Annotated in this window: 45 protein-coding genes and 2 tRNA genes (1 of these 47 cut by a window edge); 18 read left to right on the top strand and 29 right to left on the bottom strand. The window is 58.7% G+C overall.

Annotated features, from left to right (window positions below; all coding sequences use genetic code 11):
* Nucleotides 1–11: 11 nt before the first annotated feature.
* Nucleotides 12–437 (bottom strand): hypothetical protein, encoded by a 426-nt coding sequence (locus JAB1_RS17050; RefSeq protein WP_070281041.1) that lies wholly within the window; start codon nucleotides 435–437, stop codon nucleotides 12–14.
* A gap of 172 nt (nucleotides 438–609) precedes the next feature.
* Between JAB1_RS17050 and JAB1_RS17045 the strand changes: the two genes are divergently transcribed.
* From JAB1_RS17045 to JAB1_RS17030, 4 genes are read left to right on the top strand one after another with little or no spacing between them, the layout of a single operon-like run.
* Nucleotides 610–1104 (top strand): hypothetical protein, encoded by a 495-nt coding sequence (locus tag JAB1_RS17045; protein ID WP_070281040.1) that lies wholly within the window; start codon nucleotides 610–612, stop codon nucleotides 1102–1104.
* A 9-nt stretch (nucleotides 1105–1113) separates the two neighbouring features.
* Nucleotides 1114–1635 (top strand): DUF1993 domain-containing protein, encoded by a 522-nt coding sequence (locus JAB1_RS17040; protein WP_070281038.1) that lies wholly within the window; start codon nucleotides 1114–1116, stop codon nucleotides 1633–1635.
* The gene (locus tag JAB1_RS29275; protein WP_083299794.1) at nucleotides 1619–2350 is read left to right on the top strand and encodes a DUF1566 domain-containing protein; all 732 of its coding nucleotides are present in this window, start codon (nucleotides 1619–1621) and stop codon (nucleotides 2348–2350) included. The genes JAB1_RS17040 and JAB1_RS29275 overlap by 17 nt, the downstream gene beginning before the upstream one ends.
* A 40-nt stretch (nucleotides 2351–2390) precedes the next feature.
* On the top strand, nucleotides 2391–2909 hold the full coding sequence (locus JAB1_RS17030; RefSeq protein WP_052140322.1) for a hypothetical protein: 519 nt from the start codon (nucleotides 2391–2393) through the stop codon (nucleotides 2907–2909).
* A gap of 3 nt (nucleotides 2910–2912) precedes the next feature.
* Here the strand turns inward: JAB1_RS17030 and JAB1_RS17025 are convergent, their stop codons facing one another.
* Entirely contained in the window at nucleotides 2913–3629 is a 717-nt protein-coding gene (locus JAB1_RS17025) for an SDR family NAD(P)-dependent oxidoreductase (RefSeq protein WP_070281036.1), read from the bottom strand.
* A 163-nt stretch (nucleotides 3630–3792) separates the two neighbouring features.
* On the opposite strand from JAB1_RS17025, the gene JAB1_RS17020 reads away from it, so the two are divergent.
* From JAB1_RS17020 to JAB1_RS28845, 5 genes are all read left to right on the top strand, one after another.
* Complete coding sequence (locus JAB1_RS17020; protein ID WP_070281034.1) at nucleotides 3793–5097, top strand: MFS transporter; 1305 nt, start codon at nucleotides 3793–3795, stop codon at nucleotides 5095–5097.
* A gap of 336 nt (nucleotides 5098–5433) precedes the next feature.
* Entirely contained in the window at nucleotides 5434–7014 is a 1581-nt protein-coding gene (locus JAB1_RS17015) for an isocitrate lyase (RefSeq protein ID WP_034784508.1), read from the top strand.
* A gap of 645 nt (nucleotides 7015–7659) precedes the next feature.
* Entirely contained in the window at nucleotides 7660–8397 is a 738-nt protein-coding gene (locus JAB1_RS17010) for a LemA family protein (RefSeq protein ID WP_034784509.1), read from the top strand.
* Nucleotides 8394–10127: a hypothetical protein gene (locus JAB1_RS17005; protein ID WP_070281032.1), complete on the top strand. Its 1734-nt coding sequence runs from the start codon at nucleotides 8394–8396 to the stop codon at nucleotides 10125–10127. The genes JAB1_RS17010 and JAB1_RS17005 overlap by 4 nt, the downstream gene beginning before the upstream one ends.
* A 949-nt stretch (nucleotides 10128–11076) precedes the next feature.
* A complete protein-coding gene (locus JAB1_RS28845; protein WP_071653367.1) occupies nucleotides 11077–12876 on the top strand; it encodes a DUF262 domain-containing protein in 1800 nt (599 codons plus the stop codon).
* 447 nt (nucleotides 12877–13323) lie between these two features.
* Here the strand turns inward: JAB1_RS28845 and JAB1_RS17000 are convergent, their stop codons facing one another.
* From JAB1_RS17000 to acs, 12 genes are all read right to left on the bottom strand, one after another.
* Nucleotides 13324–14034: a SprT family zinc-dependent metalloprotease gene (locus JAB1_RS17000; protein ID WP_217494303.1), complete on the bottom strand. Its 711-nt coding sequence runs from the start codon at nucleotides 14032–14034 to the stop codon at nucleotides 13324–13326.
* Nucleotides 14031–17294: an HsdR family type I site-specific deoxyribonuclease gene (locus JAB1_RS16995; protein WP_070281030.1), complete on the bottom strand. Its 3264-nt coding sequence runs from the start codon at nucleotides 17292–17294 to the stop codon at nucleotides 14031–14033. The genes JAB1_RS17000 and JAB1_RS16995 overlap by 4 nt, the downstream gene beginning before the upstream one ends.
* Nucleotides 17291–18346 (bottom strand): PDDEXK nuclease domain-containing protein, encoded by a 1056-nt coding sequence (locus JAB1_RS16990; protein ID WP_070281026.1) that lies wholly within the window; start codon nucleotides 18344–18346, stop codon nucleotides 17291–17293. The genes JAB1_RS16995 and JAB1_RS16990 overlap by 4 nt, the downstream gene beginning before the upstream one ends.
* A gap of 102 nt (nucleotides 18347–18448) precedes the next feature.
* Nucleotides 18449–19756 carry a restriction endonuclease subunit S gene (locus tag JAB1_RS28840; RefSeq protein ID WP_071653366.1) on the bottom strand — a complete coding sequence of 436 codons (1308 nt, stop codon included), beginning with the start codon at nucleotides 19754–19756 and terminating at the stop codon, nucleotides 18449–18451.
* Nucleotides 19749–22520 (bottom strand): class I SAM-dependent DNA methyltransferase, encoded by a 2772-nt coding sequence (locus JAB1_RS16980; protein WP_070281022.1) that lies wholly within the window; start codon nucleotides 22518–22520, stop codon nucleotides 19749–19751. The genes JAB1_RS28840 and JAB1_RS16980 overlap by 8 nt, the downstream gene beginning before the upstream one ends.
* 38 nt (nucleotides 22521–22558) lie before the next feature.
* Entirely contained in the window at nucleotides 22559–22882 is a 324-nt protein-coding gene (locus JAB1_RS16975; protein ID WP_070281020.1) for a helix-turn-helix domain-containing protein, read from the bottom strand.
* Nucleotides 22883–23538: 656 nt separating this feature from the next.
* On the bottom strand, nucleotides 23539–23739 hold the full coding sequence (locus tag JAB1_RS16970) for an AlpA family transcriptional regulator (RefSeq protein ID WP_034760447.1): 201 nt from the start codon (nucleotides 23737–23739) through the stop codon (nucleotides 23539–23541).
* Nucleotides 23740–23876: 137 nt separating this feature from the next.
* Nucleotides 23877–24776, bottom strand: coding sequence for a phage integrase N-terminal domain-containing protein (locus JAB1_RS16965; RefSeq protein WP_254672141.1), 900 nt, complete (start codon nucleotides 24774–24776; stop codon nucleotides 23877–23879).
* Nucleotides 24777–25741: 965 nt separating this feature from the next.
* A complete protein-coding gene (locus JAB1_RS16960) occupies nucleotides 25742–26380 on the bottom strand; it encodes a DUF4102 domain-containing protein (protein ID WP_175445081.1) in 639 nt (212 codons plus the stop codon).
* Nucleotides 26373–27683 carry an integrase arm-type DNA-binding domain-containing protein gene (locus JAB1_RS16955; protein WP_070281014.1) on the bottom strand — a complete coding sequence of 437 codons (1311 nt, stop codon included), beginning with the start codon at nucleotides 27681–27683 and terminating at the stop codon, nucleotides 26373–26375. Before JAB1_RS16955 ends, JAB1_RS16960 begins: the two co-directional genes overlap by 8 nt.
* A gap of 231 nt (nucleotides 27684–27914) precedes the next feature.
* Nucleotides 27915–28005, bottom strand: a tRNA-Ser gene (locus JAB1_RS16950).
* Nucleotides 28006–28227: 222 nt separating this feature from the next.
* Nucleotides 28228–30234, bottom strand: a complete 2007-nt coding sequence (acs, locus tag JAB1_RS16945; protein WP_070281011.1) for an acetate--CoA ligase — start codon at nucleotides 30232–30234, stop codon at nucleotides 28228–28230.
* Nucleotides 30235–30542: 308 nt separating this feature from the next.
* Here acs and JAB1_RS16940 point away from each other — a divergent pair, with 308 nt between their 5' ends.
* The 5 genes from JAB1_RS16940 to JAB1_RS16920 all read left to right on the top strand — a co-directional run bounded on the left by JAB1_RS16940 (nucleotide 30543) and on the right by JAB1_RS16920 (nucleotide 35483).
* Complete coding sequence (locus JAB1_RS16940; protein ID WP_034784515.1) at nucleotides 30543–31157, top strand: YqhA family protein; 615 nt, start codon at nucleotides 30543–30545, stop codon at nucleotides 31155–31157.
* 113 nt (nucleotides 31158–31270) lie between these two features.
* Nucleotides 31271–32812 (top strand): fumarate hydratase, encoded by a 1542-nt coding sequence (locus JAB1_RS16935; RefSeq protein WP_034784516.1) that lies wholly within the window; start codon nucleotides 31271–31273, stop codon nucleotides 32810–32812.
* Between the two features lie 67 nt (nucleotides 32813–32879).
* Nucleotides 32880–33725: a glutamate racemase gene (gene murI, locus JAB1_RS16930; RefSeq protein WP_070281009.1), complete on the top strand. Its 846-nt coding sequence runs from the start codon at nucleotides 32880–32882 to the stop codon at nucleotides 33723–33725.
* A gap of 142 nt (nucleotides 33726–33867) precedes the next feature.
* A tRNA-His gene (locus tag JAB1_RS16925) sits at nucleotides 33868–33943 on the top strand.
* 181 nt (nucleotides 33944–34124) lie between these two features.
* Entirely contained in the window at nucleotides 34125–35483 is a 1359-nt protein-coding gene (locus tag JAB1_RS16920) for a family 43 glycosylhydrolase (protein WP_070281006.1), read from the top strand.
* A 9-nt stretch (nucleotides 35484–35492) separates the two neighbouring features.
* Here JAB1_RS16920 and JAB1_RS29955 read toward each other — a convergent pair whose 3' ends face one another.
* Nucleotides 35493–35939, bottom strand: a complete 447-nt coding sequence (locus tag JAB1_RS29955) for a response regulator (RefSeq protein WP_161789566.1) — start codon at nucleotides 35937–35939, stop codon at nucleotides 35493–35495.
* A gap of 287 nt (nucleotides 35940–36226) precedes the next feature.
* Between JAB1_RS29955 and JAB1_RS16910 the strand changes: the two genes are divergently transcribed.
* From JAB1_RS16910 to JAB1_RS16895, 4 genes are all read left to right on the top strand, one after another.
* On the top strand, nucleotides 36227–38347 hold the full coding sequence (locus tag JAB1_RS16910) for a TonB-dependent siderophore receptor (RefSeq protein WP_070281004.1): 2121 nt from the start codon (nucleotides 36227–36229) through the stop codon (nucleotides 38345–38347).
* A 332-nt stretch (nucleotides 38348–38679) separates the two neighbouring features.
* Nucleotides 38680–39339 carry a PEP-CTERM sorting domain-containing protein gene (locus tag JAB1_RS16905; protein WP_070281002.1) on the top strand — a complete coding sequence of 220 codons (660 nt, stop codon included), beginning with the start codon at nucleotides 38680–38682 and terminating at the stop codon, nucleotides 39337–39339.
* A gap of 258 nt (nucleotides 39340–39597) precedes the next feature.
* Nucleotides 39598–40047 (top strand): hypothetical protein, encoded by a 450-nt coding sequence (locus JAB1_RS16900; protein ID WP_034782544.1) that lies wholly within the window; start codon nucleotides 39598–39600, stop codon nucleotides 40045–40047.
* A 47-nt stretch (nucleotides 40048–40094) separates the two neighbouring features.
* Nucleotides 40095–40301, top strand: a complete 207-nt coding sequence (locus JAB1_RS16895) for a hypothetical protein (RefSeq protein ID WP_070257130.1) — start codon at nucleotides 40095–40097, stop codon at nucleotides 40299–40301.
* Between the two features lie 63 nt (nucleotides 40302–40364).
* Here the strand turns inward: JAB1_RS16895 and JAB1_RS16890 are convergent, their stop codons facing one another.
* The 14 genes from JAB1_RS16890 to scpB form a co-directional block, all read right to left on the bottom strand.
* Complete coding sequence (locus tag JAB1_RS16890; RefSeq protein ID WP_070281000.1) at nucleotides 40365–40748, bottom strand: hypothetical protein; 384 nt, start codon at nucleotides 40746–40748, stop codon at nucleotides 40365–40367.
* 161 nt (nucleotides 40749–40909) lie between these two features.
* Complete coding sequence (locus tag JAB1_RS16885; protein WP_070280998.1) at nucleotides 40910–41482, bottom strand: hypothetical protein; 573 nt, start codon at nucleotides 41480–41482, stop codon at nucleotides 40910–40912.
* A gap of 168 nt (nucleotides 41483–41650) precedes the next feature.
* Nucleotides 41651–41977, bottom strand: coding sequence for an energy transducer TonB (locus JAB1_RS16880; protein ID WP_092611776.1), 327 nt, complete (start codon nucleotides 41975–41977; stop codon nucleotides 41651–41653).
* 81 nt (nucleotides 41978–42058) lie between these two features.
* Entirely contained in the window at nucleotides 42059–43813 is a 1755-nt protein-coding gene (locus JAB1_RS16875; protein ID WP_230522315.1) for a methyl-accepting chemotaxis protein, read from the bottom strand.
* A 518-nt stretch (nucleotides 43814–44331) separates the two neighbouring features.
* Complete coding sequence (locus JAB1_RS16870) at nucleotides 44332–44796, bottom strand: hypothetical protein (RefSeq protein WP_070280996.1); 465 nt, start codon at nucleotides 44794–44796, stop codon at nucleotides 44332–44334.
* Nucleotides 44796–45791 carry a tRNA dihydrouridine(20/20a) synthase DusA gene (gene dusA, locus JAB1_RS16865; RefSeq protein WP_070280993.1) on the bottom strand — a complete coding sequence of 332 codons (996 nt, stop codon included), beginning with the start codon at nucleotides 45789–45791 and terminating at the stop codon, nucleotides 44796–44798. Before dusA ends, JAB1_RS16870 begins: the two co-directional genes overlap by 1 nt.
* A 118-nt stretch (nucleotides 45792–45909) precedes the next feature.
* Nucleotides 45910–47742: a translational GTPase TypA gene (gene typA, locus JAB1_RS16860; RefSeq protein ID WP_034782534.1), complete on the bottom strand. Its 1833-nt coding sequence runs from the start codon at nucleotides 47740–47742 to the stop codon at nucleotides 45910–45912.
* Between the two features lie 342 nt (nucleotides 47743–48084).
* Nucleotides 48085–49020, bottom strand: a complete 936-nt coding sequence (gene truB / locus JAB1_RS16855; protein WP_052140133.1) for a tRNA pseudouridine(55) synthase TruB — start codon at nucleotides 49018–49020, stop codon at nucleotides 48085–48087.
* Between the two features lie 2 nt (nucleotides 49021–49022).
* Nucleotides 49023–49445, bottom strand: coding sequence for a 30S ribosome-binding factor RbfA (gene rbfA / locus JAB1_RS16850; RefSeq protein ID WP_034782531.1), 423 nt, complete (start codon nucleotides 49443–49445; stop codon nucleotides 49023–49025).
* Nucleotides 49446–49560: 115 nt separating this feature from the next.
* Nucleotides 49561–52419 carry a translation initiation factor IF-2 gene (infB, locus tag JAB1_RS16845; RefSeq protein ID WP_034760145.1) on the bottom strand — a complete coding sequence of 953 codons (2859 nt, stop codon included), beginning with the start codon at nucleotides 52417–52419 and terminating at the stop codon, nucleotides 49561–49563.
* A gap of 46 nt (nucleotides 52420–52465) precedes the next feature.
* The gene (gene nusA, locus JAB1_RS16840; RefSeq protein ID WP_034782529.1) at nucleotides 52466–54031 is read right to left on the bottom strand and encodes a transcription termination factor NusA; all 1566 of its coding nucleotides are present in this window, start codon (nucleotides 54029–54031) and stop codon (nucleotides 52466–52468) included.
* On the bottom strand, nucleotides 54028–54516 hold the full coding sequence (gene rimP / locus JAB1_RS16835; RefSeq protein WP_034782527.1) for a ribosome maturation factor RimP: 489 nt from the start codon (nucleotides 54514–54516) through the stop codon (nucleotides 54028–54030). Before rimP ends, nusA begins: the two co-directional genes overlap by 4 nt.
* A gap of 344 nt (nucleotides 54517–54860) precedes the next feature.
* Nucleotides 54861–56936, bottom strand: a complete 2076-nt coding sequence (gene rluB / locus JAB1_RS16830; protein ID WP_070280991.1) for a 23S rRNA pseudouridine(2605) synthase RluB — start codon at nucleotides 56934–56936, stop codon at nucleotides 54861–54863.
* On the bottom strand, nucleotides 56929–57671 hold the 3' portion of the coding sequence (scpB, locus tag JAB1_RS16825; protein ID WP_070280989.1) for an SMC-Scp complex subunit ScpB. Its footprint extends 52 nt past the window's final position; the window shows 743 of its 795 coding nt (coding positions 53–795); its start codon lies off the right edge, out of view; it ends in the stop codon at nucleotides 56929–56931. Before scpB ends, rluB begins: the two co-directional genes overlap by 8 nt.

Here is a 57671-nt window from a genome sequence, read left to right as displayed (position 1 = left end):
TTATATTTACATCAATCTTCATCGGCCAGGGCCGCTTGCAGCCTGGCTCGGAACACTGCCCCGGCCATCTCGCCCAAGGTCGGCCACACCTGCGTCAGCCAGCGCTTGCCCTCCTCGCTCACCGCCACATACGGCGCGTCGCGCGTGGCGCAGGCCTGGCCAATCGCAATGACTTGCCCCGCATCTTCCAGGCCGCCCGCGATCATGGCGTCGATGGGCAAGGCGATCAGCTCGGCGGTCAAATGCGGACGCAGCAGGCAGGCGGGCGCGATGATGGCGAACGATGCTTCCGCATAATTCCAGCAATTGGTGGGCCAGTGGGCGTTTTTCACATTTTCCAGGAAGACAGCATCACTGAGCATTTCCGGATGGGCTTGCGCCTGCGCATAAAAGGCGGCAAGGGCGACGAGTTGTGGCGGGGAAGTCCAGGTGGGCATCGGTCATTGATCCAGGCAAAGCTGCGCCAGGCTGGCGGCAGTGGCGGACTGTAACATGTTCAATTAACACGCTGAAACACCAATGAGCGAGGCATAATCATGGCCGCCGCCACTCTCGCCAGTCACAGCCATGCCAAACGCCTTTGAACTCTGGAAAGCCGAACTTTTAATTGTGGGTAACATCGTCCAGGATGACGATACCGCCACGCCGCCCGATGAGGCCCATCGGCGCTTCCAGCGCTACTGCGCCATGCTCGATGCGCTGACGGGCGCGGAAGGCGCGCAATACGCACTGGCCATTTTTCAATCCGTGCAGGCCAAGCACGACTACGGCGCCTATCAGACGGCCAACCGCGCCGCCTGGCGCTTCGGTGAAACAGTGTATTGCACGGCACTACTACAGGAACTGCCGCGCCTGATCGCCAGCCTGCCCGACTGGGCTGGAGAATTTCTCGTCGGTATCGCCAACGGCGCCGGCACGCCCAGCGCCTCGACCATCACCTGCTTCAACACCGTGCTGGCCACCACGCCACCAGCGCATCAGGCGCTGATCGCCGCCTTTATTGCACAGGAAGAAGACGACGGCTGGTTCGACCATTGCCCTGGCGTACTGGGGCATCCGTCAAGGCCGGGCGCCTTTCCACTCCCTGTCAACATCACTACTTGAGGAATATGCATGTCGGTCTACGCCATTACCATCCCCTGCTTTGCACAGATGCTGCGCTCCCTGACGACGCTGTTAAATAAAGGCGAGGAACGCGCCCAGACGCTGGGTTTCGACCCCCAAAATCTGCTCGACGCGCGGCTGGCGCCCGATATGCATACCCTGGCGCGCCAGGTGGAATTCACGTGTGCCCAGGCGCAGGAAGCCGTGTGTCGGCTGACACAGCAAGCGCTGCCCCTGCTCGCCACGCCCGCCAACATGTCGCAAGCCAAGGCGCTGATCGAGGACACCCTGGCCATGCTCGCTTCGGCGGACCGCGCAGCCATCGACGCTGGCGCGCAGCAGCCAGTGTCGATCACCCTGACCGGTGGCCTGACCTTCGACATGACGGGCCAGGAATACGCGCTCAACTGGGCCACGCCGCAGTTCTATTTTCACCTGGTGACGGCGTATAACATCCTGCGCCACAACGGCGTGCCGCTTGGCAAGGCCGAGTATGTGCAACATATGTTTGCGTATGCGCGCCAGCCATAACCACCAGGACGCCATTGACGGCGAGCGCTACGCGGGCATCATGCCTGGCCACGCTGGCGGCGCCGGCTACCGGCTGTTCCTGCTGCCCGGCGAAGCCGATGCCCTGCCCTGGCAAGCCGCGCTCGACTGGGCCGCGGCACGCGATGCCTGCCTGCCGACGCGCAGCGAATTGGCCCTGTTGCACGCCAACTTGCGCCACGTCTTCCCGGACGCCTGGTATTGGTCGTCGGAAGCGGACGCCATCCTGCCCCGCATGGCCTGGAGCCACGATTTCGATAACGGCACCCAGTACAACTTTCGCAAGACCTACTCGGGCCGCGCCTGCGCCGTGCGCCGGGTGGCGCTGCCGCCATCGGCCGCCGCGCCCGTCCGTTTGCGGCAGGGTGAACGCTATGCCGGGCTGATCCTCGGCAAGGATGGCGCGCCCGATTACCATCTGCTGTTGCAGCCGGAAAAGTGCGAGCTGGAGTACCAGCCATGGCAAGCCGCATCAGACTGGGCTGCCAGCCTGGGTCACAGCTTGCCGGATCGACGCGAGCAGACCTTGCTGTATGCGACGCTGAAAGATGTATTCCGGCCAAACTGGCACTGGTCGAGCGAATTGGGCGACATCGAGGACGAAGCGTGGTGCAAGGATTTTGACACGGGCGTCGCCTATCAGAACGCGCGCGAGTTTGACGGCTATGCGCGCTGCGTGCGCCGGGTGCTTGTATAGTGCGCGTTTGCTCAGCCGAGCTGTCCCATCAAGGAAAACCATGCTGTTATCACTCGACGATCCCCTCTGGCCCACCCTGGAAGGCGGCTACCGCGTACCTTACGACGTGGCCGAGGCGCTCAAGGCCATGCAGGCGGGCGAAGACGTCTGGCATGAGCTATGGGAAGAGTTGCACCACCAGGGCGACGTGGGCGTCGCCTCGTATGCGGCCGTGCCCCAGCTCGTGCACATGTTGGGCGGCGCCGAGTCGCGCGAGGAAGATTTCTATGCGCTCATCGCCCTGATTGAAATCGAGCGCCACCGCCAGCACAATCCGCCTCTGCCGGACTGGCTGGCCGACAGCTACCGCGATGCCTGGGCGCAACTGCCCGCCATCGCCGCGCGCGACTTGCAGGGCCAGCTCGATCCCGTCATGCTGGAATCCGTGTTCGCCGTGCTGGCCCTGGCCAAGGGCAAGCTGCGGCTGGGCGCCGCCCTGATGCACATGGATAGCTCGGAAGTGGACGAATGGCTGGAAGAGCATCTCGGCTGGTCCGAGGTCTACGGCAAGGACGCTTAAGAGTCAGAAACGCTCGTCGCGCAGCGCCGGCATCACCAGTTCGCGCACGAACGAGGCATTCGACAAGCTCAGCAGCATACGCACGACGGCGACGACATCATGCACGGGTATCAGCTCGCCTTCGCCCCGCGCGGCGGCGTCCGCCAGCGGCACGGACAAGCCGTCGTAGGTATTCAAGTAGCCCAGCTGCAGCGCCGTCACGGCCAGCCCCTGTTCGCGGAAACCTTCACGCAAGGCATCGGCGATGCCGTTCAGGGCGAATTTCGACGCGCTGAACGTCACTTCCGGGCGGCCGCTCTGGCGCAGACCGGACGTCGAGCCCGTGAGTATCAGTTGCGGCTTGCTGCTGGCCAGCAATCTCGGCACCAGGCGCTTGAGCAGTAATATCGTCGCCGTAATGTTGGTATTGACCATGTCGACGATGGCATCGTCCGCATCGTCGAGAAAAGCATACTCGTCGCTGAACGCTTTTTCTTCCCACACGCCCAGGTTATAGATCACGGCGTCCAGCGCGGCGGGCGCTGCACGCGCGATGCGTTCGACGGCCTCCGACGGCGCCGCCAGGTCCGCCGCGATCCATTGCAGTTGCGTCCCCTGGCCTGCAGGCAAGTCGGCAGGTTGCTGGCGCGATACGCCGATGACGGCATGTCCGTCAGCCAGCAAACCGTCCACCAGCGCGCGTCCCAGGCCCCGGCTGGCGCCCACGATCATGATATGCATACTGTGTCCTTTCCAATGAAGTCAACGCCGATGATAGCGGCGTTGTATTAAGCACAGCTGAGGCGGCTCCCCCTACGCGCGCGCCTGCCACAGCATTTACTCACGCGGCGGAAATGCGTATGCTAGATCCGGCAATCTCCGATAACACACAAGAACGAGACACATGCCTACTTCCGACACCGCCGCAAGCAACGCCGCAACGCGTCCCCTCACCCAACAAGACTATAAAACCCTGTCGCTGGCCGCCCTCGGTGGCGCGCTGGAATTCTACGATTTCATCATCTTCGTCTTCTTTGCCAACGCCATCGGCCAGTTGTTCTTCCCGCCGGAAATGCCGGAATGGCTGCGCTTGCTGCAAACCTTCGGCATTTTCGCCGCCGGCTACGTCGTGCGTCCCCTGGGCGGCATCGTCATGGCCCACTTCGGCGACTTGCTGGGCCGCAAGCGCATGTTCACCCTGTCCATCCTGATGATGGCCGTGCCGACACTGCTGATCGGTCTGCTGCCCACCTACGCCACCATCGGCCTGGCCGCCCCGCTGCTGCTGCTCCTGATGCGCATCTTCCAGGGTGCGGCCGTGGGCGGCGAAGTGCCGGGCGCCTGGGTGTTTGTCTCCGAACACGTGCCCAGCCGTTTCACGGGTTTTGCCTGCGGCGTGCTGACGGCGGGCCTGACGGTGGGCATTCTGCTCGGCTCGCTCGTGGCGACGGGCTTGAATACCGTCTACACGCCGCAAGAAATCGCCGATGGCGCCTGGCGCTATCCGTTCCTGCTGGGCGGCATCTTCGGCTTTGGCGCCATGTATCTGCGCCGCTGGCTGCATGAAACGCCCGTGTTTGCGGAAATGCAGCAGCGCAAGGCGCTGGCGACGGAAATGCCCTTGAAATCCGTGCTGCGCACCCACCGCGGCGCCGTCGTCGTATCGATGCTGCTGACCTGGATGCTGTCAGCCGGCATCGTCGTCGTCATTTTGATGACGCCTGCCCTGCTGCAAAAGATCCACCACATCGCGCCGCGCACCACCCTGGTCGCCAATACCGTGGCCACCCTGTGCCTGGCTTTCGGCTGCATCATCGCCGGCATGCTGGCCGACCGCCTGGGCGGCAAGCGCGTGATCTTCGTCGGTTCCGTGCTGCTGGCCATCAGTACCTACATTTTCTACACCACCGTCGGCAGCCGCCCCGACCTGCTGCTGCCCCTGTACGCCATGACGGGCCTGTTCGTCGGCGTCGTCGGCGCCGTGCCCTACGTGCTCGTGCAAGCGTTTCCGGCCCAGGTGCGCTTTTCGGGACTGTCGTTTTCCTACAACTTGTCGTACGCCATTTTCGGCGGCCTGACACCCGTGGTCGTGACCCTCATGCTGAAGAACAACGTGCTGGGCCCCGCCTATTACGTGATCGGCGTGTGCGTGGTGGGCATGCTGACGGCGCTGTTCATCAAGGACCAGCGGCAGACGGTGGGACGTTAAATCAGCCGGCAACGAGCCAAGCCACCTTCGGGTGGCTTTTTTTTGCCCCGATTTGTCGCGCTGCACCAAAATCTGAAAAGGCGTTTCACATCGCGGGATTTCAAACGGCAGACTCATCCATTAATGCTCTCACTTTTTGAAAATTCATTTCACATCCTGAAAAATTATAATTAAGTCTTTGAAAAAGAACGATTAAATTTAAGTTATATGTCTTATATAAGACTTGAAGATCGGCTCGAATCGGCCTACTATTTAGTCATGCAGTTTGCTTCGACAAGACGTTGTGGCGCACTCGGCGATTTTCTCAAACATAGCTTTTCTTTTTAGGAGATTCACATGTCCCAATATCAAGACGACATCAAGGCTGTTGCTGGTTTGAAAGACCAACAAGGTAGCGCCTGGAACGCCATCAATCCCGAGTCCGCCGCCCGCATGCGCGCGCAGAACAAGTTCAAGACCGGCCTGGATATCGCCAAGTACACGGCAAAGATCATGCGCAACGACATGGCCGCCTACGATGCGGACCCATCCAAGTACACTCAGTCGCTCGGTTGCTGGCATGGTTTCATCGGTCAACAGAAGATGATCTCGATCAAGAAGCACTTCAACAGCACCGACCGCCGCTACCTCTACCTGTCCGGCTGGATGGTTGCCGCCCTGCGCTCCGAGTTCGGCCCGCTGCCGGACCAGTCGATGCACGAGAAAACCGCCGTTTCCGCCTTGATCAAGGAGCTGTACACCTTCCTGCGCCAGGCCGATGCCCGCGAACTGGGCGGCCTGTTCCGCCAGCTGGACGCGGCCCAAGGTGATGCCAAGCAAGCCATCCAAGCCAAGATCGACGGCCACGTGACCCACGTCGTGCCCATCATCGCCGACATCGATGCCGGTTTCGGCAATGCCGAAGCCACCTATTTGCTGGCGAAACAGTTCATCGAAGCGGGCGCCTGCTGCATCCAGATCGAAAACCAGGTGTCCGACGAGAAACAATGCGGCCACCAGGACGGTAAAGTCACGGTACCGCACGAAGACTTCCTGGCCAAGATCCGCGCCATCCGCTACGCCTTCCTGGAATTGGGCGTGGACGACGGCATCATCGTCGCCCGTACGGACTCGCTGGGCGCCGGCCTGACCAAGCAGATCGCCGTCACCAACGAGCCAGGCGACCTGGGCGACCAATACAACTCCTTCCTCGACTGCGAAGAAGTGTCGGCCGATGCGCTGGGCAATGGCGACGTCATCATCAAGCGCGAAGGCAAGCTGCTGCGTCCGAAACGCCTGCCGAGCAACCTGTTCCAGTTCCGCGCCGGTTCCGGCGAAGAGCGTTGCGTGCTCGACTGCATCACCTCCTTGCAAAACGGCGCGGACCTGCTGTGGATCGAAACGGAAAAACCGCATATCGCGCAAATCGGCGGCATGGTCAGCGAAATCCGCAAGGTCATCCCGAACGCCAAGCTGGTGTACAACAACAGCCCATCGTTCAACTGGACCCTGAACTTCCGCCAGCAAATCTTCGACGGCATGAAAGCGGCAGGCAAGGACGTGTCCGCCTACGACCGCGCCCAGCTGATGAGCGTGGAATACGACCAGACGGAACTGGCGATCGCCGCCGACGAGAAAATCCGCACCTTCCAGGCCGACTCGGCCCGCGAAGCCGGCATCTTCCACCACCTGATCACCCTGCCGACCTACCACACGGCAGCCTTGTCGACCGACAACCTGGCCAAGGAATACTTCGGCGACCAGGGCATGCTGGGCTACGTGGCCGGCGTGCAGCGCAAGGAAATCCGCCAGGGCATCGCCTGCGTGAAACATCAAAACATGTCCGGCTCGGACATCGGCGACGACCACAAGGATTACTTCAGCGGCGAAGCGGCGCTCAAAGCAGCTGGTAAAGACAACACGATGAACCAGTTCTGAGCTTTTGGTTTGACTGTAGAGTAAGAAAGCCCGCTTCGGCGGGCTTTCTCGTTAACCGAACGACAATCCCGCTTGCTTAAGGATGTTCATGCTTCATAGGCATACCGCGAAGCGATAGCGCCAATGTCAACGGCAATCGATATCGTTCTGCCCGGCCGTGTTACTTCACCGCTGCATTGCAGCCACTTCCTGCATTTCCTCTATCTGCCGATGGCAGAGCCTTAGAAAATTCTTGATCATTTATTTCTCCGCAAAGTCTGGCCTGGCGCAGTCGAAGATACGGTGGAGGGCGGGAATTGCCTACAGGCCTGGAATGAATCTATTGGGCGTCTATGGCCGGCTGGGAGCCGGCTTCCGTTACCCAGTGCCCGCCTTTCTGCCGCCGGGTTTATGCAAATGGCTGGCTGAAAATTGGCCGCACCGGAAAATATCCAGGATTTTTCCCGAAACCTCACCTGCAATATCGGCTTGACCGCCCTTGATTGGATTTCATCCTTCAAGATATGATGACAAAAAAATTAATTTTAGGAAACTTACACGATACATCGACATTCCGCTCCCGCACGTCAAAAGCTGAAGCGACATATTTTGCAACCGAGCGAGATACGCTCAATCAAAAACACTCACTACAAAGGATTTTCAAGCATGGCAAATGATTTGGACGAAGTAACTGGCCCGATAAATGAACAGGGGCGCGACATCAACGTCATCAGCAAGCAGATTTCCGTCCAAGTCGGCACCGGGTCGCTCATATTTGAAATCGCCCTGTGGGCGGTCCTTCCACTGATCGGCGGCTTGGCGCTGCTGACCGGTGCGCTGCCGCAAACGTACGGCTTGGCACTCCTGGTACTGGGGGCACTGCCGGGCCTGGTCTTCCTGTTCATGAAGATCTCCGCCCTGGCGTATCTGCGCAAGCTGCAGCAGAAAATCCAGGCCGATGCTTCACAGATCGACAATTACCTGGAACAGCGCGTCGTCGTCCTGAACAACGTGGTTGGCCTGGTCGCAAAAGCGATCGACCTCGACAAGGACGTGATGAAGTCGGTAGCGGCTTACCGGAGCGGACACAACGCCGATGCCGAACGCAATCAGGCATCCCAGAAAATCGACGGGATTTTTTCCCGCATCAGCCTGGCGTGCGAAGCCTACCCGGATCTGAAGGCACAAGCCGTCATCGCCGATGCCATGCGCCAGAACAGTTATCTGCAAAAGGAAGTGACCGCCGCGCGCACGCTGTATAACGATACCGTCGGCATGTGGAACCAGGACGTCTTTGCCTGGCCGACCAAGCAGATCGTTGCGGCGCGCCAAGGTTATACCACGCGCATTCCTTTCACTGCCTCCGCCGAAACCAAGGCTGCCGCCCGGAGCGTCTTCTTTTGATCAACGACGTCCATGAACCATTGGAGCAGTATTCTCTCCATTTCAAAAATGCTCACGCCAGCAATACGTCGGACTTTTTCGAAGACCTCGTGCGCCAGTCCGGCGTGGACGAGAACGCCAACATCGCGACGGTGCAGGAACTACGCGTGCTCGAAAAGCAGGCCGCGGGCGCCGGGTCCAGCAACAAATGGTGGCGTATCCTGCGCGGCGCCAGCATCGTGGCCGCGCTGCTGGCGGCAATCTATATTTACGCCTATTACGCATGGCCATGGCTCGTGGTCCCGGCGATTGCGCTTGCCGTTGCGATTCATACGCTCAACCGCATCATCAACGATTCCGACGCGCAGTTAAAGCGGCTGCAGAAAGCCTGCGACGAAAAGCGTGCCGTGGCCTGGGGCCAGATGGTGCCGCTGAACAGCCTGTACGACTGGGATATCGTGGCGAAGCTGATGCAACAAACAGTGCCTCGCATCGCATTCGATCCGTATTTCAGCAACGGCCGCATGGAAGAGCTGCGCAACAGCTTTGGCTGGTATGGCAATCTTGGTGACAACCACTCGATCCAGTTCTCGCACAGCGGCGTACTGAACGGCAACCCGTTCATTCTTGCACGCACCTTGTCACACTCGATAGGCAGCAAGACATACCATGGCTCGCTGGCCATCAGCTGGACGGAACAGTACCGCAATTCGCAAGGCAAATCGGAAACCAGAACCCGCCACGAAACTCTGCGGGCATCGATCGAGCGTCCGCTGCCCGAGTACGAAAACCAGACGTTTATCGTCTACGGCAACGAAGCGGCGCCGGATCTCGTGTTCAGCCGTCACCCGTCAAAACTTTCCCGCCTGGAGGACGGCTTCTTCGACAAATGGCGGAAGAATCGCGCCATCAAGAAGCTGGAGGAAAAGTCCCGCGATGTCGACGAGGGGCATAATTTTACGGTGATGGCCAACCGCGAATTCGACGCCTTGTTCGATGCGACGGACCGCAACCATGAAGTACAGTTCCGGCTGTTGTTCACGCCGTTGGCGCAACAGGAAATGCTCAAGCTGCTCAAGGATAGTCAAACAGGTTTTGGCGACACATTCGTATTCGAAAAAACCCGCATGATCAACGTGCTGGAATCGGGACATATGCGCGCTACCGATATCAGCGGCGCCCCGGAGAAATTTTTCGCCTACGAACTGGCCCAGGCGCGCATGTTTTTCAACGCCTATCACAACGATTTCTTCAAGTCGTTCTACTTTGGGATCGCCCCGCTGCTTGCCATCCCATTGTACCAACAGCATCGGCCGCACTCGGACATCTATCAAGACACGTATTCGCACAAACCCTGCTTCTGGGAGCATGAAGCGATTGCCAATTACCACGGTGAGGCGATGTTCAAGCATCCCGAGTGCGTCACGCGAAGTATCCTGAAGACATCCATGCAACAGGAGGCCGACGGATCGCAAAAAGTGCATGTAACGGCCAGCGGCTTCCGCAGCGTCGCGCGCACCCACTACGTCTCGGTCAGAGGCGGAGATGGCCGCTCCCATCAGGTTCCAGTGCATTGGGACGAGTACTTCGAGGTCGAGAATAGCGCCAGCATGCTGGTAAAGGAAACGGCTTCGCCAGGCAACACTGCAACGGATGATGTCGCGTTGCCGCCGGCGTTTTCACAGCGTGGTATCGATGCCGAAAGGACTGTGCTTCGCCGGTCGATTCTTTCGGCGGTTTTGGCTGGTTAGGGCACCTTCGCGGATTACAGTGGCAGAAGTTGGCCGCTTTAGTATGAAATCACAAAGGAGCTCGTGGATTCACGGGCTTTTTTGCTTTGCGGGTGCCAGGGTCAGGTCCGCTATTTGGACACGGACTGATGCATGATGCGTTGGATGCTGTAGAAGATTGCTCAGTCGAAGACTTGATTAGAACCACGAACGCGCGCCGAGGACGTGCGTTCGTTGTTCTAACTGAGCCAGCTTCTGCAGTGCTCAATGTATCAGCCCGTGTCCAAATGGCGGATCTGACCCTGGCTCTCCTGCACCACTGCCTCGCCTGCTTCCTGGCCAACGTGGCAGGCACGCCCGCGTAGTGGCGGACCAGCGCAACGCATTGATGGTTGCCGACCATGGTGGTTTTTTCCAGTTCGTCGACTTTGGCGTAGGCGTAGGATATGGGGGTTCTCCATGGCTTTGTGGGAGAGGCTTACGATACATGTGGGAAACTATGCGAGGTTTGAGGAGCGGCAAGATTTGAGGGGATGAGTTGGTTATTTCGTGTGATGGGTCAATAAGCTTTAAGACAGGCTCGTCATTCAAAGTGACACAAATTTATGCAGAAACGGTATCTGAGTAACGCGGCAGGAAACAAGATTAAGCATATATTGTTAGGTAATGCGTTAGATAAACAGTTGAGGTTGTATCCGAATGGTAGATGTGACTTCGCGTCTGCTTTCAACTCAGCGAACATCCATACATACCGTCAAATATGACGTCAAATTTTCACTCCCGTAGCACAGGGCACTCCCTTACGACAATATTTTTCAAACAATTTGATACGGAAATTCAAATAACCATAGTTGCCATCTTGCAACGGTGAGAAGCTGGGCATATAGTGGTGCTCGGAGACTATCCTACCAAGACAGAGAATTTCCTTGTAATCAATAGAAATTTTTCAATTTAACAGTCCGAGAGCATAATGCAAAATAACTTAAATATCAGAGGCGAACCAGTTCAGTCGGTTTACAGTGGATTTCGTCAAGGAAAATTCATTGTTAACCGTAGGTATCAACGAAAACTAGTCTGGACACTAAAAGAAAAACAACGCTTTATTGACTCGTTAATGAACGAATATCCGGTGCCTTTATTTCTTGGAGTGGGTTTCAATCATCCTACGCGAGGCGACTGCTTTGAAATTTTGGATGGAATGCAGCGACTTGAAGCAATAACGTCCTTTATTGATGGCGAATTTCCAGTAAATGGGGAATACTTCGATTTATCCATTGTTGCCGAAACCAATAAACTTCTGCAAGAAGGTGAAATAAAACAAAAAGAACCTCGCCTGGCATTTGAATCGTGTAAAAAAATTCTAAATTACCCGTTACCAATATCAACCTCAGCATATACCTCAGTAAAAAATGTTGATGAGACATTTCGTCGCATCAATACAGGAGGCGTGCGTCTATCGCGCCACGAGGTAAGACAAGCTGGATCTATACATGAATTTGCCCAACTAGTTAGAAAATGCTCTATTTACATTCGTGGAGATGTTTCTCATACCGACATTGTTGACTTAGATGCAATGCGAAGAATCAGCTTAACAAAGGAAGACTTAGATTACGGAATTAAGATAAAAGAAACTTTTTGGAATAAATGCCACATATTAACAGAGGAAAATATTCTTGCATCTAGGGATGAAGAAGTGGTTGCGCATATCCTTCTTCACCTTTTGCTAAAAGATGAAACTCAAACATCATCTAAATTTCTAGACGATGTTTATACTGATGGTTCGGAACCATCTTCAAAAGCAAATGATGCAGTTTTAAAGCATGGGTCCGACATTCTTTATAAGCAATTCTGTTTTGTTTTTGACGAACTTAGGCTAACCATTGCAGAATTCGGTGACAATCTCACCACACATCTCTATACAGACGAAGCGAAGAAAATTCAAGGTGCGTATCAAGTTTTATACCTTAGCTTTTTCGATCTATTAATGAATAAGAATAACAAAATTCAAAATTATCGAACACTAGCACAAAGTCTCCGAGGCGTTGCCACGAATTTTATGGGAATACTAAGCGGCGACAGCAAGTGGCTTCACCGTCACCGCGTGCAAATGGTGAAAGCGGTTAGCGGCGTAATATCCCCGAATTTCATTCCACGTGAAGGCATGGATCCAACCGCCATGTCGTGGGTGGATAACCTTCAAAACATTCTTAACCAATCCCGCACCGAAAATGTTTGCTATGATTTTAAAATAGGCCTACATCATTTAAAAAACAATGGCGATCTCAATCAAGAGCTTTTCTCAAAAATAATAAAAACTCTAACTGCGATGTGCAATTCACACACTGGTGACAATTATATTATTATAGGCGTAGCTGATGATGGACAGGCTGCCAATATGCATAATCAGCGATATAACTCAAAAGCAAGAAAATACGAATCCTTTTACGTTACCGGAATTGGCGAAGAGGCGATTAAATACCATGGATCTTTAGACACTTATCAACGTAAGATTCAGCAAATGATTGAAAAAGAGCCAATCAATGAAGAAACTAAGCGGATAATCCAGCGTCATGTAGTTTTCATAAAATACTACGAAAAAGATGTTGTATTAATTAAAATGTCCCGCGGAAAATCTCCCACAAGATATAACAATCAAATTTTTGTGCGAAAACTTGCGAGCAACGAACCAAACCCTATCCTGCAAGATGACGAGTTTGCATTTTTTGAAGAATTCAGGGAACAATCCAGCAGATATCCCTATAATAATTGAATCCAAGGGAATGAGGGGAACGAAGAGTATGTCTACCATTTGGAATTGAACTGATGCATTGAGCGCCGTAAAGCTTGCTCGGTCGAAACCTAATTAGAACCATAAACGCGCGCCGCAGGCGCGCGGGGCTGCCGCGCAGCGGCAGCAGTCAGTAGATTCGGAGAGGGCCGGGCCGGTAGGCCCGACCCTTCGAATCCCCCGCGCAGGGCGCGCAGGCGCCCTGCTTCTCTCCGCGTACAGACGAAAAAAAAGCTACCCGAGGGTAGCTTTTTCTTTTTCGTCCGTGGCGAGAGGGGGATTCGAATCTTGCTCCGGCAGTGGCATGGGTGCTTGATTTCAGTCGCACTAAAATCCGTGTATCCCCCCATTCATCCCCCTTATCGCAACTTAAAGACTATCGGAAAAAAAATTTAGCCATTGCGATTTGCTACCCCCCTGTGCAGATCGTCAAAGATCCAACTCCGCACCACGCACTCTGAGCCAGTCCTTACGTTCACGATAGTCGGGTAGCACTTTGTCTACTTCGTTCCAAAAGGCATCCGAATGATCGCGGTGACGCAGGTGGCACAATTCGTGAACGATGATGTAGTCGATGATGGTGAGAGGTGCCATTAAGCACTTCCAGTGAAAATGCAGGTCACCATTTTTCAGACACGCCCCCCACCGATACCCCAGTTCCTTGATCTGCACCGAACTCATTGCAACGCCGACCTTTGCCGCGAAGTATGCGGCCCGCTTCTTGATACGAGGCTGCCCCTTCTCCTTGTAGAAGTCCTCAAAGGCCTGATGGGCGGCTTCGCAGCCGCCGGACTCGACAATAGATCTCAATAAACAGAATCGACCATCTTTCAATTTGAGCGGTTCATCCTGTTCTACAACAAGCTGCAGGCGATAGTGGCTGCCAAGGTAGAGGAAGGACTCGCCGCTGACCCATTCACGGGTAACACGCGTGGCATTGAGGTCACGCCATTCCGCCAGGTTGCGATAAATCCACATTCGCTTACTGAGTACCGTTTCATCGACCTGCTCCGGAGTCATTTTTTTGGGCGGGCGCACAGTAATCATGCCATTGCGTTCAATGACGATGTCGGTGGTCTGCCGGTCAGCCCCTGGCAAAAGCTGGTATTCGATGTCACGCACCTGTCGTAATTGCATCATGCACCTCCCATCCGGGCTACCTTGATGAGCTTGTCGTGCCGGTTTTTGGCAAGTTTCATGATCTCGACGGCGACACGCTCGCGGTTCTGTTTCAGTTCTTCGATACCAGCTTTGGCTATCTCGGTTTTGAGCAGGCCACGTACCCGCTTTTGTTTATCGGGATTGTGCCAGAAATCGATGCTGGCGACGGCTTCTTGAAGAATCTCCACCGTGGTTTCCATCAACGCTTTGAAAGCGGGCTTGTTCGCTTCACTGACGGAACCGCTGGCAAAACCAACCTGAACAAGATGATCGAAGAACGTCGTCGCCTCACGGCTCATGCCATCTTCGCCCTGCTGACGACCAACGATAGCGTCCTGACGCAATGCAGCGAGCTTTTCCGCGAGTAAATCCCACTCGTCATGATGCTTCTCGATCAGTGCATCGACCTTCTCCGACAGGCTCTTGTAGAACGCCGGATCTTCATCGTGGTGCACGGTGCAGTGTTTGCGGATGGCGTGTTCCATCTCGCTGGCCTTGGCCTCGCTATTCTGGCCAGCGTGGCGATTAAGCTTATCCAGAAAATCCTCGGCCAACAATTCAACAGGCGGTACCTTGGGGTTGATGCCCAGGCTGATCAGATGCTCGTTGATCAGCGCCTTCACCTTTTCCCCAGCGTTGCCTAAATCCAGACTGCAGTCCTTATAGCGTTCCTTGCACACCTGGAGGATGTAGCCAAAGCGCTTGGCCGGCACCCGATACGACTGGGCCGAACTGTGTGGCAGAATGATGTCCAGGCTCATCAGGAATTTCTTGAAATATACCTCGAAGTCGGCCCGCTTCTTGTCGTCCTTCAGGGCCTTGACCGCCGCGTGCACCACGGCCGCATCAGCGTCCAGATTGGGCAATTCTCCATTCACGAAGGCTTTGATGTTCTTGACACTCAGAGCCGTGAAATGCTGCAGCAGACGTTGATAGCGTTCCTCCAACACCGGCAGTTCGGAACTAATGTTCTGCATCCCGTCGTGCAGTTCTTGCAACTCGTCGCTGGCCGCATACAAGGTGAGCGCGTCCGTCAGGTGGTTGGCCAGGCCGATGTAATCGACGATGTAGCCGCGCTGCTTCCCCTTCTTGACCCGGTTGGTACGGGCTATCGCCTGCAGCAAAGTGTGTTCGCGCAGCTTCTTGTCAATGTACATCACCTGCTCGATGGGCGCATCGAAGCCGGTCAGCAGCATGTCGCACACGATCAGGAAGGCGATACCGGTGTACGCCTTGTCGGGGTCATCCGGATCGAAGCCGCGACAGAAATTCTCCACCGCATTCATCCGCTGCGCCTGCTTGCGGGCGTGGGTGATGTAGGCGGCCTCGTTGGTGCCATCGCTGGACATCACGACGGCGGTTTTCAGGAAGCGCAGGCGTTTGATCAGCACCGCATCGGGTACAGCCTGCGCTTCTTCCCTGGCGATGCGCTCGCTCAGCGCGGCGTCGATGCCAACCTGGTAGCGTACACAGGCCAGCTTGGAATGGCACACCACCTGCGCCTTGAAGCCATTGGGCAAGATGTTGTCGACATAGTGCGCGACCAGATCGCGGGCAATCGCGTTGATGCGGTTTTCGGCTTCCAGGATGTCGCCGGTGGCGCCATATTTCTTCTTAATCGCCAGCAACTCCTCATCGCTGCGGTCCTTGAACAGGTCTTCAAACGCCGTGTCGAAGGCATGCTTTTCATTCAGTGCGCTATCGGCCGTCTTGCCTTCGTAGAGGATTTGCAGCGTGGCGCCATCGTTTACCGCATCCATCAAACGGTAGGTGTCGATGCACTCGCCAAAACGCTTGTGCGTTTTCTTCTCGCCGTGACGCTCGGTGATCAGAGGTGTGCCGGTGAAAGCAATGCGCGCGGCGTTGGGAAAGGCTTCGAACAGGTTATCGCCCAGATCCGAACTCTGCGTGCGGTGTGCCTCGTCGATCATCAGAATGATGCGCTCCGAGGTGTTGACCACACCGAATATCTTGCCCGCCGGCATCGCCAGATACGTGCCCAGCGCCTCGGCCACGGCATTGCTCAGCGTCTGCTTATGCTCCTGAAACTTGTGCACCATCACCATGCTGACGTCGGAACTGTCGGTGGCCAGATGCTGCCGCAACCCCACACGACTTTCGATCACATTCACCCGTCCGCCGATCAGCGTGGCCGTGGCGGCCAGTTGTTCCTCCAGGTCCTGCCGGTCATTGACCAACACGATCTTGTAGTCGGCAAGGTCACGGCTGGCGCGCAGCATGCGCGCCAGGAACACCATCGTCAGCGATTTTCCCGAGCCCTGCGTGTGCCATACCACGCCGCTGCGTTCCATGGCTGTGCCGCCGTCGCGCAGGCGCTGTGCGATCTTGCCGGCGGCGCGGAACTGCTGGTAACGGCAGACTACCTTGACGCGTGGTCCGCCATCGGTGTCCATGAACACCGCGCTGGTGCGCAAGATCTGCAACAAATTGGATTTGGTCAGCATCCCCGCGATCAGTTGCTGCTGAGCGCACAAGCCTTCCCGACCGGCATCATCCTGCGGATACAGCGTCTTCCAGGCGTAAAAATGCTCAGCGCCCGAAGTAATCGTGCCATAGTCGGCCTCGATGCCGCTGCTGCGGATCAGCAGCAGGTTGCTGTGGAACAGGCGCGGTTCGCCTTCCTTCAGGCCGGCGTGTTCAGTTTCCTGGCGCCGTCGCATATAGCGCTGCAACTGCACAAAGGCTTCCTGCATCGGGTTGGCACAAGTCTCGGAGCCTTTTTTGCACTCCACCACGGCCAGCGGAATGCCGTTCACGAACAGCACAATGTCCGGAATGATGAACGCCTTCACACAGCCCGGCGTGTCGATGCGGAACTGATTGATGGCGTGGAACCGATTGTTCTCAGGGTTGTGAAAATCAATCAGGCGCACCACCGGGTCGGCCTCTCCGGTCAGCTCATTGGCATCGACCTGGGCTTTGAACAGCAGCGTCTGGATAGCTTCATTTGCCTCCAGCAGGGTGCGGTTGGGCTGGCGCAACAGTTGCCCGCGCAGGTCTTCGAGCTGCCGATTCGTCAGCCACGTACGCCCCTCATCGTCGAGGTTGATGGCGCACACGGCCGCATCGAACACCTCCGGCAGCAGCCACTGGCGAAAATTGGCGCGCAGGCTGGGCGCGGCCTCCTGCGGGATGCCGGCGCCCTGATCGATGACCGTCCAGCCCAGCCCGGCCAGTTGTTCCAAGAAGGGGCGCTCGACTTCCGTGTATTCACTCATTGCTGCCCCTCTTCGCCACCATCCGCCAGCTCCTGCTCAATTTGCTCGATGCTGGGCAAGCTGGTTTGCAGCGTGGTGGGCAGCGATTCGATCAACTGGTACTCGGCGATTCCCATGGGACGGCTACTGTCGCGCAAGGCGTATTCGGCCACCACCTTGTTTTTGGTTTTGCACAGCAGCAAGCCGATCGTGGCGCCGTCGTGTTCCGTCTTGATTTGGGCATCCACGGCGGTCAAATAAAAGCCCAACTGCCCCAGGTGTTCCGGCTTGAATTTGCCGGCTTTGATCTCGACGACCACATAGCAGCGCAGCTTGAGGTGGTAGAACAGCAGGTCGATGAAAAAATCGTCGCCGCCGACTTCCACATGCACCTGTCGCCCCACGTAGGCAAACCCCGCGCCCAGTTCCAGCAGAAATTGGGTGATGTGTTGAACCAGGGCCGATTCGATGTCGCGCTCTTCGGCTTCTTTGCCCAGCCCCAGAAAGTCCAGCCGATACGGGTCTTTGAGCGATTCCCTGGCCAGATCGGACTGCGGCTTGGGCAAACGTGCATCGAAGTTGGTCAGCGCCGTACCGTTGCGGTCTTTCAATCGGGTTTCAATCTGGATCGCCAGCACATTGCGCGACCAGTTGTGTTCCACAGCTTGCGCCAGATACCAGTCGCGCTCGGCGCGAGTTTTCAGCTTGTCGAGCAGGGTGCACAGGTGGAACCACGGTAATTGTGCAGCAGCCTGCTGCACAAATTCGGGCTCAGGCCATGCCTGGGCAAAGGCGCGCATGTATTTCAGGTTGCGGGGCGAAAAGCCTTTCATTTCCGGAAAGGCGCTGCGCAGATCCTGCGCCAGCCGGTCGATCACCCTGGCGCCCCAGCCTTGGCTGACCTGCCGCGCCAGAATCTCGCTGCCGATATGCCAATACAACCCCACCAATTCGCGGTTGACGGCCAGCGCGGCGCGCTGCTGCGCTGTATGGATGCGGCCTTTGAGATCGACCAGCCATTCGGCATAGCCGCTGGGCTGCTGCGTCAGGGACACAGGATGCTCGGAACTCATGCGACTATCTCCATATGCGGGACGTGCGGATTGCAGACCATCTTGTGCTCGCCCGTCATTGTGCGCTGGCGCAGCACGTCGGCGAGCTTGATCAGCATTTTGTCAGGCATCGCAGGCCTCCGGTTCATCGACCTGCACGGATACTTTTCCGGTGAGCAGGTCTTGCATCAGGCCGAATTTTTGGAGGTGAAGTTTCGCCGCTTTTTCTTGCGCTGAAATTAAGTTGCGGCTTGCACGGTTAGAAAGCGCAATGATCTGGTCTTGCTCACTTATATCAGGCCAAACAAAACGAAGTTGGCTCAATACCTCACTATTTGCCACATCGCGTCCACTACTGTTTACGCGAGCACGAATCTGTGACTTGATTCGTGCATCGCCAGCCAATGCCATCTGGAGAAAATCGGGCCGCGCGCGTCCCTCGTCAACTGCGATACGCATCAGGTTCGACGACATGATCCAACCAGCTTGTTCATCGCGAACAACAACGGATCTGCCAACATCAGCGACACGAGAGAAAACTACATCATCAGCCTTCAATTGAAAGTCGAGCAACCGCGCGGCATCCCTCTTACTCACGAATAGCAATTCCTCGTGGGTAAATACGCCTTCACCTAACGCGCCAATAGTGATGACGGGATGCCCGTGGAGGCGCCAATGTTCTCCTTTTAATGCAGACCCGAATGGACCTGTTCGTATCCAGTTCGTGCCAGAACGGCCTTTAGAAGCCAAGCCGGAAACCTCCCATCCTCTCGGAATCCATCCAATCGCCGTTTCCTGATACAGCTCCGGCGCTTCGCTGCGCGGTGGGCGTAGTTGGCCATTGGGCAGTACGCCACGGGTGAACAGGTCGTGCATCAGGCCAGCCTTGATCTGCTGGTATTTGGCGGCCAGGGCTTCGGTTTTTTCGATAGCGGTATCGATAGCGATCAGGATGACGGCGATTTTTTGCTGAATACGTGAACATACCGGATGAGGAATCGAAACCCGTGCCGTGTCTTTCTTATTAATTTCAGGGAAAGTGCTACCTGCCGCAAAGCGTTCAAACTCCCCTCTTAATCGCTGGACCTGATAGAGTAAAAAAGTGCCATCAACCTCTTTTGATGGAATGAGACTCTTAAAACCTTGGTTCGTACAAACGGGGACGACAGCAATCTTTGATAGGCCAACAGTCGCACGGGAGGTAAAAAGAATTGAACCCGAAGGAAGTACCTTGGCTGATGAATTGAGAAGCCCTTTTTTTGTAATTCGGTCAGCAGTCGCGGACAGGTAATTTGTTGAGCACGATGTAATGTCTGTTGGAGTTACCCATGGGATATCTCCTCCCCAATATTCCCCAATTTCTCGCGATGGTGTGCCACCGCTGACAATTTCGGTTAGGGAGCCGAGTGGGCGTTCAATCCACTTACTCATATCCCAACTCCACCAAAAATGCCTGCAATGCCTGCGCGGCATCGTCACGCTCGGCTTCAATCTGCTGGGCCGTCACCGCGTATTTGCTCCACAGGTTTTCAATAGCGACAATGCAGGCGCGCTGGTCGGCGCGCAGGTACTGGCGGTAGCTGTCGAACAGTACCTGACCCAACCGCTCGACGATGACGACGCGGGCCTCGTCCTTGCTGATCTTGAGGCGCGCCTGCTCAACCAGTTCATCCTTTTTGGCCTCGGTGGACTTGATCGCCGCTTTCAGCATCTTGGCTTCATCTTCCAGTGCCTTGTGGGTAGTCAGCTTCGCCTCGATACGCTCTGCCGTGTTCTTGGCCTGTTGGCCTGCCGCCATTGCCTGCTCGATTGCTGTCGTGAAGACGGACGTGTGGCCCACCGAAGCCGCGAGGTCCAGCACGCGCTGACCGTTACCAAACTGTGCTTCCTTGGCGGTGAGGCCATCGCTGCAGTAATAGCCCTTGTCGGTGCCCTTGGGCAGCTTGCCGGCCGCCTTGATCTCGGTAAACAGATCACCCATGGCACCCTTGAGGACTTTGATCTGGTCTTTCCGCTGGGATATGGCTTCCTTCAACTCGTCCTTGAGGGCTTTGACCTCATCGGCGGGCAACACCCCGGTGTCGTCGGCATCCTCAAAATCCTCCTCGCCAGCGGCGGCAAACAGCGCTTGCAGTTCGGCCAGGCGGGCGTGCTGGGCTTCGAGTTCGGCCAGCACTTGCGGAAACTGGCTTTGCAGGATGTCCTCATCAGGTATCAGCTCCGGCCCCCAGCCGCTGGCGGCGATGGATTTGAAGTCGGAGGCAAGTTGCTTGTAGTAATTGGCGAAGGCGCCGCGAACCTGATAGCGATTCAACAGATGCTGACCGACAAAGGTGCGCTCGATGCTGTCGAGCAGCGTGGCGCGAACAGCATAGACGTTGCGGCTGGTCGCATGCTGATTGTCGGAATCTGGCGCCAGCGCCTCGACGATGGGCAAGTGTTGTTGCCACCAGCTTTGCAGCTCGGCCAGGAATTGCGTTTGCCGCTGGGTCACACCGGAATGGGTGTTGACATGCTCGGCAATGGCGCGCCTGTCTTGCAGCGCAGGAGTGAAGTCGGCGTAGGTCACGCCGCGCACCGGCATGGCGCGGGGCGTGAAGCAGCTGTCGCGCAGGCCCGCATAGTTCCGCCAAAAGTGCGCGAGGCCGTCGATCTCATTCACTGGCACGCCGCCGTGCAGGTGGGCGCGCACGTCGTGCGGCTCCGGCGGTGGGGCATTGTCCACATAGCGGCGGATGTTGCAGTTGTAGTCCTCGGCCCGGATGTCGGCCACCGGCACGCGCCGGGCGTAGGCGGTAATGTTGTCCCCGGCGCGGTAGGCATGCACGATCTTGTCGATGTCCTCCGGGCGCAAGTGATTTTGCGCCTTGCCTTCGCGGTATTCGCGGTCGGCGTTGATGAATAGCACATGGTCGCGTTGCGCGGCGCCAGCCTTGTTGAGCACCAAGATGCAGGCCGGAATGCCGGTGCCATAAAACAGGTTGCCGGGCAGGCCGATGACGGCTTCCAGATAGCCTTTGTCGATGAAATATTGCCGGGCTTCGCGCTCCTCACCGCCACGGAACAGCACGCCGTGCGGCATGACCGTGGCCATGCGGCCGTCGCTCTTGAGCACGGCCAGCATGTGCTGCACGAACATCAGGTCGGCCTTTTTACCTTTTTCCGGCATCCAGACATGGAAGCGGCCGGGGTAGGCAATGGTGACTTTTTTCTTGGCGCCGCTGCCATCGTCCTTGGACTGCGCTCGGGCGTAGTTCTGACTGAACGGCGGATTGGCCAGCACTCGGTCGAATCGCTTGAGCTCGTTGTTCTCGTCCTTGTGCTGTGGGTCGGCCAGAGTGTCGGCGTTGCGGATATCGGCGTGGGAGATGCCATGCAGCAGCATGTTCATCTTGCAGATGGACCAGGTGGTGCCCATCATTTCCTGCCCGTTGAGCGACAGTTCCAGCGCATCGGCACCGCATTCGCGCAGGTAGTCGCGCGCCTGGATCAGCATGCCGCCAGAGCCCACGGTAGGATCGTACACGCTCATGCCTTCCTTGGGATCGCAGATCTCGACGCAGACGCGCACTACTTCGGCCGGGGTGTAGAACTCGCCCGCACTCTTGCCAGCCGAGTCGGCAAAGTGCTTAATCAGCCATTCATAGGCGGCGCCGAGCAGATCTGGAAATTCGAAATCGTCGTCGTGCAACGGGATTTTTTCGAAGTTCTGGATGAAGTCGACCAGCGTGTCATCGTCCAGTGTGTTCTTGCCGATCTTGCGATTGAAGTTGATGGTACCCTTGAGCACATCCTGCAAGGCGTCAGCGTTGTCTTCTTCCAGTGCTTCCAGCGCCTTGTTAAGCATGGAGCCGACGTTTTCCTTGATGTGTTTGAGCGCCGGCTGTTGATTGCCCGCGTCATCCACCCACGGCGCATTCCAGCGCGCGCGCGGTGGCACAAAGAAGTATTTGCCGGAGTATTGGTCCGGGTCTTCCAGGTTGAGCGCGATGTCGGCATCCGACAGTCCGGCCGCTTCGCCTTCTCGCCGAATCTCTTCACGACGCTGATCGAACAGATCACTGGCGCGCTTGAGGAACAGCATGCCGAAAATGTATTCCTTGTATTCGCTGGCATCCATGTTGCCGCGCAGGTCATCGCAGGCAGTGAGCAGCAAGCTTTCAAGGCGGGAAAGTGTCAGTTTGGCAGTAGGCATCGTTTAGTCTATTTCTCTGTTCTTGGTTGCGGGATGGATCAGTCCACCACCACCAGAAATTTGGTCGCGAGCGCGATGGGCTGCACGTCGCGGGCGTTCTTTTTGAGTTCCACCAGCCCATAGCCAGCCATCGTGCGCAGCGTGCGCGACAAGTTGGGTACCTTGCGCCCGGTCCATGCCGCCAACTCAGTGAGCGACTTCGGTTGCCGTTCATGGATGAGGCGCAGCAGGGCGCGGTTGTCGTCCGACAGCACGGCGGCAAGCGACGCCATTGAGGTGAACCAGACCGTGGGCACTTCACCCCCTGATCGGACAGGTTCAGACGCGTCGGACACGCGGATACCGATCACACAATGCTTCATTGATAAGCGGGTCTTGGACGCAAAAATTGAATTGTATCAGCGGGTGATAAATTCAGGAAGTGTCATTACGTAGCAGGAGGAACTACGGTCAGCGGTCTCCAGCGCCAAGGCTTCGTGCCCGGTGGCTCGGCGCTCGCACCAGTAACACAGATACTATGCCCTACGCCGCGCAGCCTGGACCTTGCTTTTTAGCTAAAGTACCGACGCTGACCAAGCAGAGGAACAATGGCACGGCGCCGGATGCAGACGATGCAAACAGTTCTACAAACTTGGCCACTATCGCGGGCGCGGCGCCACGTTGCAGGCGTCGCGCCAGCCGCGCGCAGTGGCCGCAACACCGGCGCAGTGTGCGGCCAGGAAAAATCATGCAGGCTTGTCGGAAGAATATCCGGGAAAAGGATTACCGGCCCAAGTAAATCGAGGTTACTTGCTCCCGAAAATGCCCCACGCGGCCGCCAGGGTCAGGTCCTCCATTCGGACACAGACTGATGCATTGGACGCCGTAAAAGCATACTCAGTAGATACCTAATTAGAACCACGAACGCGCGGGCTGCCGCGCAGCGGCAGCAGTTGGACGATTCAGAGAGGGCCGGTAGGCCCGCCCCGTGACATCTTACGAGGTGGGGCGCTCCTATCCAGCCACTATTAACTCCCACTCAAGCGACTCCACGCCTAGCGTCAATACAGCGCTGCTGCCATTGGGCGATTTCTTCAGCGTCCCACGCGATAGACTTGGGACCGATAGGTATTGGCGCCGGCAAGACGCCTGCCTTCACCTTGCGCCAGATTGTGGCGCGGGACCAGCCGGTGGCCTCGATGACCGCAGGCAAGCGGAGGAATTTTTTAGTCGTGGTCATAAGATTCTCCTTCGATTGATGAACAGCAAACAATAGAGAGTCATGCTGGCTCTCCGCGATCATTCCGGCAGCGCCAAGGCTGCACCTCTTTGCATCTCTTCTGTTCCATGCGCTGCGGCCCTGATACAAGTGGGCGGTCATCTGCCCAGATAGATGGAAGTGACCTGCTCACGTCCATGCCCCATCTCCACTGAAATCTTCATCCGCGCAGCTTGATCTGCGAGTTTTTGTGAAGCATCCAGCTGCCTCGAAGTCAGGCCCCCACTGGCTGGACAAGGTCGGCCAGTCAACTCGGCATAGCGCCGCTGTGCGTACTCATGGCGCAGCCCATGCACGCCATGGATGCCAGCCTTGTCGCACTGCGCACGAAAGCGGTTCAACTGGTCCCGATAGCGCAACTGCGCCGGAATCAAGCTGCCTTTTCCGGCCAGCGCCTTGGCTGCATCCAGCACGGCGCGCTGCTGCATGGCGGCAATCGGCACCTCCCGGTATTTACCACCCTTGGTCCAGCTATCCTGCAGCCGCAGGATGTTCCCGCCGTCAGCCCATCCTGGCTTGATCTTGATGCTTTCCTCGCGTCGCAATCCAAACGCCGCCTGCAGCTGCAGGGACATGCGCGTATATGGATCATTCACGCGGGCCAGCGTGTCGGCGTCGAGCACCTTCGCCTTCGAGACGTTGGTGACAAACACCCGCTCCGCGATGCCATATTCGCCGTTGGTGCGCGCAATAATGTTTTCCTTGCCGATTTTCTCAGCCCACCAGCGCAAGGCGCTCATGCGATTCTTGATCGTTCCGGTACTGACGCCATCCTGCTTCCACTTGTCGAGCAGCGCCGCTACGTGCTTCGGTTTCAGACTGTCCACGCTCATATGCTGGAAGCCTCGTTCCGCCAGGTCGTTGGCGCACAGGTTTAATAAGCGCTCACGGTCGGCCTGCGTCGCGAAGCTGCCATCCCGGTTGCGGTGACACAGCTGCTTGAGCTGGTAGTTCAAGTCGCGCATGGCAAAGTCATCCTTTCGATCATTGGTTTTCACATCGATGCCGCGTGGTGTAATCCTGTCTGGTAAGTGTTTCTGGCCACCCTCACTGCCTCGGCAGAAAAGGTTGAATCAAGGGCCTCGGGACACCACTCCCGTGTATGCGGTTGCTGTTACTGCCTGCCCGCGCCGCATGCGCGTGTGGCACCGCTGCGCGCTCCCGGAGGAAGCCGCCGCAGCGGGGACCAATCACCCAGGGTCCATGGAGTGCACATCGTGCACGGATCAACTTCTACTAATCAGCCCGTAGCGGGCAAAGGACATCGCGGGGCTTGCCTGCGATGCGGGGCGCCTGGCCCCATCACTGAACAGCATCACGCGGTGGAATTCCGCTTGCCGCCTGGGCCTATGCCGTCGGCGGCGCGTCGTCACTGGCAGCACGCCGCCAGTAACGACGCGCGCACGTAGCCATGGCATGTGACGGCATACATGCCAGCATCGCACTCGCGGTGACGATACTGGCGGCTCTGAAGCACATGCGCTGGCGGCAGCCGCGATGGCATCGCATCGCCGGCATTTCTGCTGACGGTGCGGCTTGCGGCAAAGCCATGCTGTGCTTCATAGGGTGCGCTACCTCGCGGGGTATGCGAACCAATCGGGGCAGGAGTCTTGCTCCTGTTTGAAGAAGCGCCCACCGGGCGCAATCATCCAGGCAATCCGTCTTGCGGATTGTGGGATATGTAGGCGCTGAAGGCAGCGCTTTATCGTGCCGAGACGTGCATGCTTCTGCATGGCCCGGCGATATATCTAGCAGAAACTGCTATGTATCATGGTGGCGGGTAACGACCGCAACGCCTATGCCGCTAAGCATAGGGACATGCTCGATGCATGCCCTCGTGGGAGCGATTCCCACATAAGAGAGCTTCATTCTATGCCGGTTAACGACGTTTGCAAGTGGTTCGTTTCGTCAAGTGCGCTTTTCGTAGTACGCAGAATTGGGACCCGGTCAAAGACTCCGATAGCTACTGCATGTTGTCGCCCTGGCGACGTACCCGCCTCCTTGACTCCTTCATCGCACTAACCAATTGGTCCATGCTCATACCGTTACGTAAATAACTGGCAGCGAGCGCCGTCGCGACACCCTCCAGCTGACGGGAGACGACCTGCAAACCAGCCTGTTCAATTTGCCGAATGGCTGCTTGCTGGATACTGTGCTGTGCTTCACTGATGGAAATGCGCTGTAATGCCGGAAATAAGGCGGTTTCGAGGTGACGGATAGCGAGCAGGGTCGCCCGCCGAATACTGGTCTGCACATGGCCCCACTCCGGCTCATCGAATATTTCGTCGATTGGAATAGGCTTTGGCAGTGGATGCAATTTTTCTCGATTGAATTCTGTGCGCGGGTCCTGCTGCAGCTCCAGCAGCTGATGCGCTGCAAGCCTGTGTTCGCGGGCTTTGACGATAGAGACTTCGGGATACCTGCCAAAAGTCAGAACGCTTTCGCCACCGCTTTGCTGGCGATACTTCATGCGCCAGACCTTGCTGCCGCTGGGCTGCACTGCGATGTACAGACCAGCCCCATCGGATAGTTTGTATATTTTGTCCTTCGGAGCAGCTTGATTGATAAGCTCATCCGTGAGGCGCAATACATACTTAGACATGGTGCCCTCCTGTTCCGCCATCCCGGCTGAATTCGCCACTGACCAGCGTTAATCTTGGCGTCTGCGGCGGCGCTCCCTTGCCGCTGACGGCATCGATATAGTCGGCCCAATCCTGCATCATCTTGCGCCGCTCCGCCAGGAACTGGGCGCGGTCATAGGCGCTGGCCACCTTATCCTTCGGTGCATGTGCCAGCTGCCGGTCCACGACTTCATGCCGGTAGCCCAGGCGCTCCTTGATGGTGCTCATGGCCAGCGCCCGGAAGCCATGGCCGGTCATCTTGCCCTTGTATCCCATGCGTCCAAGCGCCACCAGTATCGTGTTATTGCTGATCGGCTTTTCGTGGTCGCGCTGATTCGGGAACAGGTACTTGCTGCGGCCCGTGATCGCGTGCAGTTCGCGCAGCAGCTCCAGCGCCTGGCGCGACAGGCATACGTGATGGTTGGTCATATCCGGATTGACGGTCAGCTTGCCGCGCTTCATGCGCTGCCATGGAATGATCCACTCGCCGCGCTCCAGGTCAATTTCACTCCAGGGCGTTTCAATCAACTCGCTGGTACGCACAAAGCACAGCAGCATCAGCCGCAGCGCAATGCGGGTCGGCGCGAACATACGTGCTTCGTTGCGGTCCAGAATGGCCAGGAACTGCGGTAGCTCGTCGGCGTTGATGGCGGCGAAGTGTCCGGCGCGGACGGTCTTCAGCACATCCTTCATATCGGTGACCAGATTGCGCTCTGTGAATCCGCACTGAATCGCGTAGCTGAAAATTGAAGCACATACCGCTCTCTGGCGATGGGCGACCTCGCTTGCGCCGCGCTCCTCGATCTTGCGCAGTGCGGCGATCACATCGAGGTGCTTGAGTTCATCGATGGGCTTGCGGCCAATGGCAGGAAAGATATCTGCCTCCAGCCGTTGCAGGACGTTCTTGGCGGTGCGCTCGCTCCAGGTCGGAACCCTGTTGGCATGCCACTCGCGGGCGATTTTTTCAAAAGTATTGGCGGCGCGCTCTTTCAACAGTCGTTTGGCGTCGTCGCGATGCTTGGCCGGGTCGATCCCTTGCAGCATCAGGCGCCGCGCTGCCAAGCGCTTTTCACGCGCATCCTGCAACGTAATTTCCGGATAAGGACCAAACGTCAGTGCGTTCTCCTTACCGTTGGCCTGGCGAAACTTCCAGCGCCAGATGCGAGACCCGCTCGGCATGACTTCTACGAACAGGCCGCCGCCGTCGGATAACTTGTATGGTTTATCCTTTGGTTTGGTGTTTTTGACCTGAAGTTCGGACAGCGGTACGATGAGCTTTGCCATGGTGGCCTCCTTCGCAAATGCGTCTGAAACCACTATAGGACAGTTATGCGGGAATGGTAGTCAAGGATGGGGGAATCCGGCCCGGCGCTTTCCCTCAAAAAAGTTAGACGTACTGAAACGTCTTGGCACATTTCGAGACGCCGAAAAACGAAAAAACCGCTTAGAATCAAGGATCTAAGCGGTTTTTGAGGGACTTCCTGAGACGTCCTGATCTTACTTAATTACTATCCGTGGCGGAGAGAGGGGGATTCGAACCCCCGATAGAGTATTACCCTATACACGCTTTCCAGGCGTGCGCCTTCAGCCGCTCAGCCATCTCTCCTGAAGGCAATGCGCGCGTCTTGCTTGCTCACATTGTGTACTGCATATCGCTTGTCGCGAAGCCGCAGATTATAGCAAAGATTCTACGGACTGCCAAAGTTATTTACCCAGGGGTAAAACCATTGGCTGGCCAGAATTGGTTTCGGATGTTCTCAAGCTTCCACCCCCAGTAAAGGCTGGGGTCAGACCCAGCGGGTCTGACCCCGGATGTTGCTTTGGACTATTACGACGTTTCCTTCAGCTGCTCCAGGATGGACGGGTTTTCCAGGGTCGAGACGTCTTGCGTGATCGTCTCGCCCTTGGCCAGCACGCGCAGCAGGCGGCGCATGATTTTGCCGGAGCGGGTTTTCGGCAGGTTGTCGCCAAAACGGATTTCCTTCGGTTTCGCGATCGGGCCGATTTCCTTGCCGACCCAGTTGCGCAGCTCCAGGGCCAGCTTCTTGGCTTCCTCGCCGGTCGGACGCGCCTGCTTGAGCACCACGAAGGCGCAGATCGATTCGCCTGTCGTGTCGTCCGGACGGCCCACCACGGCTGCCTCGGCCACCAGCGGATTGGCCACCAGGGCCGATTCGATTTCCATCGTGCCCATGCGGTGGCCCGACACGTTCAGCACGTCATCGATGCGGCCCGTGATGGTGAAGTAGCCGGTGTCCTTGTTGCGGATGGCGCCGTCGCCGGCCAGGTACATCTTGCCACCCAGTTCTTCCGGGAAGTAGCTGGACTTGAAACGCTCGGGGTTGTTCCAGATCGTGCGGATCATCGATGGCCATGGGCGTTTTACGACCAAAATACCGCCCTGGCCGTTCGGCACGTCCTGGCCCGCTTCGTCGACGATGGCGGCCATGATGCCCGGCAATGGCAGGGTGCAGGAGCCGGGCACCATCGGTGTCGCGCCAGGCAGCGGGGTGATCATGTGGCCACCCGTTTCCGTTTGCCAGAAGGTATCGACGATCGGGCATTTCTCACCGCCGATATGCTTGTAGTACCACATCCACGCTTCCGGATTGATCGGCTCGCCGACCGTGCCCAGCAGGCGCAGGCTGCTCAGGTCGTAGTTGCCTGGATGGACTTTCGGGTCCACGTCGGCTGCCTTGATCAGCGAACGGATGGCCGTTGGCGCCGTGTAGAAGATGCTGACGTTGTGCTTCTTGATGGTTTCCCAGAACCGGCCCGCGTTCGGGTAGGTCGGGATGCCTTCGAACACCACTTGCGTGGCGCCCACGGCCATCGGGCCATACGCGATGTAGCTGTGGCCCGTCACCCAGCCGATGTCGGCCGTGCACCAGAACACGTCGTCCGGCTTGATGTCGAAACTCCACTTCATCGTCAGCGCGGCCCACAGCAGGTAGCCGCCGCTCGAGTGCTGCACGCCCTTCGGCGTGCCCGTCGAACCGGAGGTGTACAAGATAAACAGTGGATGCTCGGCATCGACCCATTCCGGCTCGCATTGCGCCGACTGGCCTTCGACCAGGTCGTGCAGCCACGTGTCGCGGCCGGCCACCATCGGCAAGTCGCTGCCCGTACGTTTATACACGATGACGTTTTTCACGGAGTCGCAGCCGCCCAGCGCCAGCGCTTCGTCGACGATGGATTTCAATGGCAGCTTCTTGCCACCGCGCAATTGCTCGTCGCCCGTGATGACGGCCACGGCGCCCGCGTCGATGATGCGTTCCTGCAGGGATTTCGCCGAGAAGCCGCCGAACACGACAGAGTGGGTGGCGCCGATGCGCGCGCAGGCTTGCATTGCAGCAACGCCTTCGACGGACATCGACATATAGATGATCACGCGGTCGCCCTTGGCGATGCCCTTGGCTTTCAGGCCGTTGGCGAACTTGCAGACTTTTTCGTGCAGCTCTTTATATGTTGCCTTGGTGACGGTGCCATCGTCCGCTTCGAAGATGATGGCCGTCTTGTCGCCCAGGCCATTTTCGATATTGCGGTCCAGGCAGTTGTACGATACGTTCAACTGGCCGTCTTCGAACCATTTGTAGAACGGGGCGTTGTCTTCGTTCAGGGTGCGGGTGAACGGTTTCTTCCAGCTCAGGTTCTCGCGCGCCAGCTTGGCCCAGAAGCCTTCATAGTCGGTTTCCGCCTCTTTCACCATGGCGCGGTATGCGTCCATGCCGGAAATGGTGGCCTGTGCGGCAAATGCCGCCGACGGGTCAAATACGCGCGACTCTTCCGGTCCCTGCTGTTCCGTGCCCTGCCCTTGGTTTTCTGTAGCACTCATGCTTGTCTCCAGTGTAGTAATTGTTTGCTAACACGATAGACCCCGTGTCTTACGGACGCCTTACATGTCGCGTTTATGCAGCGTTTTACCCCTATCAAGGCTAACCATAAGCGCCTTCGGCAATGGGAGTCAAGGGGACGCCGTACAGTATTTTCACTGGGAAAATGCATGCGGCACCGAAGGTTCAATACCACTTCGTGTTTCATCAAACCTAATAATCAGGAGCAAGGCCATGCGCAGTAATCAGCAGCAAGTGTAAAATGTCGGGCATACCAAAAATTGGTATTTACTCCCCCAGGAAACCCCACATGATCGACCACCTACCACCGTCATCCAAACATACCAAGCTGCACCCGCTGTCCTCCTTCATCTTCATGTCGCGCTGGCTGCAGTTGCCGCTGTACCTGGGCCTGATCCTCGCACAATGCGTGTATGTCTTCCATTTCTGGGTGGAATTGTCCGACCTGATCGGCGCCGTGTTCGGCAATGATGCAGCCCTGCAGCACGTGCTGACGGCCGTTGCCGTGCCGGGCAGCGCCCTGCCGACCAAGCTCAATGAAGCGACCATCATGCTGGTGGTATTAGGCCTGATCGACGTGGTCATGATTTCGAACCTGCTGATCATGGTCATTATTGGCGGCTACGAAACCTTCGTTTCGCGCATGCACCTCGATGACCACCCAGACCAGCCAGAATGGTTGTCACATGTCAATGCTTCCGTGCTGAAGACAAAATTGGCGATGGCCATCATCGGCATCTCGTCCATCCACCTGCTGAAGACATTTATCAATGCCAATTCCTACAAGATGGAAGTGATCATTGCGCAAACGGTGATCCACATGGTCTTCATCATTTCGGCCATGGCCATTGCGTACACCGACCGCATCATGACGGTGACCCAGAACCAGGCACGACCGCATTAAACCCGAAGCCCATGGCTGCCAGCGGCGGCCATGGGCTTTGTCATTTCCGATGCCGCAACCAGTAACCATTAATTAGTAAAAGTCTTACCCTTCTTATCCACCGCGAGAACACCATGACTGTCATAAAGCAAGAAGACCTGATCGAATCCGTCGCCGCAGCGTTGCAGTACATTAGCTACTACCACCCTGCTGATTACATCGAGCACCTGGCGCGCGCCTACGCGGCCGAGCAAAGCCCGGCGGCAAAAGATGCGATCGCGCAAATCCTGACCAACTCGCGCATGTGCGCGGAAGGCAAGCGTCCTATCTGCCAGGACACGGGTATCGTCAACGTCTTCCTGAAAATCGGCATGGGCGTGCGCTTCGAAGGTTTCAGCGGCACGGTTACCGACGCCGTCAACGAAGGCGTGCGCCGCGCGTACAACTTCGACGACAACAAGCTGCGCGCCTCCATCGTGGCCGACCCGCACTTCGACCGCAAGAACACCAAGGACAACACGCCAGCCGTCGTGCACATGGAACTGGTCGAAGGCAATACCGTCGACGTGAAAGTCGCTGCCAAGGGCGGCGGCTCGGAAAACAAATCCAAGATGATCATGATGAACCCGTCCGATTCGCTGGTGGACTGGGTCATGAAGACCGTGCCGACCATGGGCGCCGGCTGGTGCCCGCCAGGCATGCTGGGCATCGGCATCGGCGGCACGGCCGAAAAAGCCATGCTGATGGCAAAAGAGGTGTTGATGGAAGACATCGACATGTTTGAGCTGAAACAACGCGGCCCGCAGAACAAGCTGGAAGAACTGCGTATCGAGCTGTGCGACAAGATCAACTCGCTGGGCATCGGCGCGCAAGGCCTGGGCGGCCTGACGACCGTGCTCGACGTGAAAATCATGATGCACCCGACGCACGCCGCGTCGAAGCCTGTCGCCATGATCCCGAACTGCGCCGCCACGCGCCACGGCCACTTCGTGCTGGACGGCTCGGGCCCGGCCTACATGGAACCACCATCGCTGTCGTCGTGGCCGGAAGTGCACTGGACGCCGGATACGGAAAAATCCAAGCGCGTCGACCTGAACACCCTGACGAAGGAAGAAGTCGCTTCGTGGACGCCAGGCCAGACCTTGCTGTTGAACGGCAAGATGCTGACGGGCCGCGACGCCGCACACAAGCGCATCCAGGACATGCTGGCCAAAGGCGAAGAATTGCCGGTCGATTTCAAGAACCGCGTCATTTACTACGTCGGCCCCGTCGACCCGGTGCGCGACGAAGCCGTCGGACCAGCCGGCCCGACGACCGCCACGCGCATGGACAAGTTCACCGACATGATGCTGGAAAAAACGGGCTTGATCGCCATGATCGGCAAGGCCGAACGGGGACCAGTGGCCATCGAATCGATCCAGAAACACCAGTCGGCCTATTTGATGGCTGTGGGCGGTGCCGCCTACCTGGTGTCGAAAGCCATCAAGCACGCCAAGGTGCTGGGCTTTGCCGACATGGGCATGGAAGCGATCTACGAATTCGACGTGGTCGACATGCCAGTGACCGTGGCCGTGGATGCGAAAGGCACCTCGGTGCACAACACGGGCCCGAAAGAGTGGCAGGCAAAGATCGAGCAACTCAATAGCGTCAGCAAGATTCCCGTGACGGTCGCTTAAACAAGCACTACCATAGACGCCGCGCGGCAACATCAGCGCGGCGTTTTTTTATCTTCCCCGGTTCCCTATGACTTCTAATGCAAGCACTGCCCGCCCAGACGCGCCCATCGGTATTTTTGACTCCGGCGTGGGCGGCCTGTCGGTGCTGCGCCATATCCGCGCGCAGCTGCCGCAGGAAGACCTGATTTACTTTGCCGATTCCGGCTATGCGCCGTATGGCGACAAGACGGAACAGCAAGTGGTCGACCGTTCACTGGCGATCACCGCCTTTTTATTGCAGCAAGGCGCGAAAGCGCTGGTGGTGGCATGCAACACGGCCACCATCGCCGCCATCAAGGCGCTGCGCGCGCGCTATCCCGACCTGCCCATCGTCGGCGTCGAACCGGGATTGAAACCGGCGGCCGCCATCAGCCGCAATGGCAAGATCGCCGTGCTGGCGACGGAACGCGCCTTGCGCGGCGACAAGCTGCTGGCCCTGCGCGAACAGGTGAGCGCCGCCACGGGCGCCACGTTCATCTTGCAGCCCTGCATCGGCCTGGCCGACCGCATCGAACAGTGCGAACTGGGCACCGATCCGCAGGACGCCACCAGCGCCATGCTGGAACGCTACATCGCCCCCATGCTGGAACAAGGCGTCGACACGCTGGTACTGGGCTGCACGCACTACCTGTTCGTACAGGACGCCATCGAACGCACGGTGCGCGCCCACACGCAGGAACAGATCACCCTGGTGGACACGGGCGACGCCGTGGCGCGCCAGCTGGCCCGTCTGCTCGATGCGGCAAGCTTGCGCCGCATTAACAATGACGCACCACGACTGCAAGGCTACACGACGGCCAAGGTCGAATCCCTGGCGAAAGCCTTCGCCGGTTTGCTGGACTTGCAGCCGCCCGTCGAACACCTATCCGTGTGAGCGGTGGGAGCAAAAGCGACCGTTTTCATGCAATCTTTCGATTCTTTAAAAAAGACTGCATTTAGATTTGCCACTTTGCCGAGTTCTTTGTATAATTCGGCACCTGTTCAGCAAAACAGCTAAACAGGTAAGTAAGACAGTGGTGGCTGTAGCTCAGTTGGTAGAGTCCAGGATTGTGATTCCTGTTGTCGTGGGTTCGAGCCCCATCAGCCACCCCACAGAATAAAGAAGAGCCCAGTTTTCGAACCGGGCTTTTTCTATTCCGGCGCCGCTTTTCTATCTTCACCGATACCGGCCCCGATATCGCTTCCTGCAAAAAATTCATTAGTGCAAATTTGACCATCGCCCTACTCTGGGGTGCGGCCTGGACCGCCCCATAAAAACAGTACGGAGACAACGATGAAGCAAATCCTGGCAGCACTGTGCCTGATGTTCTGCGCCCATGCGCACGCGATCAACCTGACTGGGGTGCCGAACGCGCACGACCCCGGCACCCTCACGCGCGACGGCGATACGTATTTCAATTTCACGACGGGCGATGGCATCTGGTATTCCACCTCGACGGACCTGCTGAAATGGTCGGCAGGCCCCGCGCCCGTGTTCAGCACGCCGCCGGCCTGGATCGCCAATAAAATCCCCAACTTCAGCGGCTCGTACTGGGCACCGGACGTGATCCACATGAACGGCTACTATTACCTGTATTACTCGGTCTCCACCTTCGGCACCTCCGTGTCGGCCATCGGCGTGGCCCGCTCCGCCTCGCTGAAAAATCCCAGCTGGACGAACCTGGGCATCGTCGTGCAATCGTATGGGGGCGGTGCGGAAATCAATGCCATCGACCCGGCCCTGTTCCGCGATCATGACGGCAAGGTCTACATGTCGTACGGCTCGTTCTTTGGCGGCATCGGCGTGACGGAAATCAACCAGGCCACGGGCAAGACAAGCGGCAACGTCACCACCATCCTCGGTGGCGGCGGCAAGGATATCGAAGCGCCCTACATCACGCACGACGGCGAGTATTACTATCTGTTCGTCAACCGCGGCAAATGCTGCCAGGGCGCGGCCAGCACGTATTACGTGGAAGTGCAGCGCGCCAGCAGCGTGACGGGGCCGTACAGCGGCACGCGCACGCTGCTGCCTAACCTCGATGGCAAATACAAGGGACCAGGCCATATCGGCGTGCTCAAGCAGGATGGCTGCAACTACACCTCGATCCACTATTACGACGTCAACGACAATGGCGCGGCCAAGCTCGACATTTTGAAGATGACGTATGACAGCGGCTGGCCCAGCCTGACGCGCAATTTCTCTGTCGCCAGCTGCGGCGGCATCTCAGACGGCCCCACGGTGCTACGCTCGCGCCTGAGCGGCAAGGCGATGGCCGTGGCGGGCGCCGGCACGGCGAATGGCGCACTGGTGCAGCAGCAAACCTATACGGGAGCAAAACACCAGCAATGGTATGTGGTGGGACACGGCGATGGATACTATAGCCTGATCAATTCGAACAGCCTGCTGGGCCTGGACGACTACAACAATTCGACCACGGCAGGCACGAATATCGCGCAATGGAGCTACTGGGGCGGACTGGGCCAGCAATGGCGCTTCGCCAGCCCCGCGTCCGGCTACCAGACAATTACCAACCGCTACAGCAACCTGACCTTGGACGTGCTCAACCTGAGCACGGCGGAAAACGCGCAGATCATCCAGTGGAACGTGACCAACGCGAACAACCAGCAATGGTCACTGAGCCGGCCATAGGATCGGGAACTAGCCCGCCAGCACCGACTGCACCGTCGTCGCCAGGTCGTCCAGACGCACGGGTTTGACGAGGAAGTGGCGGAAGCCCACGGCCAGCGCATCGTCCATGTACATGGGCAGGCTGTGGCCCGTGACCGCGATCAGCACGGCGTTGGCCGTCTCGGGATTGTGGTGCAGGCGGCGGCCGATTTCGATGCCGCTGATGCCGGGCATTTCGATGTCGAGGTAGACGGCATCGGGCACGCACAGCTTGACTTGCTCGACGGCCATCTGCCAGTTGCGCACCACCACCGCGTGGTGGCCCAGCGCTTCGAGCAGCATGGCCAGCGATTCGCCCACTTCCTGGTTGTCGTCGACCACCAGCAGATTCAATTTGCGCGCAGCACTTGCCGGCTGGTCGCCCTGACGGCGTTCCACGGGGGGATTGCCTGGTGTCGTTTCAGTTGTCTGGCTCATTGTACGTTTACGTCTGACGGCTGCAAAAGCGGGAGTATACAAGAAGCGCGCACAATGCCGCCGCACCCGAGCAATGGTGCCAGGCGGCAATCCAAGCCGCCCGCTGTACCGGGCCAGCAACACTTCCCCGCCCGCAGGCAGCCATATGGCCACTACGCAATATTCGCAATTGACGGATAAAATGAGAATCATTATCATTATCATCCCCTTGCGCCGGATATCCACGCCACGATGTTGTCGCGCCGCCCGATTGCCCGCGCAAACATTGTCATTACGGAGATCCATGCATGGCTGCCACACCTTTCACACTGCCCTTTTCGCTGCGCCCGTGCGCGCTGGCCATCGCCCTCGCCTGCCTGGGCGTTTCTTTTTCCGCGCAGGCACAGGAGGCCAATGCGGCCAATACCGCCGATAACGCCGGTCCCATCCTGGAATCCATCCAGGTCAGCAGCAATCTGCTGGGCACCAGCATGGCCGCCAGCACGAAGAATTTCGCGGGCGCCCGCACGGTGGTGCAAAAGGATGACATCGAGAACTCGGGCGCGACCAGCCTCAGCGACGTGATGCGCCGCATTCCCGGCGTGCAGATCAGCGACAACTCGGGCAGCGCCGGCAGCGCCATTTCACTGAACATCGGCGTGCGCGGCCTGGCCGGACGCTATTCGCCGCGCAGCACGGTCTTGCTGGACGGCATTCCCATGTCGGTGGCGCCGTATGGCCAGCCACAACTGTCATTCGCGCCCGTCAGCCTGGCCAATGTCGAGACGGTCGACGTCGTGCGCGGCGGCGGCGCCGTGCGCTTCGGCCCGCAAAACGTGGGCGGCATCATCAACTTCAAGACACGCCGCGTGCCCACCACTCCAGGCATCACAGGCGACGCCACCGTACGCTACAACTCGTACAGCGAAGTGGGCCACAATACGCAGGCCAGCGTCTTTGCCGGCACCCAGCTCGACAGCGGCCTGGGCCTGGCCGTGCTGTATTCCGGCATCCGCGGCAGCGACTGGCGCGTGGGCAGCGATGAGAAGGTCAACGACTTCGCCCTCAAATTCCGCTACGACCTGAGCCCGACGGCCGAGGTGTACGCCAAGCTGTCCTACTACGACGTGACGTCGCGCACGCCGGGCGGCCTGACCGCCGCCCAATACAAGGCCGCCCCGTTCCAGAACACGCGCCCGACCGATTACTGGAGCGGCGAGCGCAAGGCCTTCGACATCGGCTACCTGAACGCCATTTCCAGCACGCAGGAATTCGAAGTGCGCGCCTATTACAACAAGAGCTCGCGCGAAAGCACCCTGATCAACGCTGGCCGCACGGGCCTGGGCCGCCAGCCGCGCAACTATGAAACGACGGCCATCGAGCCGCGCTACACGCAGCGCTTCACGACCGGCAAGGTATCGCAAGACATCACCGTCGGCTATCGCTACCTGGCCGAACGGGCCGACGAGACCATCTACAACATCGTCATCGCCAGCGGTGTAAAGCAAAAGCCGACGCGCTTCGCCGACAATTCCACCGATGCGCAAGCCGTGTATATCGACGACAAGATCGCCATCGATGCCTGGCGCATCACGCCCGGCGTGCGGTACGAACACATCAAGACGGAACGCTTCAACCACTTGCCGACCGACCAGAAGATCGAGTTGCTCAACAATAAGGCCCTGCCTTCGTTGAACGTGGCCTACTTGCTCAACAACAACGTGACCCTGTTCAGCAACTACAACAGCTCGTTTGGCGCCGTGCAAAACACGCAGCTGAACTCGCAATCGGACAAGAATCCACTGCAGCCGGAACTGGCCAAGACGGCCGAACTGGGCGCGCGCTGGAAGAGCGGCCAGCTGTCGGCCGAAGCGACCTTGTTCAACATCAAGTTCGACAACCAGATCCAGTCCGTCGGCAGCGGCGAAAGCGCCGTCTTCTACAACGTGGGCGCCACGCATCACCGGGGCCTGGAAACGGCCATCGACTACCATTTCGACAAGTCCGGCCCACTGGCCGGCTTGAATGCCTACGCCACCTACACCTATACGAAGGCGACCTTGCAGGATGGCGTGAACGCGGGCAATGACGTGCCCTTCTATTCGCGCAACACGGATACCGTCGGCGCCCACTACCAGCTGGGCGCCTGGGGCTTCGACCTGTCGAGCAACCACCAGAGCCGCCAGTTCGCCGACGAAGCCAACACCGTGGCGGAAAACGCGGCCGGCAACCTGGGCGTCATTCCCGGCTTCCGCACCTGGAACACGCAAGTGAAATGGAAAGTGCCGGGCCAGGCGGGCCTGGAGCTGGTCGCCGGCGTCAACAACCTGAGCGACAAACGCTACTTCACGCGCACATCGGACGGCAACCTGGGCAAGATGGTGGGTGCGCCGCGCATGGTCTACCTGCAGGGCCGCCTGGCGTTCTGAGCTGATCCGCCGCCTCCGCCTATCGAATCAATAGGCTGGGGCGCACGCTTGCTGCACGCAAAAACCTGCACCATTGTTGTAATGGTGCAGGTTTTTTTACGCCCCCGATGTCACAAAGATTCTTTGCTGCAAGCACGCTGCAGGCCGCGTTCCCTGTGGAGCAAAATTGCAATTAGTTCACCATAGAAATTACTTGCAGTGCAGATACAAATGATTTCACAATTGCAAATATTTTCAGCGAGCGGGCGTTCTTTATGTGATTTTTGGTGATATTCTTTAAATGTCATTTAGGAAATTGAATGATCTTTTAATCAACTAAAACGAGAGCTCACATGAACACGCCTGCCACCTTGCTGAAGATCGCCGCACTGGCCACCCTGGTCACCGCCGGCACCGCCAACGCCGCGACCGAATTGGTGGTCAACGGCAGTTTTGAAAGCAATGCCATCTCCTCGCCTTATGCCCAATTGAGCGCCGTTACAGGCTGGACTTCGTCTGTCGGCGGCAACACGGCCTTTGAAATCCAGAAAGGCGCCACGCAAGGCGGCCTGAGCGGCTTCAATCCCGTCGCGGCAGACGGCACGCAATACCTGGAACTGAACACGGAAAGTATGTCGTCCACCTACCAGACGATCGCCACCACGGCCGGCGGCATCTACGCGCTGTCATTCGCCTACTCGGGCCGTCCCGATACCCCGGGCGGCGCCAACAGCCTGATGAATGTCTACTGGGGTTCGACCCTCCTGACGCCAACGGCGCTGGTCGGCACCACGAGCGGCGTGTGGCAAACCTACAGCCAGAACGTCACGGCGCTCGGCTCGTCGAGCCTGCTGCGCTTTGAATCGATCGGCCCTGTCTCCGCGCCAACCTACGGCTCCTACCTGGACAACGTCTCGGTGACGGCTGCCGTGCCGGAACCGGAAGCCTACGCCATGATGCTGCTGGGTCTGGGCTTGCTGGGTTTCATGGCGCGCCGCAAGGCAGCCGCCTGAATCTGAAAAGCCGTCGCGCAACAGCCGCTCCGCCGCCTGGCCGGGCGGCTTTTTTCATGGGAAAACGGGAGCATCACATCAGTAAATGTTGCCAAGAAGAATTAAATTGACGCTACAATAGCGGGGTATCAAGCAATGCCAAGCATCGCTCCGCCAGGGCCCCTACCCCGCCCTGATCATCAGCACGCATTTTTTGAACAGGATGACTGGCGCTGCCGGGCCCGATCGCGCTCCCGGCACGGCCACCACACACGCACCATGTCCGCAGAAAAAACCATTACCGAAACGAGTTCCTACGGCAAGGAAACGCCCGTAGGGCGTCCTGACATCGATGGCCGCGCCGGCATTTTCGTGCCCACGGCGGAATTTGACATCAACAACACCACCACCATCCGCAAGGGCGCGGGCATTGTCGGCTTCGGCAACCTCGATGGCACCCTGACCGTATATTTCGAAGCGAACCGCTTCGACGAAAGCAATCTGCACAAGTGGGAACACAAGGCGCGCAAGGCGTATGACCGCATGGTCATGGGTGCGCCCACGGTGTCGAAAGCGAAAATCGATGCGCGCATGCTGGAACAGGTCGGCATCATCGATGGCATGGGCATCAATCTCAAGCACCCGGAACGCCTGACGCACTGGCTGGCGATCTCGAACGTGCCGGACACGGCGCCTGAAGAGCCGGTGGTGCGCTGGAAAAACCGCTAAACAATCGGAGAGCGAGGCGGGCCGCCAGGCACGAGGTGTTGTCCTACATGGCGGCGGACATTCATCCGATGCCCAAAGGCATCAACTCATCCTATGATGAAAGCCTGACCACACCTCACACCACTCAGGAGTACGACATGTCCCGCCTCATCCCGATCAGCTTTGGCGCCTTGCAAATAGGTCTGGCAGCGGCGGCGATGTACATCCTGTGTTCGGCGGACGTATTGCACCAGGGTTCGGTTTATTTCCACTAATAAAATGACAAAGCCGGGCAAGCAACGCTTGTCCGGCTTTGTCCTGCATGCAAGCGCAATAATCTAGCGGCGGCCGTGGTAGCGTCCATGCCCGCCCCAGCCGCCGCGGTGTCCACCGTAGCGCCCAAAGCCGAACATGAAGTCCAGCCCGATCGTCACGGGCGGATTGTAATAATACGGTTGCGGCGCGTACACGGGCGCCGGCACATATACGGGTTGCTGCACGTACACCGGCTGCTGCTGCACGTACACAGGCTCATTCGTGTATTCCACGCGCGGTGTGCTCATCACGCGGCCCGACTGCACCGGCTCGGACGAGACTGTATGCCATTCATAGGGATTGTAGGCCCCCTGTGGCGCGCGCGAACCGTAATATGCGGGACCGGGGGGTGCCACGGCGCAGCCACCCAGGGCGGCCAGCGAAATTACTGCCAACAGGGTTTTCATTGCAATTCTCCTCGAGTACCAATTCCATGTACTACCTTAATTAAGTACTATAAGAAATTACGTCGAGCTTTGCTGCGCTTTTACCGATTGTTACACGCCGACGCACGCCGCAACATGAAATGTGGCAAAGCCGCCACAAGCCACTCGTGCGGCATGTTTCCTCAAATAAACGGAATCGCGCACGTATCGATGGCCTTGCCGGCCGCGTCGTAGCGCTGCACGCACACCTGGTAGCGCACGCCGTAATCGAGCTCGACCTGCTCGACCTTGCCATACTTCAATTTCCAGCTGGGCTGCACCTGTTGCCGGCCAGCCAGCGCGGCCACATCCTGCGGAATCGCCATCGCCGTTTGCGTCTCGCCCTGGCGCGCATCCTGGCGCCGCGCCACGTCGGTCGATACGCTCACGGCCAGGTCCACGCCGCCGTCCACATAACTCAGCGTGGGCGCGCTGCGCTGCGCCCGCATCACGCCCCAGGCGCAAGGCTTGCCACCGGCCTCGCATTGCTTCAATTGCGCCAGTGGAAAATATTCAGGGGCAATCTTGCCATCCTTGATGGGCCAGCTGGTGCGCACGCCGTCGCGCTTGCCCGTCAGGGGATTATCCCAGCTCAGGCTATTGACGACGGCCACGGTCTGCCCCGCCTGCAAGCCCACGGGCGTGCCCAGCGAGGCGCAGGCGGAAAGCAGCAAGCCGCTGGCGGCCAGGGAAAAAAGTGTCAGGATGCGCTGCATGGTAGGCCTCTTGTAATGGGAGATCCCGAAGGTATGTTTCGAGGGTAACAGAATCGGCGGCGACAGTGCCGTTGGCTGGCGCACATAACAGTACGGGCGGCACCCTTGCAGGCGCCGCCCGTAGCGGATATGGCCATGCCGGGAGCCTCGCTCCCGGCAATACGTGGATCAGTCCAGCTTCCAGGCGTAGTCAACCTTGGTCCAGGTTTGCGCTGCGGCGCCATCCTTGGTGCCCGGCTTGAACTTGCACGCGGACAGGGCCTTGATGGCAGCCTTGTCCAGGTTCTTGAAGCCGCTGCTCTTGTCGACTTTCGAATCGGCAACAGTACCATCGGCATTGACCAGGAAAGACATCGACACGGTGCCCTGCTCTTCGTTCATCAGCGAGGCTTTCGGATAGTCGGCCTTGCAGTTCTTGGCATCGAACGACGCCGGCACCTCGGCAGCAAAGGCCGCGGAAGAAACGGACACCAGCAAGGCTGCTGCAACACTCATAAAACGCTTATTCTCAAACATGTGCTTCCCCATGATTATCAGATACGGTAATTACAATTTCCGGTGCGCTGTTGACCGCGCTTAAAACTCTTCCCACTCGTCATTGCTGCCGGCGCCTGCCGCCTTGCGTGGCGCCGCAGCGGCCACGGGAGCGGCCGCTTCCGCCTTGCGGGTCAGCGACTTCACCGGGCGCAATGCCGCTGCCGGCTTGCGCACGGCCACTGGTGCGGCGGCCACGGGAGCCGGTACATACGCTGCCGGCTTCTCTTCGCCTTCGACCAGTTTGAAGATGCTGACCACGTGGGCCAGTTCGGCCGCCTGGTCTTGCAAACTTTGCGCTGCGGCGGCTGCCTGCTCCACCAGGGCGGCATTTTGCTGCGTCATGCCATCCATCTCGATGATCGACAGGTTGACCTGTTCGATGCCGGCGCTTTGTTCCTGGCTGGCACTGGCGATCTCGCTCATGATGTCGGTCACGCGGCGCACGCTGTCGACCACTTCGCCCATCGTCACGCCAGCCTGGCCGACCAGGCGCGTGCCCCGTTCCGTTTTCTCGGCCGAATCGTCGATGAGGATCTTGATTTCTTTCGCCGCGCCAGCGGAGCGCTGGGCCAGGTTGCGCACTTCCGACGCCACCACGGCAAAGCCGCGGCCTTGCTCGCCGGCACGTGCCGCTTCCACGGCCGCGTTCAGCGCCAGGATGTTGGTCTGGAAGGCGATGCCATCGATCACGCCGATAATGTCGACAATCTTCTTCGCCGACTCATTGATCGAGCTCATGGTGTCAACCACTTGCGACACCACGGAGCCGCCCTTGATGGCGACATCCGAAGCGGTGGCGGCCAGCTTGTTGGCTTCCCGCGCATTGTCCGCATTCTGTTTCACGGTCGAGGTCAGCTCTTCCATCGCCGACGCCGTTTTTTCCAGCGCGCTGGCCTGCATTTCCGTACGCGACGACAGGTCGATATTGCCGTCGGCAATTTCACGCGAGGCCGTGCCGATGGTTTCCGTACCGACGCGCACCTGGCCGACGATGCCCACCAGGCTGTTGCGCATTTCCTTCATTTCCGCCAGCAGGCTGGAGGTATCGGAAGGCTGCGTGTGGATGCCGATCGACAGGTCGCCATTGGCGATGCTGCCGGCGATCGATGCCGTGTAGTCCGGTTCGCCGCCCAGCTGTTTCAGCAGGCCGCGGGTAATCACCAGTGCCGCTGCCACGCCCATCGCCACGGCCAGTACGCCGAGGATGATCATGAACAGGCGCGCGCTGTCGAAGGCCTTGCGGGCGTCCGATTGCATCTGCTCATTGAGCTTGTCTTCCAGCACGGCCAGCTGCTCCAGCGCTTCCATCCATTTTTTCTGTACCGGACGGATTTCCTTGATCATCACGCGCGTGGCGCCTTCCGCATCGTTGGCCATCCACAGCGCGGATGCCTTGGCGATGGCCGGCATGGCGGCGGCTTCATATTCCTTGATCGAGGCCAGCAGGGCTTTTTCTTCAGGAGTCGACTCGACGGCAAATTTCTCTTCGAGCTTCTTCTGCGTTTCCTGATAGGTGCTGGTCTGCGTCTTGATACGCGCCATTTCAGGTTCCATATCGCCCGCGTCGGTCATCAGGGTCAGGATGCGCAGCGAAGTGATGCGGTCGCTGACGTTGCCACGCATGTCGATCACGAGGCGGGTGACGACGTTGTTGACATTGATCACGTGATCGAGACGTTCCTGGATTTGCGCCATGCGCGCGATGCCGAGGACGGTCACGGCCACCAGCAGAACCAGTACCAGGGCGAAACCCAGGCCCAGGCGGGTACCAACCTTCATTTTTGCTAAATTCATTTCGGCTCTTCGTAAATGAAACTATTGATAAGAATTTTGCCCGGCACGACAAGACGAAGGCTGCGTAACACCGGTATCCGCCCTTACCCATTGGTATGCTGGCGGTCTCCGGCCGCACGCAGCCTGGGGTACTTCCTGGTCTACAACAGCCCTGAAAACGCCAGTGACTGCGAATGCAAATTTGTTCCACACACTGAATTTTTGACACCGTTGATGTGAGATCAACATCAAACATTCATATGAGAAATATTTGTCTATAATCAATTATAGGTGTAAATTTTGCCTCAAAGCAAGCAATAAGTACCTGAATAAATAGCTGATTAACTTTCTTCGGGGAAATGGCAACAATGCCGTTTCTTGCCCCTTAGAAATGCCCCACGACAGTGCGGGCGTGCGCCGAAACAGCGCATTTACAACACATGGCATAGCCATATGACATCGTTTTGGGAAAGGTACTCAGAGGAAGGGGTGGTGCGGACAATACCACTGCGCGGGGGCAGCGGTATAGACAACTTGGATCAGCGGTCCCAGCTGCAATACATCATATAGGCGTGGCCGTCCGTGCCGAAGACAAAGATGCTCCAGATGGCACCCAATCGACCAGCCACGATGCCCTGGCCCGATGATACCAATTGATACCAGTACGGCTCGCTGCCCAGCAGTTCGGCCAGTTCGCCCTCGAAACCATCATATAAACGGGCGTCGAGCGGCTCGCGGTCGGCCTCGCTCGTCGGGAGCAAGCGCTCGAGCAGCCACTGGCGCGGCGTGCACAGGGCACCGCTGCATACCATGCTTTCGATCGGCTGCAGGCGCATGCCGTCCGGCGGCAGCTTCAGCGTGCGGCACAGCGCGTCAAGCGACGCCTGCGGCGCGATGGGCCCCAGATACTCGCAAAGAAACAGACTGCCATCATCCTTCAGCGCGGTGACGGCTTGCAGGTAGCCATGCAACTGCTGTGCATGGGCGTGGCAGTCGCCGCGCATCAGGCAGGCAAGGACAAGCGCGCCGCCGCTTCCAGCAGCAAACGCGGGTCGCCCGAGGCCAGCTTCTTCGAATCCGACAAGGTCTGACGGAAGCCGCGCGCGCCGGGCAGGTTCTGCATCAGGCCCAGCATGTGGCGCGTGACGCTGTTCAGTTTCAAGCGCCCCGCTTCTTTTTCCAGCTGCGCGCTGATGTAGGGAATCATCGCTTCGAGCACCTGCTCGCGCGTTTTGACGGGAGCGTCGTCGCCGTAGTAGCGCTGGTCGAACTGCGCCATCACATACGGGTTGTGGTACGCCTCGCGGCCCAGCATGACGCCGTCCAGGTGCTGCAGGTGCAGGTCGATCTCGTCCAGGGTCTTGATGCCGCCATTGATGATGAACTCGAACTGGGAAAAATCACGCTTCAAGCGGTAGGCATAGTCATACTTGAGGGGCGGCACTTCGCGGTTCTCCTTCGGGCTCAGGCCTTTCAGGATGGCGTTGCGCGCATGCACGATAAACGTCTTGCAGCCGGCGGCGGCCACGGTGCCGACGAAGTCGCGCACGAAGTCGTACGATTCGCTGTCATCGATGCCGATGCGGTGTTTCACCGTGACGTCGATATCGACCACATCGCGCATGGCTTTCACGCAGTCGGCCACCAGTTGCGGCTCTGCCATCAGGCAGGCGCCAAACGCGCCCTTTTGCACGCGCTCGGACGGGCAGCCGCAGTTCAGATTGACCTCGTCGTAGCCCCACTGCTGGCCCAGCTTGGCGCTGGTGGCCAGGTCCTTCGGATCGCTGCCGCCCAGCTGCAGCGCCACCGGATGCTCTTCCTCGTTGAAGCGCAAATGGCGCTCCACGTCGCCGTATACCAGCGCGCCCGTAGTCACCATCTCGGTGTAGAGCCAGGTGTGGCGCGTGATTTCGCGGTGGAACTTGCGGCAATGGCGGTCGGTCCAGTCCATCATCGGGGCGACGGACAGGCGGCGGGAAGGCAAAGAAGAGGAAGTCATGGTGTCTACAAAAAACAGGAGCTGCAAATGACAAACCCGCTGCGCGCCTCACCAGTGATGGTGACGCGGCGCAGCGGGCCGGGAGCGGCATGGCCCGCAGGCCATGCTCTACAACAGATTACGAATCACGCGACGCTTTTTTACGCTCGTGCTCTTTCAGGAAGCGCTTGCGCAGACGGATCGATTTAGGCGTGATTTCCACCAGTTCGTCGTCCTCGATGAATTCGACTGCGTATTCCAGCGACATCTGAATTGGCGGTACCAGGCGCACCGCTTCGTCGGTACCCGACGAACGCACGTTGGTCAGCTGCTTGCCCTTGATCGGGTTGACGACCAGGTCGTTGTCGCGCGAGTGGATACCGATGACCATGCCTTCGTAGACTGGGTCATTGTGCGACACGAACATGCGGCCGCGGTCTTGCAGTTTCCAGATAGCGTAGGCAACAGCAGCGCCGTCATCTTGCGAGATCAGCACGCCGTTACGACGGCCAGCCATTTCGCCACGGGTGTTGTCGACTGGCGCGTATTCATGGAATACGTGGCTCATCAGGCCGGTGCCGCGGGTCAGGGTCATGAATTCGCCCTGGAAGCCGATCAGGCCACGCGCAGGGATCAGGTACTCGAGACGTACGCGGCCCTTGCCATCCGATTCCATGTTTTGCAGGTCGCCACGACGACGGCCCAGTTCTTCCATGACGCCGCCCTGGTTGACTTCTTCCACGTCAACCGACAGGTTTTCAAACGGCTCGTGGCGCACGCCATCGACCATTTTGAAGACCACGCGTGGACGCGAAACGGCCAGCTCGAAGCCTTCGCGACGCATGTTTTCGATCAGAATCGTCAGGTGCAGCTCGCCGCGGCCCGATACTTCAAAGATCGTGTCGTCGTCGGTTGGTGCCACGCGCAGAGCAACGTTGGCTTTCAATTCTTTTTCCAGACGGTCACGCAGTTGACGCGAGGTAACAAACTTGCCTTCGCGGCCAGCCAGTGGCGAGTTGTTGACCATGAAGTTCATGGTCAGGGTCGGCTCGTCGACGGTCAGCATAGGCAGCGCTTCTGGAGTGTCCACTGCGCACAGGGTCGAACCGATGCCGATTTCGTCGATACCGTTGATCAGGCAGATGTCGCCGGCGACGGCTTCGTCCACCAGCACGCGCTCCAGGCCCTTGAAGTTCAGCACCTGGTTGATGCGGCCTTTGATTGGCGTGGCGCCTGGGCCATTGATGACCAGCACGTCCTGGCCGACCTTGACGGTACCGCGGTTGACGCGGCCAATGCCGATCTTGCCAACGTACGACGAGTAGTCCAGCGAGGTGATCTGCATTTGCAGCGGGCCTTCAGGATTGTCGTCGCGTACTGGAACGTGTTCCAGGATGGCGTCGAACATCGGCTTCATGTCGCCGCCGCGCACGTCTTCGGTCAGGCCGGCATAGCCGTTCAGGCCCGAAGCGTAAATGATAGGGAAGTCCAGTTGTTCGTCGGTAGCGCCCAGCTTGTCGAACAGTTCGAACGTCTGGTTGATGGCCCAGTCCGGACGTGCGCCTGGACGGTCGATCTTGTTGACGATAACGATAGGCTTCAGACCCAGTGCCAGCGCCTTGCGCGTGACGAAACGGGTTTGCGGCATCGGGCCTTCTTGTGCATCGATCAGCAGCAGAACCGAGTCCACCATCGACAGAACACGTTCCACTTCGCCGCCGAAGTCGGCGTGGCCTGGGGTGTCGACGATGTTGATGTGGGTGCCTTCGTACTCAACGGCGCAGTTCTTCGACAGAATCGTAATGCCGCGCTCCTTTTCCAGGTCGTTCGAGTCCATGACTCGGGTGTCGACCGCTTGGTTTTCACGGAAGGTGCCGGACTGGCGCAGCAGCTGATCCACCAGCGTGGTTTTGCCGTGGTCAACGTGGGCGATAATGGCGATATTACGAATTGCGCGTTTTGTATTTGACATGGTCGTAGTAGTTACTGAAAAACTGCGGAGTGCGTACAAGGTGTACGAGATACCCGAATGCTAATCTATTTCCGGAACCGCGTAGTATAGCATGTTGCGTTGCAACGCTATCTAAAAATGCTGGCGGCTCCCGCAGTCGGGGACGATTTGTTTAAAAATGCGACACCGGGTTAGCAGTGTCGCTGATCAATATGACTTGACCATGACTTACCTATAACTTAACGACACCTGACAAAACCGTAGCGAGCGGAAGTGAGTTGTGGCTAAGAAGCGCAGCTGTGCGCATGCACAGTGAGCATCGCAGGCCGCAAATCACGACGCGCAGTAGGTTTGGTCAGGTGTTCACTGATGCGCGGTGGCGATCAGACGCTCCGGGGCCAGGATGCTGTACTCCTGCAACTGGCCCGTGCCCAGCAATTTGCTGTCGTGATACACGCGCACTCGGCCCGGTTCGGCCGGCACGGCGACGTCTTCCTTGCCCAGCGCGATGCGCTGGCCATGCAGGAAACGCTTGGCCAATTCTTCCGTCAGCTGGACGGCCGGGAAACTCGACAATAATGCATCGACGGGCGCCAGCAGGCTCAACGGTTCGGCATGCGCCGTCAACTCGTCGAGCGTGACGACGCCGTCCAACGTCAGGCTGCCAACCTGCGTGCGGCGCAAGGCGTTCAGATGGCCGCCGCAACCGAGGGCATGGCCGATGTCTTCGCCCAGCACGCGGATATACGTGCCTTTGCTGCACATCACGGACAATTTCAGGAACGGGGCGTCATAGCCGAGGAACTCGAGCTTGTGGATGGTCACCGGGCGCGCTTCGCGCTCCAGGGTGATGCCTGCCCTTGCATACTCATATAAGGGCTTGCCGTCCCTTTTCAAGGCCGAGTACATGGGCGGCGTCTGCAGGATAGGCCCGCGGAACTGCGCCAGCACGGCTTCGATCTGCTCGTCGGTGACGTTGACGTCGCGCGTTTCCAGCACTTCGCCTTCCGTGTCGCCCGTATCCGTCGTCTGCCCCAGGTGCACCAGGGTTTCGTAGGTTTTATCGGCTTCCAGCAAGTCCTGCGAGAACTTGGTCGCTTCGCCAAAGCACAGCGGCAGCAAACCCGTGGCGAACGGATCCAGCGTGCCCGTATGGCCCGCCTTCTTCGCGTTCAAGACGCGCTTGGCCTTGATCAGGGCGTCGTTGCTGGACCAGCCGACAGGCTTATCCAGGAGCAAGACACCATCGACCAGGTCGCGCACCCGCTTGATGCCGGGCGGTTTCTTCGGACCCGCCACGCTTATTGCTCGTCCGCTTTGTCTGCAGGCTTTTCGTCCGGCTCGGCGTCGGCCGCGCGCGTGGCGTTGGCCTTGTCGATCAGCAAGGACATTTCCATGCCGCGCGAGGTCGAGCTGTCATGCACGAAATGCAGCATCGGCAGGGTGTGGATGTGCAGGCGCTTGCCCAGCAAGCCACGGATGAAGCCAGACGCGGCCATCAGGCCTTCGGTGGTGTTCTTGATGGCTTCCTTGCTGTCTTTCAACATCGTGAAAAACACCTTGGCGTGCGCGTAATCGGGGGTGATCTGCACTTCGGTGATGGTGATCATCGTGCCGACGCGTGGGTCCTTCAATTCGTAGGCGACGATTTCAGCCAGATCGCGCTGGATCTGGTCGGCCACGCGCAAGCCGCGCGCTGGCATGGTTTTGCTATGTTTAGCCATGATTATTATGCTGTCCTAAGTGCCGCAGGGCGCATGGGTCAAACGGTTGCCCGTTGACCAATGCGCCCCACGTGTTTGCGCGGACAACGATATGTCCGCGCCATTACTGCTGTGATTACAGGGTACGAGCGATTTCCTGGACTTCGAACACTTCCAGCGTGTCGCCAACCTGAATGTCGTTGTAGTTCTTCAGCGACAGGCCGCACTCGAGACCGGCGCGAACTTCTTTCGCATCGTCCTTGAAGCGTTTCAGGGAGTCGATCTCGCCGCTCCACACCACGATGTTGTTGCGCAACAGGCGGACGGAAGAAGCACGCTTGACCACGCCATCGGTGACCAGGCAACCGGCAATCGCGCCCACTTTCGAGACCAGGATAACCTGGCGGATCTCGACCTGGCCGATGACGGTTTCGCGTTTCTCTGGTGCCAACATGCCCGACAACGCCGATTTGATCTCGTCGATCGCATCGTAAATGATGTTGTAGTAGCGAATGTCCACGCCATTCGACTCGGCCAGCTTGCGTGCCTGGGCATCAGCACGGGCGTTAAAGCCGATGATGACCGCTTTCGAGGCGACTGCCAGGTTGACGTCCGATTCCGTGATGCCGCCGACGGCTGCGTGAACGACTTGTACGCGCACTTCGGAGGTCGACAGTTTCTGCAGCGAACCAACCAACGCTTCTTGCGAACCTTGCACGTCGGTTTTGATGATCAACGGCAAGTTTTTCACTTCGCCTTCGGCCATCTGGTCGAACATGTTTTCCAGTTTCGCAGCTTGCTGCTTGGCCAGTTTCACGTCGCGGAACTTACCTTGACGGAACAGACCGATTTCACGCGCCTTGCGCTCGTCAGCCATGACGACGACTTCTTCACCGGCAACCGGCACTTCCGTCAAACCCTGGATTTCGACCGGAATCGAAGGACCCGCTTCAGCGATGGACTTGCCGTTCTCGTCCAGCATGGCGCGAACACGGCCATACGAAGAGCCCGCCAGAATCACGTCGCCGCGCTTCAGGGTACCGGACTGCACCAGGATCGTCGCGACAGGACCACGGCCCTTGTCCAGACGTGCCTCGACTACCAGGCCGCGTGCAGGCGCATCGACCGGTGCCGTCAGTTCCAGCACTTCGGCTTGCAACAGCACTTGTTCCAGCAGGTCGTCAATACCTTGACCCGTTTTGGCCGAGACCGGCACGAATGGCGACTCGCCACCGTATTCTTCCGGTACCACTTGTTCTGCGACCAGTTCCTGCGTCACGCGATCCACGTTGCCACCCGGTTTGTCGACCTTGTTGATCGCCACGACCAGCGGTACGCCGGCTGCTTTCGCATGGGCAATCGCCTCTTTCGTTTGCGGCATCACGCCATCGTCGGCGGCAACCACCAGAATCACGATGTCGGTTGCCTTGGCGCCACGGGCACGCATGGCGGTAAACGCTTCGTGGCCCGGGGTGTCGAGGAAGGTGATCATGCCGCGTGGCGTATCGACGTGGTAAGCGCCGATATGCTGCGTAATCCCGCCCGCTTCGCCGGAGGCAACCTTGGCGCGACGAATATAGTCCAGCAGCGAGGTCTTACCATGGTCGACGTGACCCATGACGGTGACCACCGGTGCGCGTGGCTTGGTTTCGAAGTGCGCGTGTTCGCCCACATCGGCCAGCAGCGCTTCCGGATCGTCCAGTTCGGCGGCGAACGCCTTGTGGCCCATTTCTTCCACCAGAATCATGGCGGTTTCCTGGTCCAGCACCTGGTTGATCGTGCACATCTGGCCCAATTTCATCAAATGCTTGATGACTTCGGATGCCTTGACGGACATTTTGTGCGCCAGTTCGGCCACGGTGATCGTTTCCGGTACGTGCACGTCCTTGACGACGGCTTCCGTAGGAGCCTGGAAGTTCGATTCACGGTCGTCATGGTGCGTCGGGCGACGGCCCTTCGCGCCACCGCGCCAGCTGTCACGGCCGCCTGGGCCGCTATTGCCGCGTGGCTTAGGACCACCGGTGGTGCCGCGTTTTTTCGCGTCATCGGACCAGGTGGACGACACATTGGCCGACTTGATGGATTTCTTGTCTGCAACTGCAGGCTTCTTGTCGCCCGGCTTGTCGCCAGGTTTCTTGTCAGCAGGCTTGTGCAGGGTGCCTTCCGGCGCCTTCGGCTTGACCGGAACCGGTACGGGTTCAGGTGCCTTGATGGCGCGGCGTGGCGCGTTCATCATGGCCTTGATCTGGGCAACTTCGTCGGCAACGGCCTTGCGTGCACGCTCGGTGGCTTCCGCTTTGTCAGCGGCTTCCTTGGCGGCAACAGCAGCGGCAGCCGCTTTCTTCTTCGCTTCTTCAGCGGCAGCAGCTTTTTTCGCTTCGGCGGCGGCGTCGTCAACGACAGGCGCAGCAGCGCTGGCGGCAGGCGCGGCGGCAGCCTTGGCAGCGGCTTTCTTCGCTTCCGCTTCCGCTTCTTTCTTCGCAGCCAGTTCAGCCTGTTGCGTGGCTTTCGCCTGGGCTTCTTTTTCCGCGTCGAGCTTGGCCAGACGTTCTTGTTTTTCGCGCAGATCGGCTTCCTGGCGGGCGATCAGTTCAGCCTGTTTACGGGCTTCTTCTTCACGCCGCGCCACGTCGGCTGGATCGATCACCGGTGCGGCAGGCGCGACCGGTTCTGCTGCGACCGGCGCAGCTTCGTCACGCTGGACGAAAGTGCGTTTCTTGCGCACTTCCACCTGGATGGTGCGCGATTTGCCGGTTGCGTCAGCTTGCTTGATTTCAGTCGTTTCCTTGCGGGTCACGGTGATTTTTTTCTTTTCTGTGTCAGCCGCTGCGCCGTGTGTGCGGCGCAGATGATCCAAAAGCTTGTCCTTATCATCTTTCGACAATGGATCTGACGTCGAACTTTTCTCGACGCCGGCAGAACGCAGCTGCGTCAGCAGCAAATCTGCAGGCATCTTCAGTTCGGTGGCAAATTGGGCTACGTTGTTACTCGCCATTCAGTCCTCTTTTCTATGTGTCGCGGAGATGATAAAGATACTCAAATTAAGCCTTTGCGGATTCGGCCAGACTCCATGCCTTGGCTTGCAACGCCTTGGCACGATCGTCGTATTTCGAGTCAACCAACTTCATCTCATCGTCGGTCACATCTTTAAATTCACTTGTAATCAGTTCACGCGCACGGTCCGCAGACAAGGCCAGGATTGCGCCAAATTCGTCGTATGCCAGTGCTGCAAATGCTTCAACGGTCTTGATACCAGCCAGACCCAGCTTGCCGGCGGTAATACGGTCCATGCCTTCCAGACCCACCAACGCCTCGTCCATGCCTTCCAGACCCTCTTCCGAAGCAATCGCTTCGGTAACCAGCGCATCACGCGCACGGGTACGGAGTTCATTGACGGTATCTTCGTCAAACGATTCGATTTCCAGCATTTCGGAAATTGGCACGTAAGCGATTTCTTCCAGACTGGCGAAACCTTCTTCCACCAGAATATCGGCCACTTCCTGGTCGACATCGAGCTTTTCCATGAACAGGATGCGCACGGCAGCCGTTTCCTGGGCAGCTTTGTCAGCCGATTCTTCGGCCGTCATGATGTTGATCTTCCAGCCGGTCAGGTCCGAGGCCAGGCGCACGTTCTGGCCGGAGCGGCCGATCGCGATTGCCAGGTTTTCTTCGTCCACGACGACATCCATCGCGTGTTTTTCTTCATCGACCATGATCGACGACACGTTCGCCGGCGCCAGGGCGCCGATGACGAACTGCGCCGGATCTTCCGACCACAGCACGATGTCGACGCGTTCGCCACCGAGTTCGCCAGTCACGGCCTGCACGCGCGAACCGCGCATGCCGACGCAAGTACCGATCGGGTCGATGCGCTTGTCGGCCGTGTAGACGGCGATCTTGGCGCGCACGCCGGCATCGCGGGCTGCGGATTTGATCTCCAGCATGCCTTGCTCGATTTCCGGCACTTCCAGTTCGAACAGCTTCATGATGAATTCCGGCGCGGTGCGCGACAGAATCACTTGCGGGCCGCGCATGTTGCGGTCGATGCGCAAGATGAAAGCACGCACACGGTCGCCGATACGCAGATTCTCTTTCGGGATCATCTGGTCGCGTGGCAGACGCGCTTCGATCTTGCCCGATTCGACGATGGCGTCGCCGCGTTCCATGCGCTTGATGGTGCCGGTGACGAGCGAATCGCCGCGTTCCAGGAAGTCGACCAGGATCTGTTCGCGTTCGGCGTCACGTACGCGCTGCAGGACGACCTGTTTGGTATCCTGGGCGAAACGGCGGCCGAATTCAACGGATTCGATCGGTTCTTCGATATGGTCATCGACTTCGATATCGGAAATCTGTTCTTTTGCCTCGAAATGCAGGATCTCCTGATCCGGCAATTGCAGGCCCGCTTCATCGGGCACCACGTGCCAGCGGCGGAACGATTCGAATTCGCCCGTTTCGCGGTCGATCGAAACGCGGATGTCTACCTCACCCTCATACCGTTTCTTCGTGGCTTGCGCCAACGCGAATTCGAGGGCGCCGAAGACGACATCTTTATCGACGTTTTTTTCGCGCGCCAGCGCGTCAACCAATAATAAAACTTCGCGGCTCATGCTTTGCGTCCCTTAAAAACCACCTGCGGCACCAAGCGTGCCTTATCCACATCCGCGAGCGTAAACTCCAACATCGCCGGACCATCCTTACCTTCAAATTCCAACGACAATTTATCGCCCACGGGTTCTTGCAAGATCCCCTGGAACGATTTCCGGTTGTTCGTACCCGGCATCGCCACCATCAGCTTGACGATGATTTCCTGGCCTGCGAAACGGACAAAGTCTTCCAGCTTGCGCACCGGACGATCCAGACCCGGGGAAGAAATTTCGAGACGCTCGTAAGGAACGTTCTCTACCGTCAACACATGCGATAACTGGTGACTCACCGTGGCACAGTCTTCGACCGTGATCGGACCTTTTTCAGCGGCATCGGCGGCGCTGAAATCAATAAAGACGCGCAGCAGTCCGCGCTCGGCACGTTCGACATCAACGAGCTCATAGCCCAGACCAATAACTGTCTTTTCAATTAATCCCAACTGCTGCAAGAAATTCTCCAGAAATAAGGCCCGTTTTCAGCATGAGAGCGCCGCATTGAGCGCCGACAACATGCAAAAACACGCATTCAAGTCATATATGGCCCCTTGCGGAGCCATTACAAACGGTTCAACAAAAAAAAAATGGGCATCTGCCCATCTTCTTGTATTTTCCCAACCAGATGAAAGCACTCCCCACCAAACAACCCTGCGGAGAACTTTTATTAGGCTGCAGATTATAACCTCTTATTAACTTCGCCGCAATGCCGCACGCAAGGAGCGACCCGGCTTACAACAGTTACAAGAGCGCGCACCCGCGGCAGATCAGCGGGCGCGCAAGAAGAAACTCTTCCCGATTAACCTTTGCTGCGGCGGCGCGGCATGCCATCCATGCCGCCACGGTCCATGCCGCCACGCGGCTGACCACCGGAACGCGCTTGCCCACCGGCACCACCGCCCGTATTGCGGCGCGGACCCGTGTTGGCGAAGCCGAATGCCGTCTGCAGCGGATCGGGCTGGCGCGGACCGCGCTGCGGCGCGCGGCCTTCGCCACCACCGGCCGGACGACCCTGGCCCGCCGCACGCGGCGGACGACCCTGGCCTTGCGGCGAACCTTCGAACGATGCCGACGAGCGGGGCTGGCCGCCCTGGAACGGACCTTGCGGCTGGCCGCGGCCAGGACCACGCGCTTCGCCTGGTCGGCCGGCGCCGCCTGGGCGACCCTGGCCTTGCGGACGGGCAAACTGGCCTTGCGGCTGGCCACGGCGCGGCGCGACCGGGAAAGGATCGGCGTTGCGGTTGCTCACATCGATGCGGTTGCCATTCGGCTCGTCATCACGGCTGGCCTTGCGCGCTTCGCGGCCCTTGGCGGCGCCAGCGGCACGAGGGTCGCCCGATGCCGGCATTTTCTTTTCGATGCCGTAGGCGGTCAGCAGGTCGCGCACGGTGTTTTCATCCATCTCTTCCCAACGGCCGCGTTTCAGGCCGCTCGGCAGGGTCATGGCGCCGTAGCGGGTACGGATCAGGCGCGAAACGGTCAGACCGATCGCTTCGAACATGCGGCGCACTTCGCGGTTACGGCCTTCGCCGATCACCACGCGGTACCACTTGTTGATGCCCTCGCCGCCGCCATCGGCGATCTTCGAGAACTGCGCCAGGCCGTCTTCCAGCTCGACGCCGGCCAGCAGTTTCTGGCGCATGCCCTCTTCCAGCTCGCCCAGGGTACGCACGGCGTACTCGCGGTCGATGCCGTAGCGCGGGTGCATCAGGCGGTTGGCCAGATCACCGGAGGTGGTAAACAGCAGCAAGCCTTCCGTGTTGAAGTCGAGGCGGCCAACGGCCAGCCACTTGCCCGCTTTCATGGTCGGCAGGCGGTCGAACACGGATGGACGGCCGTCCGGGTCGTTGTGGCTGACGATTTCGCCGGCCGGCTTGTGGTAGACCAATACGCGTGGCGGCTTCTTGCTGACGCGGCGCTGGATCAACTTGCCGTTGATGCGCACGTGGTCGCTCGGCAGGATGCGCTGGCCGATGTGGGCCGGCTCGCCATTCACGGACACGCGGCCCGAAATGATCAGATCTTCCATGTCGCGGCGCGAACCGAGACCGGCTTCGGCCAGCACCTTGTGCAGCTTCGGCGCGTCGTCGTCGGACGTCAGGTCGCGGCGCACGGCCGCTTTCTGCACGCGGCCCGTGCCGCCTTCTTCGCTGTCGAAAGCGTCGGAGGTGACAAACGAGAACACGGCGTCAGCGTCGTTGAGCTTGCCTGGCGCAGCCTGGCGGCCCTTGCCCTTCTTGCGGCTCTTGCCGGCATTCTTGCCAGCGCCCGGCACGTCGTTGCGCGGACCGCGCGGCAGGCGCGGGCCGGACACGAGATTGCCTTCGGCATCGAACACGTCGGCGACAGGCGCGGCAGCTTGCTCCGCGGCAGGCGCTGCGGCAACGGCTTCGGCTGCCTGCGGCGCTTCCGCGCGCGGCGGCTGGCGCAGCGCGCGTTCCGCCTGCACGCCACGCATCTGGCGCGGACCGCGGGTCGGGCGTGCTTCGGCCGGCTTGTCGGCGACGGCTTCCGGCGCCGTTTCAGCGACGGCGGCAGCGGCCTTGGCGGCGGCGCGGGCGCGCGGTGGACGCGGCGCAGGTGCGGCGACGGCTTCGGCAGCCGCTTCGGCGGCGTCGGCCACGGCCTTCAAGGCTGGCTTGGCGCGGGTTTTCTTGACGGCAGGTGCAGCTTCTTCTACCGCAGCAGCGGCAACGGGCGCGTCGGCAGCCACGTCGGCTTTCGTGCGGCGCTTCGGCTTGGCAGCGGCGGTATCGCCGGCAACTGCAGCAGCAGCCGTATCGGCTTCGATCTGGGCCTTGGTGCGGCGCTTGGGCTTGGCAACGATGGCTTCGTCGCTGGCGGTTACTGTCTCGGGTGTGTTCGGATTATTCATTCTTCGTTTCTTGGCTGTGCTGACCTGGCGCAGCGTCAACCGTTAGTTCTGGCGCAGGGTCGTGAGTGTAGGCTTCGTCCGTGGGCGAAGCATCGGGGCCGGCATCAAGGCTTGCTGTCACATCTACATCTGTCACAGCCGTATTGCTACCTGCACCAAGCTGGGGGACAAGCTCATTGCTTGCCTTGTCAAAATTTTCTTGCAGGGCCGCTTCCAGGGCTTCGAGCCCATTGCCCTGCATTTCACTGATTTGCTGCAAAGGCGGCAGCTGGGACAGCGAATGCAAACCCAGGTCATCCAAAAACTGCTTGGTGGTGGCCAGCAAGGCCGGCCGCCCCACCACGTCGCGGTAGCCGATGGCATCGACCCAGCCACGGTCTTCCAGCATCTTGATCGTCTGCGAATTGACGGCAACGCCGCGAATCTCCTCGATATCGCCACGCGTCACCGGCTGGCGGTAGGCGATGATGGCCAGGGTTTCCAGGGTCGCCCGCGAATACTTGGGCGGCCGCTCGGGCGTCAGGCGATCGAGATACATCTTCATTTCCGGGCGGCTTTGAAAGCGCCAGCCCGACGCGAGACTGACGATCTCGATGCCGCGCCCTTCCCACTCCTGCCGCAACTCTTCCAGCAATTGCTTGATCGTGTCGGCACCAACGCCGACACCACGCACGCGACCATTCTCGTCCGCATCGACGAACAGCTTCTTCAAGCTGTGGATCGTCAGCGATTCAC

Source organism: Janthinobacterium sp. MP5059B, from assembly GCF_001758645.1.
GTDB lineage: Bacteria > Pseudomonadota > Gammaproteobacteria > Burkholderiales > Burkholderiaceae_D > Janthinobacterium > Janthinobacterium lividum.
This window is presented reverse-complemented; position numbering and strand designations above follow the sequence as displayed.

Coding starts and splice junctions, on each gene's coding strand:
- JAB1_RS17050 (WP_070281041.1), bottom strand. CDS start 437: ATGCCCACCTGGACTTCCCCGCCACAACTCGTCGCCCTTGCCGCCTTT.
- JAB1_RS17040 (WP_070281038.1), top strand. CDS start 1,114: ATGTCGGTCTACGCCATTACCATCCCCTGCTTTGCACAGATGCTGCGC.
- JAB1_RS29275 (WP_083299794.1), top strand. CDS start 1,619: ATGCGCGCCAGCCATAACCACCAGGACGCCATTGACGGCGAGCGCTAC.
- JAB1_RS17030 (WP_052140322.1), top strand. CDS start 2,391: ATGCTGTTATCACTCGACGATCCCCTCTGGCCCACCCTGGAAGGCGGC.
- JAB1_RS17025 (WP_070281036.1), bottom strand. CDS start 3,629: ATGCATATCATGATCGTGGGCGCCAGCCGGGGCCTGGGACGCGCGCTG.
- JAB1_RS17020 (WP_070281034.1), top strand. CDS start 3,793: ATGCCTACTTCCGACACCGCCGCAAGCAACGCCGCAACGCGTCCCCTC.
- JAB1_RS17015 (WP_034784508.1), top strand. CDS start 5,434: ATGTCCCAATATCAAGACGACATCAAGGCTGTTGCTGGTTTGAAAGAC.
- JAB1_RS17010 (WP_034784509.1), top strand. CDS start 7,660: ATGGCAAATGATTTGGACGAAGTAACTGGCCCGATAAATGAACAGGGG.
- JAB1_RS28845 (WP_071653367.1), top strand. CDS start 11,077: ATGCAAAATAACTTAAATATCAGAGGCGAACCAGTTCAGTCGGTTTAC.
- JAB1_RS17000 (WP_217494303.1), bottom strand. CDS start 14,034: ATGATGCAATTACGACAGGTGCGTGACATCGAATACCAGCTTTTGCCA.
- JAB1_RS16995 (WP_070281030.1), bottom strand. CDS start 17,294: ATGAGTGAATACACGGAAGTCGAGCGCCCCTTCTTGGAACAACTGGCC.
- JAB1_RS16990 (WP_070281026.1), bottom strand. CDS start 18,346: ATGAGTTCCGAGCATCCTGTGTCCCTGACGCAGCAGCCCAGCGGCTAT.
- JAB1_RS28840 (WP_071653366.1), bottom strand. CDS start 19,756: ATGAGTAAGTGGATTGAACGCCCACTCGGCTCCCTAACCGAAATTGTC.
- JAB1_RS16980 (WP_070281022.1), bottom strand. CDS start 22,520: ATGCCTACTGCCAAACTGACACTTTCCCGCCTTGAAAGCTTGCTGCTC.
- JAB1_RS16975 (WP_070281020.1), bottom strand. CDS start 22,882: ATGAAGCATTGTGTGATCGGTATCCGCGTGTCCGACGCGTCTGAACCT.
- JAB1_RS16970 (WP_034760447.1), bottom strand. CDS start 23,739: ATGACCACGACTAAAAAATTCCTCCGCTTGCCTGCGGTCATCGAGGCC.
- JAB1_RS16960 (WP_175445081.1), bottom strand. CDS start 26,380: ATGTCTAAGTATGTATTGCGCCTCACGGATGAGCTTATCAATCAAGCT.
- JAB1_RS16955 (WP_070281014.1), bottom strand. CDS start 27,683: ATGGCAAAGCTCATCGTACCGCTGTCCGAACTTCAGGTCAAAAACACC.
- acs (WP_070281011.1), bottom strand. CDS start 30,234: ATGAGTGCTACAGAAAACCAAGGGCAGGGCACGGAACAGCAGGGACCG.
- JAB1_RS16940 (WP_034784515.1), top strand. CDS start 30,543: ATGATCGACCACCTACCACCGTCATCCAAACATACCAAGCTGCACCCG.
- JAB1_RS16935 (WP_034784516.1), top strand. CDS start 31,271: ATGACTGTCATAAAGCAAGAAGACCTGATCGAATCCGTCGCCGCAGCG.
- murI (WP_070281009.1), top strand. CDS start 32,880: ATGACTTCTAATGCAAGCACTGCCCGCCCAGACGCGCCCATCGGTATT.
- JAB1_RS16920 (WP_070281006.1), top strand. CDS start 34,125: ATGAAGCAAATCCTGGCAGCACTGTGCCTGATGTTCTGCGCCCATGCG.
- JAB1_RS29955 (WP_161789566.1), bottom strand. CDS start 35,939: ATGAGCCAGACAACTGAAACGACACCAGGCAATCCCCCCGTGGAACGC.
- JAB1_RS16910 (WP_070281004.1), top strand. CDS start 36,227: ATGGCTGCCACACCTTTCACACTGCCCTTTTCGCTGCGCCCGTGCGCG.
- JAB1_RS16905 (WP_070281002.1), top strand. CDS start 38,680: ATGAACACGCCTGCCACCTTGCTGAAGATCGCCGCACTGGCCACCCTG.
- JAB1_RS16900 (WP_034782544.1), top strand. CDS start 39,598: ATGTCCGCAGAAAAAACCATTACCGAAACGAGTTCCTACGGCAAGGAA.
- JAB1_RS16895 (WP_070257130.1), top strand. CDS start 40,095: ATGGCGGCGGACATTCATCCGATGCCCAAAGGCATCAACTCATCCTAT.
- JAB1_RS16890 (WP_070281000.1), bottom strand. CDS start 40,748: ATGAAAACCCTGTTGGCAGTAATTTCGCTGGCCGCCCTGGGTGGCTGC.
- JAB1_RS16885 (WP_070280998.1), bottom strand. CDS start 41,482: ATGCAGCGCATCCTGACACTTTTTTCCCTGGCCGCCAGCGGCTTGCTG.
- JAB1_RS16880 (WP_092611776.1), bottom strand. CDS start 41,977: ATGAGTGTTGCAGCAGCCTTGCTGGTGTCCGTTTCTTCCGCGGCCTTT.
- JAB1_RS16875 (WP_230522315.1), bottom strand. CDS start 43,813: ATGAATTTAGCAAAAATGAAGGTTGGTACCCGCCTGGGCCTGGGTTTC.
- JAB1_RS16870 (WP_070280996.1), bottom strand. CDS start 44,796: ATGCGCGGCGACTGCCACGCCCATGCACAGCAGTTGCATGGCTACCTG.
- dusA (WP_070280993.1), bottom strand. CDS start 45,791: ATGACTTCCTCTTCTTTGCCTTCCCGCCGCCTGTCCGTCGCCCCGATG.
- typA (WP_034782534.1), bottom strand. CDS start 47,742: ATGTCAAATACAAAACGCGCAATTCGTAATATCGCCATTATCGCCCAC.
- rbfA (WP_034782531.1), bottom strand. CDS start 49,445: ATGGCTAAACATAGCAAAACCATGCCAGCGCGCGGCTTGCGCGTGGCC.
- infB (WP_034760145.1), bottom strand. CDS start 52,419: ATGGCGAGTAACAACGTAGCCCAATTTGCCACCGAACTGAAGATGCCT.
- nusA (WP_034782529.1), bottom strand. CDS start 54,031: ATGAGCCGCGAAGTTTTATTATTGGTTGACGCGCTGGCGCGCGAAAAA.
- rluB (WP_070280991.1), bottom strand. CDS start 56,936: ATGAATAATCCGAACACACCCGAGACAGTAACCGCCAGCGACGAAGCC.